At 70.2% G+C, this 57,671-nt stretch carries 41 protein-coding genes (2 of these 41 cut by a window edge); 9 read left to right on the top strand and 32 right to left on the bottom strand.

The genetic code is table 11. The features are described 5' to 3' along the window. The 6 genes from IG78_RS0114940 to IG78_RS0114915 all read right to left on the bottom strand — a co-directional run. Nucleotides 1-1,483 carry the 5' portion of a solute symporter family protein gene (locus tag IG78_RS0114940; RefSeq protein WP_030563168.1) on the bottom strand. Its footprint begins 110 nt before the window's first position, so 1,483 of the gene's 1,593 nt are visible here — the first part of the coding sequence; the start codon lies at nucleotides 1,481-1,483; the stop codon falls past the left edge of the window. Then, entirely contained in the window at nucleotides 1,480-1,998 is a 519-nt protein-coding gene (locus IG78_RS0114935; protein ID WP_037685337.1) for a DUF485 domain-containing protein, read from the bottom strand. The genes IG78_RS0114940 and IG78_RS0114935 overlap by 4 nt, the downstream gene beginning before the upstream one ends. A 112-nt stretch (nucleotides 1,999-2,110) precedes the next feature. Next, entirely contained in the window at nucleotides 2,111-2,809 is a 699-nt protein-coding gene (locus IG78_RS0114930) for a response regulator (RefSeq protein ID WP_030563164.1), read from the bottom strand. 116 nt (nucleotides 2,810-2,925) lie between these two features. After that, the gene (locus IG78_RS0114925; protein ID WP_030563162.1) at nucleotides 2,926-4,074 is read right to left on the bottom strand and encodes a sensor histidine kinase; all 1,149 of its coding nucleotides are present in this window, start codon (nucleotides 4,072-4,074) and stop codon (nucleotides 2,926-2,928) included. Between the two features lie 105 nt (nucleotides 4,075-4,179). Further along, complete coding sequence (locus IG78_RS0114920) at nucleotides 4,180-4,674, bottom strand: CcdC protein domain-containing protein (RefSeq protein ID WP_030563159.1); 495 nt, start codon at nucleotides 4,672-4,674, stop codon at nucleotides 4,180-4,182. A gap of 261 nt (nucleotides 4,675-4,935) precedes the next feature. Then, nucleotides 4,936-7,059 carry a DNA gyrase/topoisomerase IV subunit B gene (locus IG78_RS0114915; protein ID WP_030563156.1) on the bottom strand — a complete coding sequence of 708 codons (2,124 nt, stop codon included), beginning with the start codon at nucleotides 7,057-7,059 and terminating at the stop codon, nucleotides 4,936-4,938. A 441-nt stretch (nucleotides 7,060-7,500) separates the two neighbouring features. On the opposite strand from IG78_RS0114915, the gene IG78_RS0114910 reads away from it, so the two are divergent. Beyond that, nucleotides 7,501-7,731, top strand: a complete 231-nt coding sequence (locus IG78_RS0114910; RefSeq protein ID WP_030563154.1) for a DUF7455 domain-containing protein — start codon at nucleotides 7,501-7,503, stop codon at nucleotides 7,729-7,731. 112 nt (nucleotides 7,732-7,843) lie between these two features. On the opposite strand, the gene IG78_RS0114905 is transcribed toward IG78_RS0114910, so the two are convergent. The 7 genes from IG78_RS0114905 to IG78_RS51330 form a co-directional block, all read right to left on the bottom strand. Next, complete coding sequence (locus IG78_RS0114905) at nucleotides 7,844-8,674, bottom strand: S1 family serine peptidase (protein WP_030563152.1); 831 nt, start codon at nucleotides 8,672-8,674, stop codon at nucleotides 7,844-7,846. A 214-nt stretch (nucleotides 8,675-8,888) separates the two neighbouring features. Further along, on the bottom strand, nucleotides 8,889-10,442 hold the full coding sequence (locus IG78_RS0114900; RefSeq protein WP_030563150.1) for an RNA polymerase sigma factor: 1,554 nt from the start codon (nucleotides 10,440-10,442) through the stop codon (nucleotides 8,889-8,891). Between the two features lie 538 nt (nucleotides 10,443-10,980). Beyond that, on the bottom strand, nucleotides 10,981-11,871 hold the full coding sequence (locus IG78_RS0114895) for a FadR/GntR family transcriptional regulator (protein WP_107054906.1): 891 nt from the start codon (nucleotides 11,869-11,871) through the stop codon (nucleotides 10,981-10,983). 163 nt (nucleotides 11,872-12,034) lie between these two features. Continuing rightward, nucleotides 12,035-14,149 carry an ABC transporter ATP-binding protein gene (locus IG78_RS0114890; RefSeq protein ID WP_030563146.1) on the bottom strand — a complete coding sequence of 705 codons (2,115 nt, stop codon included), beginning with the start codon at nucleotides 14,147-14,149 and terminating at the stop codon, nucleotides 12,035-12,037. A gap of 295 nt (nucleotides 14,150-14,444) precedes the next feature. Further along, nucleotides 14,445-15,206, bottom strand: coding sequence for an NUDIX hydrolase (locus tag IG78_RS0114885; RefSeq protein WP_030563144.1), 762 nt, complete (start codon nucleotides 15,204-15,206; stop codon nucleotides 14,445-14,447). 118 nt (nucleotides 15,207-15,324) lie between these two features. Beyond that, entirely contained in the window at nucleotides 15,325-17,430 is a 2,106-nt protein-coding gene (locus tag IG78_RS0114880; RefSeq protein WP_225882028.1) for a glycogen debranching N-terminal domain-containing protein, read from the bottom strand. Between the two features lie 352 nt (nucleotides 17,431-17,782). Continuing rightward, a complete protein-coding gene (locus IG78_RS51330) occupies nucleotides 17,783-19,573 on the bottom strand; it encodes a DUF4192 domain-containing protein (RefSeq protein WP_037685334.1) in 1,791 nt (596 codons plus the stop codon). A 133-nt stretch (nucleotides 19,574-19,706) separates the two neighbouring features. On the opposite strand from IG78_RS51330, the gene IG78_RS0114870 reads away from it, so the two are divergent. Both IG78_RS0114870 and IG78_RS0114865 read left to right on the top strand, forming a co-directional pair. Beyond that, nucleotides 19,707-21,893 carry a RecQ family ATP-dependent DNA helicase gene (locus tag IG78_RS0114870; RefSeq protein ID WP_030563138.1) on the top strand — a complete coding sequence of 729 codons (2,187 nt, stop codon included), beginning with the start codon at nucleotides 19,707-19,709 and terminating at the stop codon, nucleotides 21,891-21,893. A 212-nt stretch (nucleotides 21,894-22,105) separates the two neighbouring features. Beyond that, entirely contained in the window at nucleotides 22,106-22,744 is a 639-nt protein-coding gene (locus tag IG78_RS0114865) for a hypothetical protein (RefSeq protein ID WP_030563136.1), read from the top strand. Nucleotides 22,745-22,961: 217 nt separating this feature from the next. Here IG78_RS0114865 and IG78_RS0114860 read toward each other — a convergent pair whose 3' ends face one another. The 3 genes from IG78_RS0114860 to IG78_RS0114850 form a co-directional block, all read right to left on the bottom strand. Then, nucleotides 22,962-23,633 carry a hypothetical protein gene (locus IG78_RS0114860; RefSeq protein WP_078964981.1) on the bottom strand — a complete coding sequence of 224 codons (672 nt, stop codon included), beginning with the start codon at nucleotides 23,631-23,633 and terminating at the stop codon, nucleotides 22,962-22,964. A gap of 77 nt (nucleotides 23,634-23,710) precedes the next feature. Beyond that, nucleotides 23,711-24,412, bottom strand: coding sequence for a ribonuclease HII (gene rnhB, locus IG78_RS0114855; protein ID WP_030563132.1), 702 nt, complete (start codon nucleotides 24,410-24,412; stop codon nucleotides 23,711-23,713). 127 nt (nucleotides 24,413-24,539) lie between these two features. After that, nucleotides 24,540-25,154 carry a TetR/AcrR family transcriptional regulator gene (locus IG78_RS0114850; protein ID WP_030563130.1) on the bottom strand — a complete coding sequence of 205 codons (615 nt, stop codon included), beginning with the start codon at nucleotides 25,152-25,154 and terminating at the stop codon, nucleotides 24,540-24,542. A 128-nt stretch (nucleotides 25,155-25,282) separates the two neighbouring features. On the opposite strand from IG78_RS0114850, the gene IG78_RS0114845 reads away from it, so the two are divergent. After that, nucleotides 25,283-26,839 carry an MFS transporter gene (locus IG78_RS0114845; protein WP_030563128.1) on the top strand — a complete coding sequence of 519 codons (1,557 nt, stop codon included), beginning with the start codon at nucleotides 25,283-25,285 and terminating at the stop codon, nucleotides 26,837-26,839. Nucleotides 26,840-26,856: 17 nt separating this feature from the next. On the opposite strand, the gene IG78_RS0114840 is transcribed toward IG78_RS0114845, so the two are convergent. Genes IG78_RS0114840 through abc-f form a run of 3 tightly spaced genes read right to left on the bottom strand, consistent with a single transcriptional unit; the run spans nucleotide 26,857 to nucleotide 30,100 of the window. Next, the gene (locus IG78_RS0114840) at nucleotides 26,857-27,765 is read right to left on the bottom strand and encodes an ADP-ribosylglycohydrolase family protein (protein ID WP_030563125.1); all 909 of its coding nucleotides are present in this window, start codon (nucleotides 27,763-27,765) and stop codon (nucleotides 26,857-26,859) included. Nucleotides 27,766-27,777: 12 nt separating this feature from the next. Next, a complete protein-coding gene (locus tag IG78_RS0114835; RefSeq protein ID WP_030563123.1) occupies nucleotides 27,778-28,437 on the bottom strand; it encodes a histidine phosphatase family protein in 660 nt (219 codons plus the stop codon). Between the two features lie 34 nt (nucleotides 28,438-28,471). Further along, nucleotides 28,472-30,100, bottom strand: coding sequence for a ribosomal protection-like ABC-F family protein (abc-f, locus tag IG78_RS0114830; protein WP_030563121.1), 1,629 nt, complete (start codon nucleotides 30,098-30,100; stop codon nucleotides 28,472-28,474). A gap of 181 nt (nucleotides 30,101-30,281) precedes the next feature. Between abc-f and IG78_RS0114825 the strand changes: the two genes are divergently transcribed. Next, nucleotides 30,282-30,974, top strand: coding sequence for a TetR/AcrR family transcriptional regulator (locus IG78_RS0114825; protein ID WP_030563119.1), 693 nt, complete (start codon nucleotides 30,282-30,284; stop codon nucleotides 30,972-30,974). Nucleotides 30,975-31,140: 166 nt separating this feature from the next. On the opposite strand, the gene IG78_RS0114820 is transcribed toward IG78_RS0114825, so the two are convergent. Further along, entirely contained in the window at nucleotides 31,141-31,746 is a 606-nt protein-coding gene (locus tag IG78_RS0114820) for a YdbC family protein (RefSeq protein ID WP_030563118.1), read from the bottom strand. A 33-nt stretch (nucleotides 31,747-31,779) separates the two neighbouring features. Next, nucleotides 31,780-32,634 carry an arylamine N-acetyltransferase family protein gene (locus tag IG78_RS0114815; protein WP_030563116.1) on the bottom strand — a complete coding sequence of 285 codons (855 nt, stop codon included), beginning with the start codon at nucleotides 32,632-32,634 and terminating at the stop codon, nucleotides 31,780-31,782. Nucleotides 32,635-32,754: 120 nt separating this feature from the next. On the opposite strand from IG78_RS0114815, the gene IG78_RS0114810 reads away from it, so the two are divergent. Further along, complete coding sequence (locus tag IG78_RS0114810) at nucleotides 32,755-33,291, top strand: TerD family protein (protein WP_030563114.1); 537 nt, start codon at nucleotides 32,755-32,757, stop codon at nucleotides 33,289-33,291. An 86-nt stretch (nucleotides 33,292-33,377) separates the two neighbouring features. On the opposite strand, the gene IG78_RS0114805 is transcribed toward IG78_RS0114810, so the two are convergent. Together IG78_RS0114805 and nrdR are read right to left on the bottom strand one after the other, a co-directional pair. Further along, nucleotides 33,378-36,269 carry a vitamin B12-dependent ribonucleotide reductase gene (locus IG78_RS0114805; protein WP_030563112.1) on the bottom strand — a complete coding sequence of 964 codons (2,892 nt, stop codon included), beginning with the start codon at nucleotides 36,267-36,269 and terminating at the stop codon, nucleotides 33,378-33,380. Nucleotides 36,270-36,400: 131 nt separating this feature from the next. After that, nucleotides 36,401-36,943, bottom strand: coding sequence for a transcriptional regulator NrdR (gene nrdR, locus IG78_RS0114800; RefSeq protein ID WP_030563111.1), 543 nt, complete (start codon nucleotides 36,941-36,943; stop codon nucleotides 36,401-36,403). Nucleotides 36,944-37,458: 515 nt separating this feature from the next. Between nrdR and lexA the strand changes: the two genes are divergently transcribed. Further along, nucleotides 37,459-38,244 carry a transcriptional repressor LexA gene (gene lexA, locus IG78_RS0114795; protein WP_030563109.1) on the top strand — a complete coding sequence of 262 codons (786 nt, stop codon included), beginning with the start codon at nucleotides 37,459-37,461 and terminating at the stop codon, nucleotides 38,242-38,244. 140 nt (nucleotides 38,245-38,384) lie between these two features. On the opposite strand, the gene IG78_RS0114790 is transcribed toward lexA, so the two are convergent. From IG78_RS0114790 to IG78_RS0114770, 5 genes are all read right to left on the bottom strand, one after another. Next, the gene (locus IG78_RS0114790) at nucleotides 38,385-40,424 is read right to left on the bottom strand and encodes an ATP-dependent DNA helicase (RefSeq protein WP_051852645.1); all 2,040 of its coding nucleotides are present in this window, start codon (nucleotides 40,422-40,424) and stop codon (nucleotides 38,385-38,387) included. Nucleotides 40,425-40,473: 49 nt separating this feature from the next. Beyond that, complete coding sequence (locus IG78_RS0114785) at nucleotides 40,474-42,471, bottom strand: IucA/IucC family protein (protein WP_030563106.1); 1,998 nt, start codon at nucleotides 42,469-42,471, stop codon at nucleotides 40,474-40,476. 172 nt (nucleotides 42,472-42,643) lie between these two features. Then, on the bottom strand, nucleotides 42,644-43,444 hold the full coding sequence (locus IG78_RS0114780; RefSeq protein WP_030563104.1) for a GNAT family N-acetyltransferase: 801 nt from the start codon (nucleotides 43,442-43,444) through the stop codon (nucleotides 42,644-42,646). Between the two features lie 256 nt (nucleotides 43,445-43,700). Continuing rightward, nucleotides 43,701-45,986 (bottom strand): IucA/IucC family protein, encoded by a 2,286-nt coding sequence (locus IG78_RS0114775; protein ID WP_030563102.1) that lies wholly within the window; start codon nucleotides 45,984-45,986, stop codon nucleotides 43,701-43,703. A gap of 157 nt (nucleotides 45,987-46,143) precedes the next feature. After that, a complete protein-coding gene (locus IG78_RS0114770; RefSeq protein ID WP_063760755.1) occupies nucleotides 46,144-47,850 on the bottom strand; it encodes a diaminobutyrate--2-oxoglutarate transaminase family protein in 1,707 nt (568 codons plus the stop codon). Nucleotides 47,851-48,324: 474 nt separating this feature from the next. On the opposite strand from IG78_RS0114770, the gene IG78_RS0114765 reads away from it, so the two are divergent. After that, on the top strand, nucleotides 48,325-49,551 hold the full coding sequence (locus IG78_RS0114765) for a trypsin-like serine peptidase (protein WP_078964978.1): 1,227 nt from the start codon (nucleotides 48,325-48,327) through the stop codon (nucleotides 49,549-49,551). A 205-nt stretch (nucleotides 49,552-49,756) separates the two neighbouring features. Continuing rightward, complete coding sequence (locus tag IG78_RS0114760) at nucleotides 49,757-50,974, top strand: trypsin-like serine peptidase (RefSeq protein ID WP_030563096.1); 1,218 nt, start codon at nucleotides 49,757-49,759, stop codon at nucleotides 50,972-50,974. A 119-nt stretch (nucleotides 50,975-51,093) separates the two neighbouring features. Here IG78_RS0114760 and hflX read toward each other — a convergent pair whose 3' ends face one another. The 4 genes from hflX to dapF form a co-directional block, all read right to left on the bottom strand. After that, on the bottom strand, nucleotides 51,094-52,584 hold the full coding sequence (hflX, locus tag IG78_RS0114755; protein ID WP_030563094.1) for a GTPase HflX: 1,491 nt from the start codon (nucleotides 52,582-52,584) through the stop codon (nucleotides 51,094-51,096). Between the two features lie 378 nt (nucleotides 52,585-52,962). After that, nucleotides 52,963-54,486: a M1 family metallopeptidase gene (locus tag IG78_RS0114750; RefSeq protein ID WP_030563092.1), complete on the bottom strand. Its 1,524-nt coding sequence runs from the start codon at nucleotides 54,484-54,486 to the stop codon at nucleotides 52,963-52,965. A 203-nt stretch (nucleotides 54,487-54,689) separates the two neighbouring features. Continuing rightward, nucleotides 54,690-56,834: a RelA/SpoT family protein gene (locus tag IG78_RS0114745; protein ID WP_030563090.1), complete on the bottom strand. Its 2,145-nt coding sequence runs from the start codon at nucleotides 56,832-56,834 to the stop codon at nucleotides 54,690-54,692. 253 nt (nucleotides 56,835-57,087) lie between these two features. Then, nucleotides 57,088-57,671: the 3' portion of a diaminopimelate epimerase gene (gene dapF, locus IG78_RS0114740; RefSeq protein ID WP_030563088.1), read on the bottom strand. Its footprint extends 313 nt past the window's final position; 584 of the gene's 897 nt are visible here — the last part of the coding sequence; its start codon lies beyond the right edge, outside the window; it ends in the stop codon at nucleotides 57,088-57,090.

The following is a 57,671-nucleotide window of genomic DNA, read 5'->3' as shown; positions in this document are numbered from 1 at the left end:
GGGGGATCGACACAAGGCCGGGGTTCTCCAGGGGGAAGTACTGGAAGTCCATGCCGGGGAAGAGCGACCCCGGGCTGCCCGAGAGCACCGGCGAAAGGGCCACCAGGACCAGCGCGGGCACCAGGCCGCCGTACACCGACCAGACGGCGCCCCGCGTGGTGAACCGCCGCCAGAACAGCGAGTAGAGCAGCACGGGGAGATTGGCGGACGCGGCGACGGCGAAGGCGAGACCCACCAGGAACGCCACATTGAGGTCTCGGGCGACGAGGCCCAGTCCGATGGCGAGCGCGCCGATCCCCGCCGCAGCGCACCTGGCCACCGCGACCTCACTGCGCGGCTTGCCGTGCTTTCGCCGCAACGAAGCGTAGAGGTCGTGTGCCACGGAGGCCGACGACGCCAGTGTGATCCCGGCGACCACGGCAAGGATCGTGGCGAACGCGATGGCGGCCACGACAGCGAAGAGAACCGTTCCGCCGGTGGAATCCGCACCGCCGCCCAGATCGAGCGCGAGCAGCGGCACCGCCGTGTTCCCCGCGGCGTTCGACCCGCGCACCGCGTCACTCCCCACGATGGCCGCCGCACCGAAGCCGAGCACGATCGTCATCAGGTAGAAGCTCCCGATGAGGCCGATGGACCAGACGACCGAACGGCGGGCGGCGCGTGCGGTCGGCACGGTGTAGAAACGCGACAGGATGTGCGGCAGCCCGGCCGTGCCGAGCACCAGCGCAAGACCGAGGCTGATGAAGTCGAACCGAGCCGTCCAGCCACCGCCGTACTTCAGCCCCGGAGCCAGGAACTGCCCGCCGTGCCCGCTGCGATCCGCCGCCGTGCGCAGCAGTTGGTCGAAGTCCCCGTGGAAACGCGCCAGCACCAGCACGGTCAATGCGAGCGTCCCAGCCATCAGCAGGACCGCCTTGACGATCTGGATCCACGTGGTGGCCCGCATCCCTCCCAACGACACATAGATGACCATGAGCGCGCCGACGCCGACCACCGTCCACGTCTGCGCCGCCTCGCTCGTCCCTCCCAGCAGCAACGCGACCAGTGAGCCCGCCCCCACCATCTGCGCCACCAAATAGAGAACGGACACCGTCACCGAGGAAGTTCCCGCGGCGATCCGCACCGGACGCTCACGCATGCGCGCCGCGACCACGTCGGCGAGCGTGTACCGGCCGCAGTTGCGCACCAGTTCCGCCACCAGGAACAGCACGACGAGCCACGCCACGAGGAAGCCCACCGAGTACAGCAGGCCGTCGTAGCCACAGAGCGCGATCAGACCGGAGATACCGAGGAACGAGGCGGCGGACATGTAGTCACCCGCGATGGCAAAACCATTCTCCATGGGGGAGAACAGCCGACCACCCGCATAGAACTCCTCCGCGGAGCCCCGTCGCCCCCGGCTCACATACGTCGTGATCGCCAGTGTGACCGCCACGAACACACCGAACAGGACCAGGGCCAGGGTCTGGTGATCCCCGGTCACCACTCGACACCCCGCTTCAGCTCCCGCTCCCGTTCCTGCTGCTCCTGCGCCCGCTTCTGTTCGTACACGGCCCACCGCAGGTCGAGAGCCGCCCCGTCCCGCCGCAACCGGGCATGGCGCGCATACGCCCACGTCAGCAGGAACGTGGTGGCGAACTGTGCGAGACCTGCCACCATCGCCACGTTCACCGCCCCGCCGACCGGCCGAGCCATCAGCCCCGGCGCCGCCGTCGCGGCCACGACGTAGGCGATGTACCAGGCGAAGAACGCGGCCACGGCGGGGATCACGAACCTTCGGTAGCGCCGACGCACTTCCTGGAAGGCCGCGCTCGCCTGCACCTCCAGATAGATGTCGGCCGCGCTTCGCTGCGCCGCGGCCTGCGCCGGCACCGCGGGTGTCGTCGGTGCGCCCGTGCCGTCCGGCTCGCCCCATCCGGATGCCAGCTCGTCGTACCACGGATCTCTGAGATCGCCGGGCCGAACCCGCCCGGCCTCGCGGCCGTCGTGCTTCTCCACCGAACTCTCCTTGTCCGCGGCCCCGTCCGGCCGCGAGCCCAAGGATGGGCAGATCGAGAAGATCGCTGGCTGCGCTCTCACCGCTCTTCACCCCATCAGGTGAAGGACACCCTCACCCGCGGGTTCTCCCCGGAGGCTGCGCGAGACCGTGCCGGTAGGCGTAACGCACCGCCTGCGCGCGGTCCTTGAGACCTGCCTTGGCGAAGAGGTTGTTGATGTGTGTCTTCACCGTGGCGGTGGAGACGTGCAGTGCCCGCGCGATCTCCTGATTCGTCATTCCGTCCGCGATCAGGGCGACCACTTCCGCCTCCCGCGTCGTCAGCCCGTCCGGTGTCTCCACCGTCCGCACAGGCGGCTCGGGCTCCGACAGCCGCTCGAGCAGCCGCCGTTGGATCTTCGGTGACAGCCCCGCGTCCCCGGAGAGCACGTCCTCGACAGCCCGGACGATCTCCTCACCGCCCGCATCCTTGGTGAGATACCCCCGCGCCCCCGCCTTGAGCGCCGGGAACAGCGACTCGTCGTCGACGAACGTCGTGAGCACCACGACCTGCGTACCCGGATACTGCGAGCGGATCCGCCGCGTGGCCTCGGCGCCATCGACACGTGGCATCCGCAGGTCCATCAGGACCACGTCCGGCGAGAGTTCGGCGACGAGCCGCACCGCCTCCTCCCCGTCACCTCCCGCCCCGACAACCTCAATGCCCGGCAGCAGCCCCAAAAGCATCACGATTCCCTCACGCACCACGGTCTGATCGTCGACCACCACGACACGCGCCGCCGCTTTCCCGACACCCCCACCGCCCGAGCCCATGCGGTCCGCCCCGTCCCTCACCACCGGCCCACCCCCGACTGCTGCCCCTGCTCCACCCCCGGCACCAGCACCAGCACCAGCACCAAGCGCACTCTCTTGGTGCCCGCCGTCCACGATCACCCCGGCACCTTCAGCCGCACGACGAAGCCTTCCTCTCCGGGCCCTGCCTCGAGTGAGCCGCCCAGCAACTCGGCGCGCTCCCTCATCCCCAGCAGACCGTACCCGGCTCCCGAAGTCGCGATTTCACTCGGCGCACCGCCCGAATCCCGTACGTCGAGTGTCACTTCGCCCTCCCCGTACGCAAGGCACACCGTCACTTCGGCCCCCCGCGCGTGCTTGCGCACATTCGTCACCGCCTCCTGGGCGACCCTGCGCACCGTCTGGGACGCCTCGGCGGTCAGCAACCTCCGCGCCCCGGCGACAGCGACGGAGGCTCCGTCCGATGCGACAAGCTCGCGCAGGAAGTCCTCGACCGGCGTCATCTCCCCGCGCAGCGCGGACAGTGCCTGCCGGGTCTCGGCCAGCCCCTCCGACGCCATGGACCGTGCCGCCACCACCCGCCCGAGGATCTGCTCCCGGTCCCCGCCCCTCTCGATCAGCAGTCGGGCCGCCTCCAGGTGGACGAGCTGCGCGGACAGGCTGTGCGCCAGCACGTCGTGGATCTCGCGGGCGATCCGTGCCCTCTCGTCCAACGCGTCCGATTCCGCTTCGGCCGACCGCGCCGCCCGCTCCTGGTCGAGGAGTCTCTGAGCGTTTCCGCGTGCCTCCGCGTCAAGTCGCAGCACATATCCGGCGAGAGCGAGCCCAGCGGTGACGGCGGCTGTCGTCGGCCAGGGGTCTTCGTTCACCGCCGCGAACGCCCCCAGAGCCAGCGCTGCGACGATCACGGCCGCCCCGAGGGGCAGTCGCTCCAGCGCCAGGAGTGCCCCGGCACACCACATCACCGCCGCGGGGATGTCGAACCCCGTCCCGTGCGCCAACAGGCCCGCACCGAGGACGAGCCCCAGCAACCCCAGCGAGAGCCACAAGCGTTGCTCAAGGGTGACGCGGAAGTACACCACGATGGCCGCCGCGCAGACGGCGATCACAACCAGCCCCAGGGCCACGCCCCAGCCCGGGACTCCTCCGCGACAGAGCGTGCTCCATATCAGCAGGCCCAGGAACACTCCTCGCACGAACCAACTGACGAGACGCCGCGTGCGGGGCACCTTGTCGCTGACCAGGGCCTCCCGGGAGGGCCACCCCACCCAGGTCTCACGCGTCACGCGGACACCTCCTCGGTCGTCGCGTGCGGGCCGTCGGCCGGTCGCCCGCTCGTCCATCGGCCTCGCGCGAGTCAGAAATGTGATCACGCCGACCGGGGCGCCCCGTCACCGTACGCCGCCTGCGAGTGCCGGGGCCGGGCGCAGACTTCGGGCCCGCAGTTCCAGGAGGCCCGCGCGCACCAGCAGCGACGCGGCGAGGGCGAGCAGCAGTGCACCGGTGCCTTGATGGATGCCTATCAGGAGGCCCGCGCCCATGAGTCCGAGCCTGGCGGCAATGCCGACGACCCAGACGCCGACGGTGGCTTTGGTGCCCCGGGTCCATACAGAGCCGTCCTGCTCGGTCCAGACATGGCTGGTCCGGGCCCAGGCGACACCCATGAGGAGACCCACGAGCACCTCGCAGCCGAGCAGTGCGGTGGAAGCCGCCTCGTGATGGGTGTCGACGAGACCGGTGTCCTTGACGGCGGCGTAGGCAAGCACGGCGGGCACCAGCCACCACCGTTTGGATCCCGTCATGCGCTGCGGCTTCGTCTGGCGTATGACGACGAGAACTAGGGCGGCGAGGATCAGCAGCGCGTTGGCGAACCCGAACCCTGGCATCACGGCCTCCGGTGACGTGGCGTGGAAGGCGAAGTACGACGCCTTCGACGCTACGGAACCGGCCTGGTCAGGAGATCGGAGCGTAGGTGGATAACGGGTGGATGGTGTGTCTCCACCCGAGGGTGGAGACACATCGCGGATGGAGGAACATCGCGGACGGCCAGCGTCAGGCCACGGATTCCGTCAGGCCACGGCCCGCGTCACGTGCACAGGCGCACACGCGCACAGGCGCACAGGCGCACAGGCGCACAGGCGGAACCGTCACGCGTCGATGCGGGAGCGGTCCAGCGTGGCGGCGGAGCTGGTGATGAATTCCTTGCGCGGGGCGACCTCGTTGCCCATCAGCAGGTCGAAGACGCCTTCCGCGGACTCCAGGTCGGAGATGTTGATCCGGCGCAGCGTGCGGAAGCGGGGGTCCATCGTGGTCTCTGCTAGCTGATCCGCGTCCATCTCACCGAGGCCCTTGTACCGCTGGATCGCGTCCTTGTACCGCACGCCCTTGCGCTCGAACTCCAGGAGCGTGTCGCGCAGCTCGCGGTCGGAGTAGGTGTAGACGTACTTGTCCTGCCCCTTCTTGGGCTGGACCAGCTCGATGCGGTGCAGCGGCGGGACCGCGGCGAAGACGCGGCCCGCTTCGACCATGGGCCGCATGTACCGCTGGAACAGCGTCAGCAGCAGGATGCGGATGTGCGCTCCGTCGACATCGGCGTCGACCAACAGGATGATCTTGCCGTAGCGGGCCGCGTCGATGTCGAAGGTCCGGCCCGACCCCGCTCCTATGACCTGGATGATCGCCCCGCACTCGACGTTCTTGAGCATGTCCGACACTGAGGCCTTCTGCACGTTCAAGATCTTGCCGCGGATCGGCAGCAGCGCCTGGAACTCGGAGTTGCGGGCCAGCTTCGCGGTACCCAGCGCCGAGTCGCCCTCGACGATGAACAGCTCGCTGCGGTCGACGTCGTCACTGCGGCAGTCGGCCAGCTTCGCCGGCAGCGACGAGGACTCCAGGGCGGTCTTACGGCGCTGGGCCTCTTTGTGCTGACGGGCGGCGATGCGCGTACGGGCGGCGGCAACGATCTTCTCCATCACCGCGCGGGCCTGCGCCTTGGCATCCCGCTTGGTGGAGGACAGGTACGCCTTGAGTTCCTTGGCGACGACCGTGGCCACGATCCGGTTGGCCGCCGACGTGCCCAGAACCTCCTTCGTCTGCCCCTCGAACTGGGGCTCGGCCAAGCGCACCGTCACGACCGCGGTCAGCCCCTCGAGGGCGTCGTCCTTGACGACGTCGTCCTCGGCGACCCGCAGCAGCTTCTGCGTCCGCAGCACCTCGTTCACCGTCTTCGTCAGCGACCGCTCGAACCCGGTCAGGTGCGTGCCGCCCTTGGGCGTGGCGATGATGTTCACGAACGACCTGATCGTCGTGTCGTACCCGGTGCCCCAGCGCAGCGCGACGTCCACGCCGAGCTCGCGGGTGACCTCGGTGGGCGTCATCTGCCCGTGTTCGTCCAGGACCGGCACCGTCTCCTTGAACGTACCCTGCCCCGAGAAGCGCAGCACGTCGCAGACGGCCTTGTCCTGCGCGAGGTACTCACAGAACTCGCTGATGCCGCCGTCGAAGCGGAAGGATTCCTCGCCCTTGGTGCCGCCCTCACCGAGACCGTACTCGTCGCGTACGACGATGGTCAGACCCGGCACCAGGAAGGCCGTCTGCCGCGCACGCTGGTGCAGGTTCTCCAGGCTGAGCTTGGCGTCCTTCAGGAAGATCTGGCGATCCGCCCAGTACCGCACACGCGTGCCCGTACGAGCCTTGGGGATCTTCTTGACCTTGCTCAGGCGTGCCTTCGGATCGAAGGGCGCCTCCGGACCGATCTTCGAGAACGCCCCGGGGACACCGCGGCGGAAGCTGATGGCGTGGGTGTGACCGGCACGGTCCACCTCGACGTCGAGCCGGGCGGACAGGGCGTTCACCACCGAGGCGCCGACGCCGTGCAGACCGCCGGAGGCCGCGTACGAGCCTCCGCCGAACTTTCCGCCCGCGTGCAGCTTGGTCAGGACGACCTCGACTCCGGAGAGTCCGGTCTTCGGCTCCACGTCGACCGGGATGCCGCGGCCGTTGTCCCGGACCTCCACGGAGGCGTCGTCGTGGAGGATGACCTCGATGTGGTCGCAGTACCCGCCCAGGGCCTCGTCGACGGAGTTGTCGATGATCTCCCACAGGCAGTGCATCAGGCCACGGCTGTCCGTGGACCCGATGTACATGCCCGGACGCTTGCGGACCGCTTCGAGCCCCTCCAGGACGAGCAGGTGCCGCGCGGTGTAGTTGGAACCGTCCCGGTCTGCTCCGGTCAGCAATGCTGTGGACGGCACGGACGTCTCGGCGGTCACGCGGTTCGCTCCTCGCTGAATTTCAAGGGAGACCCTTTGGGGTAAGGGCCCGGCTTCTGGTGCCCGTCAGAGGGTACCGAGGCCTGGTAGAGCCGTTGGCACGCCACCCTCGGCTCAGCCCAGCGTAATCGAGAAGCGTACGGGTGTTCGATCCCTCGATGGAGTGAAGCACACATCACGTTCCCTTCCAGGCATGAACCATTTAGGCTCCGGGCACGTCCTCATGAACAACCGGCAAGCCAGCCGGTGAGGATCTGACCTGACAGACAGCGCGAAACCGTACGACACGTAAGACACGCAATACGGCACATTCGCCGCCAACCGGCAGCAGACAGCCGCCTCGGAAGAAAAATTCGAGGAAAAGCCACGAGCGGGAACGTTTTCGGCCTGGTTGGATGTTGACCCTGGTACGACAGCTCGTCGAGCTAGAGAAGAGGCGACGTGACTACTGTTCTGACCCCCGCGAGCCACCTGACGGCCGCTGACCGCTGCGACCGCTGCGGCGCCCAGGCGTACCTGCGCGTCGTCCTGGTCAGCGGCGGTGAACTGCTCTTCTGCGCCCACCACGGTCGTAAGTTCGAGCCGGAACTCAAGAAGATCGCCGCCGAGATACAGGATGAGACGGAGCGCCTGACCGCAGCACCGGCCAGCTCCTCCGAAGAGGAACACTGACGCCTCGCAACCACGACGAGCAAGCGGCGGGCCACCAAGCCTGCGAGCGGGCGGCTGCCCCTGATCATCCAGGGACAGCCGCCCGCTCTCGTTCCTCGGTACCGCGGAGCCGTCAGCCGTGCCGTTGCATCATCCGCACGACCTCCGAGATCCGCGTGTACACCCCGGGGCTGCCTGCGCGGCCACAGCCGTCCCCCCACGACACCAGGCCGATGAGCTTGCCGCCGGCCACCAGCGGCCCGCCACTGTCGCCCTGACAGGCGTCACGGCCGCCCTGGAGCTCCCCCGCGCAGACCATGGTCTCGGGTGTGTACGTCCCGTCCGCACTGCCCGGGTACGCCTCCTGGCACTCCTTGTCCGCGAGCACCGTCACATCCGCGGCGTGCAGCGACCGTGCGTAGTTGCCGCGCCCCGTGGTGTCACCCCATCCGTAGACGGCCGCGCTCGTGCCGGGCTTGTAGGCCTCGTCACCAGCCCCCGCCGCCCGGATCACATAGCTCTCCGGGAGCGGCTCCGCCAGAGTCAGTGTCGCGAAGTCGCCGGAGTTGGTGGAGGCGTCGTACTGGGGATTGATCTTCACAGCGCTGACCGAGATCTCGCTGCCCGCGTTCGTGGTCAGGTCCTCACGGCCCGCGATGACCTTCAGGTCCGACACCCGGCGGAGCGGTACGCCCAGAACTTCCTTGCCCATGCAGTGCGCAGCCGTGAGGACCGTCGAGCGCCCGACGACGACACCGCCGCAGAACTGACCCGACCGGATACCCCCGAACCGGTCACGGCTGGAGAGGGCCACCACCCATGGACTGTCGGCCACTCGCACCGGCTTGCCTCCGACCACGACGCTGTCGGCCGTCGCGGGGGCCGGGGAGGCCAGGGGCAGCACGGCTGCCGCGGCCCCCAGGGCCGCCGCTTGCGCCAGCGTTCGGACGATGGGACGACGCATGCGATCTCCTCACTCTGGGTTGCAATCGCACACCCAGAGTCAGTCACCTCTCCACACCCCGCACGTGCGGCACGTGGGCGGGACGCACGCAGACGACGGGACACGCACCCGGGGCCACCGCACACACGAAAGGCCCGCACACTCCCCGTACAGGAGGCTGCGGGCCTTTTCGCGGCATGTGGCTCCGGGGGTTCACCCGGAGGACCGGTTCGGATCAGTCCAGGTAGTCGCGCAGGACCTGCGAGCGCGACGGGTGCCGCAGCTTCGACATCGTCTTCGACTCGATCTGCCGGATGCGCTCACGCGTCACTCCGTAGACCTTGCCGATCTCGTCGAGGGTCTTCGGCTGACCGTCGGTGAGACCGAACCGCATCGAGACGACGCCCGCCTCGCGCTCGGACAGGGTGTCGAGCACGGAGTGCAGTTGCTCCTGGAGGAGCGTGAAGCTGACCGCGTCGGCCGGAACGACGGCTTCGGAGTCCTCGATGAGGTCACCGAACTCGCTGTCGCCGTCCTCGCCCAGCGGCGTGTGCAGGGAGATGGGCTCACGGCCGTACTTCTGGACCTCGATGACCTTCTCCGGGGTCATGTCGAGTTCCTTGGCCAGCTCCTCCGGGGTGGGCTCGCGGCCCAGGTCCTGGAGCATCTGGCGCTGCACGCGCGCGAGCTTGTTGATGACCTCGACCATGTGCACCGGGATACGGATGGTGCGGGCCTGGTCGGCCATGGCGCGGGTGATCGCCTGACGAATCCACCAGGTGGCGTACGTGGAGAACTTGTAGCCCTTGGTGTAGTCGAACTTCTCGACCGCGCGGATCAGACCGAGGTTGCCCTCCTGGATGAGGTCCAGGAAGAGCATGCCGCGGCCGGTGTAGCGCTTGGCCAGGGAGACCACGAGGCGGAGGTTGGCCTCCAGAAGGTGGTTCTTGGCGCGGCGCCCGTCCTCGGCGATGATCTCCAGCTCGCGCTTGAGCTTCGGCGCGAGCTTGTCGGCGTTGGCCAGCTTGTCCTCGGCGAACAGGCCCGCCTCGATGCGCTTGGCCAGTTCGACTTCCTGCTCGGCGTTGAGCAGGGGGACCTTGCCGATCTGCTTCAGGTAGTCCTTGACGGGGTCCGCGGTGGCGCCGGCCGCGGCGACCTGCTGCGCGGGCGCGTCGTCCTCGTCGTCGTCGGAGAGCACGAAACCCTGTGCGCCCTCCTCCGCGGGCTCGCCCTCGCCGGGCTTGCCTGCGGCGGGCGTCTCCTCGGTGGCCTCCTCGTCAAGGAGCTCACCGGCTTCCTTCTTGGAGGCAGTCTTCTTGGCCGTCGCCTTCTTGGCGACGGTCTTCTTCGCGGCGGTGGCCTTCTTGGCCGTCGCCTTCTTGGCGGCGGCCTTCTTCACGGCCGTGCCGTCCTCGGTGGCGGCTTCGGCAGCGACCGACGCCTCGGGCGCGGCGGCAGCGGCCGGCCTCGTCGTGGTGGTCTTGGCGGCGACCGTCTTGGTCGCGGTGCGCTTGGCAGGACTCTTCGCTGCGACGCTTTTGCGGGGGCGCTTCGGCTCCGCGGCACTGACCATCAGCGTCACACCCTCTTCCTCGAGGATCTGGTTGAGGCTGCGCAGAACGTTCTTCCACTGAGTGGCCGGGATCTGGTCAGCTTCGAAGGCACGACGAACGTCGTCGCCGGCGATCTGCCCATCAGCCTTTCCCCGCTCGATGAGCGCCATGACAGAGACGGATTCGGCGATCTCCGGCGGGAGCGTACGGGATGTGCTGGCCGACACGAACAACCTCTCGGAACGTTGGAAAACGGCTTCCGGCCCCGTCCACTGTGGACCGGAGCCGACGACCGACGGCTGGGGATTGGGCCGACGGCGCGGGCGGGACCCGTGGAGCTCGCACAGCGCCGCGAACGACGGCTGTGTTCCCTCCTCGGCTATCACCTCTTAGGTCATCGCGCTGCCAGTAAGAGCGTTACGCCCAATCTACGTGGTCCGAGTCACACCTCGTAAGCGGTCAAAAGCAGCTAGATGCGGCCAGAAGCGACGAGAGTTCCATCAGCAGCCGGTCGGATGTGTACGTCGACATCGTGTGACGTACTGCCCCATACACGTACGTACGCGGGGCCGTCACCGGAGTGTCGGGGTCCGGGCGCAGCGGCACCGGATTCCGTGCGTCCGCCTTATCGCCCCCGCGTCCGCGCCTCCGGAGCCCCCTGGCCCCTTGCGGAGCGGGGGGTCCGGCGACGCGGACGAGGTCATCGGGTGACGGAGCAGCGAAACGATGCTGCGCGGCGTGCACGGCGTGCTGCGCTGACGCGGGAGGCGGTCAGTGCTCGCGGGGAGCGGGCACCACGCGCTCCCCTTCCGGGTGGACCGTGAGCAACTGGCGCATGGCGGCTTCCGCGCCTGGTCCGTCGCCCGCGGCAAGGGCGTCGACGATCCGGGAGTGGTGCACGAGGGACGCCTCGTTCGCGCGGTCACAGCCGGTGACAGGGCCTCCGGAGACCTGGAGTGCGGCCGAGACGATGCCGGACAGGTGTTCCAGCATGCGGTTGCCCGCGACCTGGATGAGCAGCGAGTGGAACTCGGCGTCCGCGCGGGAGAAGGTGATCGAGTCGCCTTGGGCGAGCGCGTGGCCCATGATCTCGACCATGTCCGCGAGCCGCTGCTGCACCTCCTCGCGGCCATGTCCGGCGGCGAGGCGGGCGGCCAGCGGCTCGATGGTCCACCGCAGCTCGCTGAGTTCGCGCCGCTGGTCGTCGCGCTGCGGGCCGAAGGCCCGCCACTCGATGATGTCCGGGTCGAGCAGGTTCCAGTCGCTGACCGGTCGTACGCGCGTGCCGACGTTGGGCCGGGCGCTGACGAGGCCTTTGGCCTCCAGTACGCGCAGTGATTCGCGGACGACGGTGCGGGAGACCTCGAACCGCTGGCCGATCTCCTCCGGCACCAGGGGACGGTCTGCCCCCAGGTCGCCGGAGACGATCATCTGTCCGAGCTGCTGGACCAGTTGTCCGTGCAGCCCACGGCCGCGGTTTCCGGTGGCTCGCCGGCCCACGCGGCCGAGGTCCTGCTCCATGCCTTCCCAGGCGGGCGCGACCACGCGGTCGGCGCCGGGCGCCTCCGCGTAGGGGTAGCGGTCGAGGTCGCCCGTCGGACCGGCGAGGCCGGACTCTGCGGAACGGGCGGTGGTCATCATGGTGTGCGCAAGGGTACTCACGGATTCAGTTGTCGGCGCGGCTCTCAAGTCCCTTGAGGTCTTTGGTGAAAAGCACACGAAAGGGTGATCGCTTACCTCGCTGCAATTGACGCCTTATCGGAAAGAAGCCGCCGCTCACCGGAGACTTGCCCACAAGGCGGGAACGGGTGGCGGCAGATTCCCGTCAGCGCACCTTGCTTCGCGTCGCGGTGAGCAGAAAGGCGCAGAGCAGAGCGGTGACCGACAACGTCAGGGCGCTGCCGACAGGTTGAGCGAGCATGCGGACCACCCCGGCGACGTAACGTTCGATCCCGAAGGGCCACTGCACCAGCGCCAGGTCCCGCAACCGGCCCGGCAGACCGGCCGCAGATCGCACAGACGGTCCCTCCAGGGCCTTCTGCGCAAGGGGTACGACGACGATCGGCACCGCGAGAACCGCGGCGAGGCCGGCTGTCGTGGACCGGAACACACCTGCCGCCAGCACCCCCGCCCATGCGCAGCCCACCATGAGGGCCGCCCAACTCACGCTCGAAGAAAGCCAGTCAGCGGGAACTTCGGTGAGCTGCGGTCCGTATACAAGATGCAGCAGCATGGCGTCGCATCCGACGGTGAGGACGGCCAGGAGCAGGGCTGTGGCGGCGGCCACCACGAGCTTTGCGATGAGCAGGCCGAGGCGGCGCGGGACGGTGCCGCGGTCTGTGGCGAGGGCGGGGTGGCGGAACTCCTCGCCGAAGGCGAGCGCACCGAGAAGACCGGCGCCAAGGGCCGCCGGAGGCAAGGGAAGTTCCACCGGCCACGCGGCGAGCAGGTGGGGCTGAGGCGTGTGGCTGCTGCGCGCGAGAAGGACGCTCATGGCCGCGGACACGGCCAGAACCACAGCCACCGTCAGATATCCGGTGCCGACTCCGGTGACACGGCGCAGTTCGTACCGCACGGGCCTCAGCGGGCTACAGGCGGTACGGACGGTGATGGGGGGCGGCAAGGGCGAAGAAGGTTGTGGTTGACCGGGCCGGGGCGCGGACGCGGAAGTGGCGCCAAGGGCCGCGGAGGGCACGCCGCCCTCCGGAGGAAACAGCGGTGTGAGCCGGTAGGGAGCTTTGGCCGTACGCGCGGAGTCGGCCGTACGCGCGGGGTCGACTGAGCGTTCGGACTGGTCGAAGGGCGTGGGCTCGTCGAGATGTGCGGGCTGGTCGAGATCCGCGGGCCCGTCGAGATATACGGGATTGTCCGGCCGGGTGGGTTCGGACGCTTGGTCCGGCTCGGCTTCTCGACCGGGCCCTGATGCGCCCGGCGGGCACTCCTGCGTGAGGCTCTCGCCCAGCGCGTCGGGAGCACGCGGCGCGGAGGCTGGAGGCGCGGGAGTGAGCGCGGGCGCAGGCTCGGCCACGGTCCGCTCCCCCGACGTCAACGCAGAAGCTGTCGGTGGCCCCGCGACTCCGACCTCGTCGGCGAGTTGGTGGACGAGGATGCCGTGCCGGTACGCGGCTTCGCCCACCTCTGCGCAGGTGCTGCCGTACACCGAGAGTCTGTTGCCGTCCTCCTTCACCACCTCGACGGGCCGACGGCGGGCGCGTGCCTCCTTGGCCAGGAGCGCACCGAGGCGGGCCGCGTGCGGGGTGCGTACGACGACGCGGGGGCGCAGCCGGGTGCGGGCGAACTCCGCGGCGTCCTGGTCCGCGACAACGCGTCCGGCGTCGAGCGTGACGACCCGGTCAGCGGTCCGGGCAGCTTCCTTCGGGTCGCTGGTGGAGTACAGGACAGTGCCGCCCTGTGTGGCGTGCGCCCGCAGGAACCCGTGCAACCAACCGCCTTCCTTCGCCGAGAGCCCGTCGGTGGGGCCGTCCAGGACGAGCGTGTGCGGATCGGCCAGCAAAGCGCAGGCGAGTCCGAGCCTGCGGTCCATGCCGCGCGAGAGGCTGCCGAGCCGTTCCTCCCGGAGGCTGACGAGACCGACGGCCTCCAGCACGTCGTCGGCGCGCGGAACGGGCACGCCCACCGCGGCGCAGAGCATGCGCAGGTGCCCTCGCACCGTGCGTCCCGGATGGCCGGGAACCTCACCGAGCAGCACACCCACCTCCCTGGAAGGGTGAGCGATGCGGTGCAGGGGGCGGCCCCTGAAGTAGGTGATCCCACGGCCTTGTTGGAGTTCGAGCGCCAGCCTGAGCACGGTCGTCTTGCCTGCGCCCGAGGCGCCGAGCAGTGCGGTGACACGGCCCGTGCGCGCCTCGAAGGAGACGTCGTCGACGGCAGGCGGGAGTTCCTGGCGTGGATTGCTGGTCAGTCCGGTGGCCTGGATCATCGCTTCTCTCGCCGGATGTGTGACCGCTCGGCGGCCGGGCGGGTCCGCCGGATCGGGGACGGACGAACCCCGTGGGTACCAAGGCAAGATAACGCGACATTTCCGGCTTTTCGCTGAGGGCGTGAGCCGCGGGTGTCAACAGCGGTGTTCGAAGCGGCCGAGCAGGGCGTCCGAAAAGCTCGAAGCCGCGCCTTCGTCACCCGTCACCCGTCACCCGTCACCCGTCACTCGGCACACGCGGGACTCAAGCCGTTCGATGGGAACCCGCGCCGCAGACCCGCGTGATCGCCTGCTCTCAGACGTCCGGCCGCAGCATGGGCGGGTTGAGAAGCGTGGCCCCGCCCGCCCGGAAAAGCTGAGCCGGACGGCCGCCCTGGCGCGTCGTCGTCCCTCCCGTCGGAACCAGGAAACCCGGCGTGCCCGTCACCTTGCGGTGGAAGTTCCGCGGGTCGAGCGCGACGCCCCACACCGCCTCGTACACCCGGCGCAACTCACCCACGGTGAACTCGGGCGGGCAGAACGCCGTGGCCAAGGACGAGTACTCGATCTTCGAACGAGCGCGCTCCACGCCGTCCGCGAGGATCTGCGCGTGGTCGAACGCGAGTGGCGCCACCTGCTCCCCCTCACGGCCGTAGCCGCCCTGGGTGAGCAGGGCGTCGACCGGTGCCCAGCGCGCGCTGTTCGCGTCCCCGCCCGCACGAGGCGCCGGCAGATCGGGCGCGAGGGCGAGGTGGGCGACACTGACCACCCGCATCCGCGGATCCCGCTTGGGGTCGCCGTACGTCGCCAACTGCTCCAGGTGCGCCCCGTTGACCTGAACGGGGCTCTCCGGATCGTGGGCGCACAGCCCGGTCTCCTCCACCAGCTCACGCGCCGCCGCCGCGGACAGGTCCTCGTCGACCCGCACGAAGCCGCCTGGCAGTGCCCAACGCCCCTGGAAGGGCGACTCCCCGCGCCGCACGGCCAGCGCGCACAGCGCGTGGCGGCGCACGGTCAGCACGACCAGATCGACGGTGACAGCAAAAGGCGGGAAGGCCGACGGGTCGTAGGGCGACATGCCGCGATCATAGTCGTCTTCCTGACGATAAACACCTCCTGCGTCATCTGCTTCCAGCCCCGTTTCACGGGTTCCGTCCATTCGGCCCGCCCTGTCCTCCGCACCGTCGCCCAGCACCTCACACCCCCAACTGCAGCCCCTCGGCCGCCTCCTCCACCATGGCGAGGCCGAGCCTGCTCACGCGCACCGAGAACGGCTCTCCCGCCACCCGCAGCGCCGTCAGCCCGAGCTCGCCCAGGGGCGCACTGCGGACAGGGTTCAGCGTCACCGTGCCCGCGGGCGCGTCCGGGCGGATGCCTGCGAGGAGGGTCAGGAGCTGCACCCCGGCTGCCGCGCTCACGGCAGCCGGGCGGCAGGCCGCCGGGTGCGGAAGGGGCGCGCCACCCTCCACGCGCTGCTCGCTCGCATACATCTCGGGGAGCCGATGGCCGAAGGTCTCCGCTGCGGCGAGCACGCCCCGCAGCAGCGCGCCCGCCTCCTTCTCGTACCCCGCGGCGGCCAGACCGGTGACAGCGACCGCCGTCTCGTGCACGCGCACTGCCCCGCTGCGGTGCCCGAACGGGTTGTAAGCGGCCTCCTTGGCGCCCAGGCTGCGCAGTCCCCAGCCCGAGTCCATGACGGGGCCGCCGAGGAGCCTGGCGACCTGCTCCGTCTGCACCTTGTCGAGCAGCCCCGGGGCGAGCACGCCGGCTCCGAGCAGCCCGGTGTCCAGGAGGTGGGCCGCGCTCCCGGTGAGGAACGGGAGAGTGCGGCCGTCGGCCAGACGTGCCGCCGCCGGTCTGCCGCCTGTCCGGTCCGCGACCCAGAACTCCTCCCGGAACCGGCCGCGCAGCCGCTCCGCCCACTGCCTCAGCCCCGCACCTCCCGGGCGTCCGTACGCGTCGAGCAGGTCGGCGCCCAGCAGTGCCGCGCGGTGCGCGTGGGCCTGGGTCTCGCAGCGAGCGGGCCCACGGGGGTGGGGGTCCTGGAGGAAGGGGCTGTCGCCGACCGCTTCGAGGAGCCAGCGCAGACATTGCTCCGCGGGGGGCAGCAGCTCCGCCATGTCCGCTTCCGGTGTCCCCCAACGCCAGGCCTCGGCCAGCAGCACCGGGAACAGCAGGGTGGCTTCGACTCCCGTGCACCCGGGAGGCAGGAGCGGTCCGGCGTCTCTCATCGGCCCCGGGATCATGCCCGACCGCGATCCCGCGTTCTTGAGCTGGCCGCGGCCCAGGGCACGCAGCGTGCCGACGGCGAGCCTGGTGCCGAGGGGCAGAGTCATCCGCGCCGACGTGAGTGCCTCCGCCGGCGCGAGACCACACCGCCAGGGCGCCCCAGCCGCCACGTACACATCCGTGGGGTGCGCGGGGTCCCTCAGGAGCAGCGCCCGCAGATCCGCCACAGAGGTGTCCAGGAGGCGCTGTACCGTCGGCTCGTCGCCCACGGCCCGGGCGGAGGCCAGCGGGCTGCTCGCGCCATGTCCCACTGGCCGCACCGGCCCACCGCCCTGAGGACGGATGCGCAGTTCCACGCTCTGGCTGCCTCCCGGCGGCAACTGCACTTCCCAGCGCAGCAGCCCTGCGGAAGCGAGCGCGTCCGTGGGTGCCGGGACGGCGGTCACCACGCAGTGCCCTGTCCCCGAGGACCATCGCATGCCCGAGTCGTGGACGCTGGCGGGGAGTTCCGGTCCCGCTCGGCCGGCAGCGACCGCTCCCAGTTCCGCCAGGTCCGTCCCGAGGGACACCTCGACGGGCAGCCTCAGGGGGCGGCTGGCCGCGCTGTGCAGCGTGATCCTCTCCGTTCCGTCGGCGTGCCGGGTCCGCTCCACGACGACGTCCGGATCGGGGCCGCCGTCCGTCGACGGAAGGACGGTGGCCACGAAGCGGGCGCTGTCGGCCGACAGCATCCGGGCCTGCATCGCGACCGGCTCCCGTCCCGCCACGCGGACCTGGCAGCGCGACAGCATGCGCCTGCCCGAGCGGTAGAAACCTTCGAGCCCGCGGCCGTTCAACTGGCCCTGGTCCGTGGAGACAGCCAGCGCCGGCAGCGCCACGCAGACCAGCGAAGCATGCACGGGCGGCAGCACTCCGGGGCGGCGTGAAGCGGATGCCGGGGCCTGCCCGGTGGGCGGACGCCGGGACCCCGGCGCGGGTGGACGATTGCTGTCGGGCTGCCCGTTGTCGGGCTTCTTGGGCTTGACGGAGACGTCGGAGCGGACGAAGCCGGAGGGCAGGGCGGGAACGTGCATGGGGCAGCCTCTTCTGCGTTGTCTGCGCTACGGAGACTCGGTCGCGGTGCAGCGGCGCGACCCGGACGTGGGTACCGCCACTCAGGTGAACGGGCCTGGGCCGCCGCAAGTCACGGATACGCCTCAGGAAGCCGCCCATACGGCCGTGTGCCCTCTCGATGACCGCAGCCACCCGCCCCAGCACGGACCCCCCTCCTGCACGGCGCCCAAGGTCCTTGTTCTCCAGTTGCGCCTCGCGGCTGGCCGGTGGCGCTCCACGGTTCGCCGACCGCACCCCACAGCTCATCGGCCACACCTCACGGTTCATCGGCCACACCTCACGGTTCACGGTTCATCGGTCGCGCGTCGCGACTCACCGGTCGCGCCTCGTGTCCCGCCGGACCGCGGGTCGCCGGTTCCGCGGCCCCGCTCCGGCCCCGCCTGCCGGGCGCGACGCGCGTGCGGCAGAGCGGGGCCCTCGGCGGCGTTCGCGGGATGCGGAATCCAGACTCTCGTCCGTCGCGGGTTCAACCTCGGCCACGGCGCCGGAGCCGGTGGTGAAGCCGAGGCCGGAGCCGGTGGTGGAGGTGGTGGGTGAGGTGGGAGAGACTGCGGACACCGGCGCAGTTGACACCCCGCTCACGGGTACGGGTGAGGCCATGCGACCGGCGTCTTCCGCGATTTCGGGAGTGTCACTCCCCGGGGAGGAGCCGTTCGTCGCCTGCGCGTGAACCGACTGCGCGTGAGCCGACTGCGCGCCGGCCGACTGGGCGTGAGCCGCCTCCGCGTCGCCCCGCGCAGTGACATCTTCCAGCCCGTCGATGCCGACCGGCAGTCCGACGCCGTCCGGCACGGTGGGCGCGCACATGAGGTCGTCGGCCAGGGCGGACTCCCGCTGCGTGCGCTCGCCGCGCAGGATGCGGCGGATCGGTTCCGGGTCGCCGTCCGCACCGCACGTGGGGTGCAGCAGCAGAGCGAAGGTGTAGAGCGGGTCGGCACGCAACGCCATGTTCAGTGCTTCCTGGCCCTCGACCACGTCCCCGAGCGACCACGCCACCCAGCCGGCCAGCGTCAGGGGTGCTGCCGCGTGCTCGTGGAAGGGGCCGACGCAGCGGCGGGCGAGTGCCCGCCAGAGCCGGAGGGCCGGTGCCGCCACCGGGCCTTCCATCCACTCGGCCGCCCGGTCCCGCGTGGTGCGGTCCTGGAGGCCGAGGATCAGCGCGGCAGCTTCGTCGTGAGCCAGCAACTGATCGTCCTGAAGGTCTGCCTCCAGGATGTCGGGCTTCGGGCGGGCCTCCGCGAGGCGGTCCATCAGACGGCGGGCGAGGCCAAGGGTCTCTTCGGCGATCTCGTCATGGCCGCCCTCGTCCAGGATCCGCGGCACCAGGGCGACGGCCGCGGCGTGCAGGGCACTTTCCTGGGCCGCCGCGGCCGCCGCCGACCGCCACGGTGCGAGCCGCGCACGCAGTGCGCCCTGGTCCGGGCCCATCTGATGCCCTGCGTACGCCGTGGCCGCCGCGAGGACCGACGTGCCCCTGGGGAGCAACGGTGTGCCCTCCGCGGGGCAGCACCGCTGGTCGGGGCAGCAGTAGGTCCAAAAGCGGCCGTCCGAGACGCACACCACCTCCAGGACCGGGACGTCGAGGCCGCCGCAGGCAGTGCGCAGGCTCTGGGCCAGGGGCCGGAGGTGTTCCATGACCTGCCGCCCGGCCGACCATGAGCCGTCCCCTGCTGACGAGCCGTCTCCGATCGGCCATGGGGCGTCCCCGGTCGGCGCGGAGGCGTCCCCGGTCGGCATGGAGGTGCGCCCGGTCGGTCCGAAGGTGTCTCCGATCGGCCCGGAGATGTCCCCCGCGGACCCTCCCGGCTCCCGGCAGAGGAAGGCCACGACGCCGTCCGGCCGTGATTCGCGCCGCTCGCAACCGCTCACCAGGCACTGGGCCAGTTGCTCCGCGACGGACGGCCAGTCCTCCCTGCGTTCCGGAATGCCGAGGCGCACCCGACCGCCGAACCGGCCGCGTGGCCCGTGCAGGGCGATGAGGACGACACTGTCCTCGGGCTGGAATCCGAGCAAATACGGCAAGGCGTCGGCCAGCTCGGCGGGGGTGCGCAGGGTCACGACGGTTTCGGTGGACGGGTCGGCTGATTCGCTGTGATTCGTCATGCGCCGACTCTGCACCGGAAGCTAGTGCTCCGGTTGAGCCTGTGGATAACCCCGATCAGGAGCACGCCAAGAGTTGTCCACAGACTGGCGGGCTCGTTCGCCCGATGTCGGACCCATCGGGTTGCATGGGGGCATGAGCAACGAAGACCTGCGCACGGCGGCGAATGCCGTCCTCGCCCGCCTCGTCGGCGGCCCCTCCTCCCAACCGGCCGGGCCACGGCCGGACGGCCCTCGCCTGCGCGAGGACCAGTGGCGTGCCATCGAAGCGCTGGTCGCCGAGAAGCGCCGAGCCCTGGTCGTGCAGCGGACGGGCTGGGGCAAGTCCGCCGTGTACTTCGTCGCGACGGCGCTGCTGCGGGAGCGGGGCAGCGGGCCGACCGTGATCGTCTCGCCCCTGCTAGCGCTCATGCGGAATCAGGTGGAGTCGGCGGCGCGGGCAGGCATCCGCGCCCGCACGATCAACTCGTCCAACACGGAGGAGTGGGAGACGATCCAGGCGGAAGTGGCCGCGGGTGAGGTGGACGTCCTCCTGGTGAGCCCCGAGCGGCTCAACAACCCCGACTTCCGTGACCAGGTGCTGCCCGAGCTCGCCGCCGCGACGGGGCTGCTCGTCGTGGACGAGGCCCACTGCATCTCGGACTGGGGGCACGACTTCCGGCCCGACTACCGCAGGCTGCGCACGATGCTGGCCGACCTGCCGCCCGGTGTGCCGGTGCTCGCCACGACGGCGACGGCCAACGCGCGCGTGACGGCGGACGTCGCCGAACAGCTCGGCACCGGTGGCGGATCGGACGCCCTCGTCCTGCGCGGCCCGCTCGACCGCGAGAGCCTCAGCCTCGCCGTGCTCGAGCTGCCGAACGCGGCACACCGGCTGGCCTGGCTTGCGGACCACCTCGACGACCTGCCGGGCTCCGGGATCATCTACACCCTCACGGTGGCAGCCGCCGAGGAAGTCACGGCGTATCTGAGTCATCGCGGGCACACGGTCGCCTCGTACACCGGAAAGACGGAGAACGTGGACCGCCAGCAGGCCGAGGAGGACCTGCTCGCCAACCTCGTCAAGGCCCTCGTCGCCACCTCCGCCCTCGGGATGGGCTTCGACAAGCCCGACCTGGGATTCGTCGTCCACCTCGGTTCGCCGTCCTCCCCGATCGCCTACTACCAGCAGGTGGGCCGTGCGGGACGCGGAGTCGACCACGCCGAGGTCCTGTTGCTGCCCGGCAAGGAGGACACGGCGATCTGGAACTATTTCGCCTCGCTGGCCTTCCCTCCGGAAGAGCAGGTGCGCCGCACACTGGACGTGCTGGCACAGGCCGGCCGGCCCATGTCACTGCCCGCCCTCGAACCCCTCGTCGAGCTGCGCCGGTCACGGCTCGAGACGATGCTCAAGGTCCTCGACGTCGACGGCGCGGTACGACGCGTCAAGGGCGGCTGGATCTCGACGGGCACGCCCTGGATGTACGACACCGAGCGGTACGCCTGGGTCGCCAAGCAGCGGCAGGCGGAGCAGCAGGCCATGCGGGAGTACGCCGCGACGACCGGCTGCCGCATGGAGTTCCTGCGGCGCCAGCTCGACGACGAGGAAGCCATGCCGTGCGGACGCTGCGACAACTGCGCGGGCGGGCGGTTCAACGACAGCGTCTCCGACACGGCACTGGAGACGGCACGTGGTGAGCTCGCCCGCCCCGGCGTCGACGTCGAGCCCAGGAAGATGTGGCCGACCGGTCTGACAGCCGTGGGCATGACCCTGAAGGGACGCATTGCCCCCGGTGAACAGGCCTCGCCCGGCAGAGCCCTGGGCCGGCTCTCGGACATCGGCTGGGGCAACCGACTCCGGCCCATGCTCGCGCCCCAGGCTCCGGACGGCCCGGTTCCGGACGATGTGACGAAGGCCGTCGTGGAAGTGCTCGCGGACTGGGCGAAGGGGCCGGGCGGCTGGGCGTCGGGCGAAGCGGACGCGGGGCCTCGACCGGTCGGCGTGGTCACCATGGCCTCGCGCTCGAAGCCGCGGCTGATCCAGTCTCTCGGCGCACGCATCGCGGAGATCGGCCGCCTCCCACAGCTCGGCTCCCTTGAATACACCGCCGATGCCGAGGTCGCCCATGTCCCCAGGAGCAACAGCGCACAGCGGCTGCGAGCGCTGGACGGCGCACTGACGGTGCCGCCCGCCCTGGCCGCCGCTCTCCGGGAGGCGGACGGGCCCGTGCTCCTGGTGGACGACGCGACGGAGACCGGCTGGACGCTCACGGTGGGCGCGCGCATGCTGCGACAGGCCGGCGCCAAGGGGGTGTTGCCGCTGGTCCTGGCCGTACAGGGGTGAAACGGGCTTGGGTGCGGCATGTCCTGGGCAGGGATATGTAAGACGTATCACCGGATACGGGGCGTCAGCTTCAATTGCTCGTTGCCGCAAGCCAGTACGACGGGAAGAATTGGAAACGCTCCCGCGCGGCTCCCCCGGTCCGGTAGGGCTGTGCCGAGGTGCGCCCCAGTCCGATGCCGCCCTCTGCCGGGGGTGCAGCCGAAGGGAGGACCGTGACCTTCGGATCAACTCCGTCCACCGCTGCATCGAAGTCGGGCCCATCGGCTGTCTCCGCGATGCCCGATTCCGGTCAGCCGCCGACCCGCATGCTGGAGCTCGCCGAATGGTCAGCCGCCGAGATCCCCCTGCTGCGGAGCCCCCGCGACGTCGTGAGTGGGCTGCACGCACGGCATCAGCCCACACCGGCCACGGCTGTCGTGGCCGTCCTCGACCAGGAGGAGAGGGTCAGGGCATCCGCGTCCTTCGCCAGGCGGTCGAGCGTGGCCGACGGTTGGGTGTTCCGCAACGCCCTGCTCGCGCAGTTGCGCCGGGTCATCCCGCACGATCTGCGCCGCCGCACCCCGGTGCGTACGGCCGTGCTGCTCTACTGCCGCGACGGGGACGGTCGTTGGACGCAGGAGGACGGCGCGTGGATGTGGGGGCTGCGGGACGCGTGCACGCTGCACGGGCTGCGGTGCGGTGCGTACATCACGCTGACCCGGGAGGGTTGGCAGGTGCTCGGTGAGGGGCGTGGGGGCCGTCGGCCCAGCGCCGGTTCACGTCCGGAGGACCTTGCCGGTGCCGAGCCGCCTGCGCCATCGCGTACGGGCGCCTCGGCATCGGAGTTGCTGCGTCGCGTTTCCGCTCGCTGAACGCCGGGTTCCGGTTGCCGGGCGCCGCAGTACTCACCGTGGATCGGCCCGATCGGCCCCTGGACGACCGTTCGCGGAGGCGACCAAGGGGCCGCGCCCCCGGCGCCCCCCTGTCCCGCTCGAAGGCAGTACGAAGGCGCGCGTGGTCGCGACCGGGCGCGACGGAGCGCGTGGCGCCGCGGCACTCAGGCCGCGGCGTGCCCGCCGGGCGGGGGCGTCAGACGCCCGCGCCCAGCATCGCGTTGATCCGCTGTGGGTCGCCGCAGACGACCAGCAGGGTTCGGGCCCGCGTGAGCGCGGTCGGCAAGGCCGCGACGGCCGTCTCCTCGCTGCCGCCGTTCAGGGCCACGACGACCACAGGACGGGCGGCGGTACGGGGCAGAGCGGCGGCGTCGGCGTAGAAGACGTCGTCTCCGGCGTCGTGCTGTGCCCAGTAGGCGTCCTCGCCGAAGGACAGCTCGTGTGTGGCCCACGGGTGCTGTTCGCCGGTGGTGATCACCAGGACGTCGCCGGGGACACGACCCGAGTCGAGCAGCAGGTCGACGGCTTCCTCGGCCGCGTCAAGCGCGCCGTCCACAGCAGCCGGAATTAGCTGGATCTGCGGCACCGCGGCGGAAGAACCGGTGGCGGAAGTTTCGGGGGCTGCCGGAGCCGAGGGCTCCGGCTGCACGGCCAGGGCGGTGGGCCCGGGCTTGGCGGCCGGTTCACGCGTCGCTCGCTGAGCGGGCGGTATCGGCCGGGCAGGACCCGGACGGCCGGGCCGCGGCGGCGCCGCGGGACGCGGACCGGGTACGGGGCGGGGGGTCGGCGCGGTACGGCTGCTGGCCGGGGTGGCGCGGGGACCCTGGGCACTCTCGTGAATCTGAGGCTCCTCGGGAATGAGAGGCATGCGTTGTTGTCTATCAAACGCCGACGCGACACGCGTCGGCGGGTGGCACCTGAGTGCGACCGGAACTGCGGAAAACATCAAAAATCAAAGCCGAGCTGGCCCTCAATTTCCGGAACGTTTCCCTCCGCCCAGTTGCGGGCCTTCTTGAGATGCCGCCACTGGGGCAGCGCATCAAGATACGCCCACGTGAGCCGGTGGTAGGGCGTGGGGCCCCGTTCCGCCAGTGCGGCCTTGTGTACCGGCGACGGATAACCGGCGTTGGCCGCAAAACCAAAGTCTGCATGTTCGATGCCCAGTTCGGCCATCATTTTGTCGCGCCGAACCTTGGCGATCACCGATGCCGCGGCGACGGCCACGCAGGACTGGTCGCCCTTGATGACCGTACGGACCTGCCACGGCGTTCCGAGGTAGTTGTGCTTCCCATCGAGAATGACGGCTTCCGGACGGACCGGCAGGCCTTCCAGCGCACGGACGGCGGCCAGCCGCAGTGCGGCTGTCATGCCCAGGTCGTCGATCTCCTCGTGCGAGGCGTGACCGAGGGCGTGTGCCGTGACCCAGCCCTCCAGCACCTCGGCGAGTTCGAGACGCCGCTTGGGGGTGATCAGCTTGGAGTCGGTGAGCCCCGCGGGCGGGCGACGCAGTCCCGTCACCGCCGCGCAGACGGTGACCGGCCCGGCCCAGGCACCGCGCCCGACCTCGTCGACACCGGCGACGATCTTCGCTCCGGTGGTGGCGCGCAAGGAGCGCTCGACGGTGTGGGTGGGTGCTTCGTACGGCATGGCGCCAGACAGCGTACGCCGCCGGTGGCCACTCGCGACACCCCGGGTCGCAGCGCACCCCGACGGCACACCGGACGCGCCCCGCCTCGACCCGGCAGAGCCGACCGAAGGACCCGGCGGACCCGCCTCAAGGGCGCAGCATCGGCATCACGACCTGGTCGATGAGCCGAATGAATTCCTCGTCCGGCCATTCGCTCGCGCACACCTTGGAGCGATACATCATCATTGCTGGAATGACATCGCAGACAAACTCGTCCGTTGCGGCGGAACGGACCTCTCCGCGCTCTATTCCACGTCGCATGACCTGCCTGATGAGTTCCACGCTGGGCTCGATGACACCCGCGACGATCACCTCTTGGAAGCGCTTGGCGGTTGCCGTGTCGCATTCGTGAATAACAGCCATCAAGGCATAGCCGGTGCGTGACGTCATCGCCGAGCGCATCTGACGGCACATTTGCAGCAGGTCCTCCCGGACACTTCCGCAGTCAGGAACATCCTCGGGCTTCGGCAGTCCGGTCTGCAGAGCGTCGACGACCAGGTCCTGCTTGGACGGCCAGCGACGGTAGACCGCGGCCTTGCCCGTCTGCGCGCCCGCGGCGACACCCTCCATCGTCAGTCCGCTCCAGCCGACCGTACTGAGCTGTTCCAGCGCGGAGTCGAGAATCGCGCGCTCCAGCACAAGGCCTCGACGGCGCGAGGAGGCCGCCCGAGCGGGAGCGGCCGTCCAACGCGAAGTAGCCATCTGCACATCTCCGTTGAGCGATCAATGACAGCCCCCAGTGAACGCTTGCGTTCACTGCCAGGGTGTCACTACCGTATGGCGCCAAAGTGAACGCCTGCGTTCACTAAGGCACTTGTGGGGGACCCATAGTGACGACCTCTCAGTTGAGTAAAGATCAAAAGCCTGGCGCGGCCCGCCGCGAAGGCCATCCCAATGTCGCGCTCACCATCATCGCCGCCTGCCAACTCATGGTGGTACTGGATGCGACGATTGTGAACATCGCGCTTCCGCACATTCAGGACGCGCTCAAGTTCTCCACGACGGACCTCACTTGGGTCGTGAGTGCGTACACCCTCACCTTCGGCGGCCTGCTGCTACTCGGCGGCCGTGCCGGTGACATCCTGGGCCGTCGCCGTGTGTTCATGACGGGCATCCTGCTCTTCACCGCCGCCTCGCTGCTCGGCGGATTCGCCCAGGAGCCCTGGCAGTTGCTCGCGGCGCGCGCCCTTCAAGGCGTCGGTGGCGCGATCGCGTCGCCCACCTCACTGGCCCTGATCACGACGACGTTCCCCGAAGGGCCCGAGCGGAACCGCGCGTTCGGCGTTTTCGCCGCCGTCTCCGCGGGCGGCGGCGCCATCGGTCTACTCGCGGGCGGCATGCTCACCGAATGGCTCGACTGGCGCTGGGTCCTGTTCGTGAACGTGCCCATCGGCATATTGATCGCCTTCCTCACGCCGCTCTACATCAGTGAGTCCGAGCGGCATCCGGGCCGTTTCGACCTCGTGGGCGCACTGACCTCGACCGCCGGTATGGCCTCGCTGGTCTACGGCTTCATCAGGGCGTCCGAGGACGGCTGGCGCGACGGCCTCACCCTCGGTTCGTTCGGCGCGGCGATCGTGTTGCTGCTCGCCTTCGTCCTCATCGAGAGCCGGGCCAAGGAACCGATCACGCCACTGAAGATGTTCGCGGACCGAAACCGCTCGGGAACGTACGTGATCATGCTCAGCCTGGCCGCGGCCATGTTCGGCATGTTCTTCTTCATCGTGCTCTTCGTCCAGAACGTACTGAGCTACACCCCCATCGAGGCCGGACTCGCCTTCCTGCCCGTCACGGTTGCGATCGTGATCGGTGCCGGTCTTTCGCAGCGCTTCCTTCCGGTCCTCGGGCCCAAACCGTTCATGGTGGTCGGCTCGGCCATCGTCGCCCTGGGCCTCGGGTGGCAGACGTTCATCACCCCGGACAGTTCGTACGCGGGCGGAGTACTCGGACCGATGCTGCTGTTCGGCTTCGGCATGGGCCTTAACTTCGTGACGCTGACGCTGACGGCGGTGTCCGGGGTCGCCGCGCACGAGGCGGGCGCCGCGTCGGGGCTGCTCAACGCGACACAGCAGGTGGGCGGGTCGCTCGGCCTGTCCATCCTGACCACGGTCTTCGGTACCGCGAGCCGGGACGAGGCCAAGGAACAGGTCCCGGACTTCATGGCGAACGCGTCCCCGCAGGAGAAGGCGTCGTTCGCCAAGAACGGCGAGCTGCCCGCCCCCTGGGGGCACGAGGTGCTGTCCACCGGCATCTCGACGGCCTTCATCCCTGCCGTCGCCATGGCCGTACTCGCGCTGATCACCGCTGTGCTGGTGATCCGGGTGCGCAAGAGCGACCTGGACGCACTCGCCGGGACGGCGGGCGCGGCAGGTCCTGCGGGAGGCTGACGGAACCCGCTGGTACCTCAGACCGCGGTCACCGGCACCCACTCGGGAAACGGCTCGGTCCGCTGCACCCATGCGGCGGGCGGCGCCCCGTCCGCACCGGCGGAGACCACTCCGCCCACGATCGCGCAGGTGGTGTCCATGTCACCGCCCACCCGCACGGTGCCCCAGAAGGCGTGCTCGTAGTCACCCAGGGACCTTGCCGCGGACCACAGCGCGAACGGCACCGTGTCGTGAGCCGTCGTGCGGCGCCCGCAGCCCAGCACGGCGGCCACCGTCCCGGCGTCGTCGTAGTCGAGCATGTCGCGTGCCCGGCGCAGTCCGGCGCCGACGGCGCTGCGGGGCACCAGGTCGATGACGCCGTCGAGCAAGGCCTTGGGAGCCGGGGGCCCCGCGGGGTCCGCCGCCAAGGCGGCCGCGGCGGCCACGGCCATGGCGCCGACGACGGCCTCCCGGTGCTGATGGGTCGGGTAGGCCGAGATCTCCGCCTGGTGAGTCGCCTGCTCCGGGTCCTCGGCGTACCAGGCGCCGAGCGGAGCGATCCGCATCGACGCCCCGTTCCCCCAGGAGCCCTGGCCCTTGAACAGGGCGGAAGCCAGTTCCCGCCAGTCCCCGCCGTCGCGGATCCGGTCGAGCAGTTGGTTCACCGCCGGGCCGTACCCCCGTCCGGCGTGGTGGTGCTCGGCGAAGGAGCCGGCCAGGGCGTCCTGGTCGATCCTGCCGTGGGTGACCAGAACGGCCAGCACGGAGCAGGCCATCTCGGTGTCGTCGGTCCAGGGCCAGGGGCCTTCGGGCAGCTCGCGCCGCTTGAGCAGTGGGTGGTGCGCGGGCTTGAAGAACTGCGAACCCAGCGCGTCACCCACCGCGAGACCACGCAAGCTGGCGAGCGCGCGGCTCAGGCGCCGGTCATGAGAGAGGTCAGCGGTCATCGCCCTGCCACTCTATCCGGTGATGCCGTACGGTTCCGGCTCACGCCAGCGCTCGAACGGTCGGTCGAGTGTGTACTTACCGTCCTCACCGAGCAGCAGCGCTCGGGTCTCGCCGTTGCCCGGGTTGGACAGAGACTCGAACTCGGCCACCGACCAGTGGAACCATCGCATGCAGAACAGCCGCATGGTCAGCCCGTGTGTGACCAGCAGGACGTTCGGCGGGTGGTCTGGCGCTTCGAAGCTGCGGTAGAGGCTCTCCAGGAAGGCCCCGACGCGGTCGTAGACGTCGGCCCCGGACTCGCCCTGGGCGAAGCGGTAGAAGAAGTGCCCGTAGGCGTCGCGGTAGGCCTTCTGCAGCCTGACGTCGTCCCTGTCCTGCCAGTTCCCCCAGTCCTGCTCCCGCAGCCGTGGCTCCTCCCGCACCCGCACCAGGTCGGGGTCGAGGCGCAGCATCCGGAAGGTCTCGTGGGTGCGCCGGTAGGGCGAGACGTACACACTCACCCGTTCTCGCCCGAACAGGTCCCGCAGCTCTTTCCCGGTGTCCTCCGCCTGCTGGAGGCCGGTTTCGGTGAGCGCGAGAGCGTGGTCGGGCTCGCGTTCGTACACGGTGTCGTCGGCGTTGCCCGCCGATTCGCCGTGCCGGACAAGGACGATGCGCCGCGGTCGTGCCATGGGTCGACCCTAGATCGGGCCCTCCCCGAGCCGCTCAGGCGGGTAGCCTGCCGGACTCCATCCGGCGTATTCGGCCGGTGAAGCGGCGGCGCAGGTGCCGGTCGTGCGACACGACGACCAGGGCCCCCGTCCATCGCTCAAGGGCCTCTTCCAGCTCCTCCACCAGGGCGAGGGCCAGGTGATTGGCCGGTTCGTCGAGCAGCAGCAGATCCGCGGGTCTGGCCAGGAGCCGTGCCAGTGCGAGCCTGCGGCGCTGTCCCGCGGAGAGTGAGCCGACGGGGACGTGCAGGTCACGGGCGCGGAACAGGCCGTAGGACAGAAGCAGTTCGGCCTGCTCGCCCTCGGTGAGGGGCAAGCCCTTGCCGAAGGTTTCGAGCACCCGCTCGGTGGGGCGTCGCACCGGGATCTCCTGGGCGAGGTAGCCGATGCGGCCGCGGCGGGTGACCGTGCCCTCGTCCGGTTCGAGCACGCCCGCCATGGTACGCAGCAGCGTGGACTTTCCTGCGCCATTGCCGCCGTGGATCAGAAGCCGCTGACCGGCGGGGACCGTGAGGTCGTGGACGTACAGCCGGTTCCCCACGCGCACCTCCCGCAGTGTCACCAGGTCCCCTTCGGCGGCTCGGCCGTCTCCGTCGGCCCCGGCGAGGGGGCGCGCGGTGAACCGCAGCGGCTCGGGCGGCTTGGGCACGGGGTCGTCGTGCAACCGGCGCAGCCGTTCCTGGGCGTTGCGCACGCGTCCCGCGACGGATGCCTGTACGCGGCCTCCCGCGCGGTCGTACGCCATTTTGTTGTTGTCCTTCATCCCTCGGCCACCGGCGACCGCGTGGGCCGTGGTCACCGTGAACTCCTCGAGCCGCCGCGTCTCCTCGCACCACTGCGCGTAGGCCTGCTCCCAGCGCTGCCTGGCCGCCGCACGCTCGGCGATGAGGCCTTGGTACCCACCGCCGTACCGCACGACCGTGCGGCGGGCTTCGTCCACTTCGAGGATCGCGGTGGCGACGCGCTCCAGGAAGGTCCGGTCGTGCGAGACCGCGACGACCGTTCCGCGGTGTGCCAGCAAGGCGGCTTCCAGCCAGTCGAGGGCGCTCTCGTCGAGGTGGTTCGTCGGCTCGTCGAGGAACATCACCTCTGGAGAGGCGGCGATCAGACAGGCGAGGCCGAGGCGTGCCTGCTCACCGCCGGACAGGCTGCCCAGTAGTCGCGTGCGGTCCGTGTGGGCGAGGCCGAGACCGTGCATGGCCTTGTCGACGCGCGCGTCGGCTTCGTATCCCCCGCGCAGTTCGAAGGACGTCAGCAGGTCGCCGTACTCTGCCAGCGTGGCGGCGGAAGCGCCGTCGAGAGCGGCTTCCAGCTCGCGCAGGCGTCTTTCCATGGCGCGGAGTTCGCAGAGAGCCGCGTCGATGGCGTCCCCGACGCTCCGGTCCGCGGGGAGCTGCGGTGTCTGGGCGAGGAACTCCGCCCCGCCCTCCGCGACCGTGGTCACCGCGCCCTGATCAGGCCGGTCCCGCCCGGCCAGGAGGTCGAGGAGCGTCGACTTCCCCGCGCCGTTCTCCCCCACGATCCCTATGCGCTCGCCCGGGCGGACCGTCAAGGAGACGCCGTCCAGCAACAGGCGGTCGCCCCGAGCCTTGATCACGTCGCGTACCGAGATTTGCGTTGGCATGCGCTCCCCCGCTTCCGTACATACCGCGTTGCCTCACCGACAGGCAAACGCAACGCCTGTAGCATTACGATGAGTGTGGCAGAGTCACCGAACTAATGCAACAGAAGTAGCCATTGGGTTCGCGAGGGATGCGGACGCCGGACGAACCCCGACAGAACGCAGCGGAACCCGAAGGGCCGAGATGACGAACGAGGGCGTTCACGCCGACCAGAGCACCGCACCAGCGGCCGCCGCCACCCCTCCTCCCCCGCCCGCTTCCCCCCAGCCCGCTTCTGCCCCGCCCGGCACCCGTCGGCCCGGCGGCCGCACCGCCCGTACTCGTGCGGCCGTCCGCGACGCCGTCCTGCACGGGCTCAGCGATCACGGCTATCCCGGCCTGACCATCGAGTACGTCGCCGAGCACTCGGGCGTGCACAAGACCACGCTGTACCGGCGCTGGGGCGGCCTGGAAGGCCTGGTGGCCGACGCACTCGACATGGCGGGGGAGGACATGTGGACCCCGCCGGACACCGGCAGTCTGGAAGGCGACCTGCGGGCGCTCGCACGTGAAGTCGTGGACGCGTTCGCGGACGAGTCGAAGGCCGCGGCGCCCACCGCGTTCGTCGCCGCCTCGTTCCAGTCCGAGCGCGCGGCGGACGCGCTGCGCGCCTTCTACACCGAGCGGTTCTCGCGTTGCGAGACAGTCGTCGCACGGGCCGTGGAACGGGGCGAGGCGGAACGGGGCACCGACGCGGCGGCGCTCGTCCGCGCGGTGTCGGCACCGCTTCTCCTGCGCCTGTTCATCACGCGCGAACCGGTCGACACGGCGCTTGCCGATCAATCCGCGGCCGTGGTGTTCGCCGCAGTGCGTGCGGGGGCCTTCACGCGACGCTGATCAGCGGGTCTCTCCCCGGTGAAGGGGCCACGCCCAATCAGCACACGGGGTCTGACCACGAGAGCAGGCTGCGCCTGCACACGCTCCTCCGCGAACCTCGCACAAGCGCAGTCGCCCGAAGCGGAGCGCCGGACGAGCTGCGACCCGAATGAGCACCCCCGACCCCTCACACCGTCCAGGACGGCTCCAACTGCACGACATCCCCCGTGATCGCCGCCACGTCGGCCTCTGTCTGTGCCCGCAGCGCGAGCCGTTCCACTCGCTCCACGCGGTACTTCCCGTGCTCGGCGGCCGACTGCCACATCGACAGGACGAGGAACTCATGGCCGGGGGCCTCCCCGAAGAGTCCTCGCACCATGCCGGGGGATCCTGCCATCGCCGGGTTCCAGACCTTTTCCTGCATCAGCGCGAAGTTCTCCACGCGCGTCTCATGGATGCGACAGTTCGCCACCCGCACCACGTCCGCGTCCGTGAAGCGCGGCTCGAAGCCCGTCTTCACGTCGAAGCGGTGGTCGAAGAGCTTGGCCTGGGGGTTCTTGTACGTGCCCACCTGTGCTGAGGCAAGCCGGTCGTGCGAGCGCGCCATGAACGAGTCGTAGAAGGCACGGCTCTCCCAGAACGCAAAGACATGCGCCACGTCCGGTCGACTGCGGCTCCAACCTCCGCCCTGTCCCCGGAACCCCGGCTCCCCCAGAAGCCCCGCCCACTTTCGCTGCGCACGCTCGAATCCCCGGCGGTCCACGACGGTGCAGCGAATCCACTTGACCAGCACCGCGCCATCGTACGGCCCAGCGCGTGGCCCAGGTCACGCGCCGGGGTAGTGCACCCGGATCAACTCCGCGAAGTCGTCGTCCCCAAGCTCGATGCCGAACTCCCGCACCATCGTGTCGCGCAACTCGTCCACAGGGACCTCACGTTCGTCCACGGAACCGTCGGGGCGCGTGAGCGTCAGTTGTGCGCCGATCAGCCGCCGGCGCACGTCGAACCCGGCCCGTTGCAGCACGGGACGCCGGATGAACGGCGATCTGGGGTGGGTCGAGCTGTAGTGGTTCATCACTACGTAGTCGACGGGCAGGCACCGGGCCGTCGTGTGGGCGTACAGATCGAACCAGCCGTCGGAGCGCTCGGTGCGCAGCACCCGCACGTCTTCTTCCTCGGCCTCGACGCCGTAACGCCACTCTCCTTGGCGTACGTCCTGCCGCCTCGCGGCGCCCGCACGCAGCGGGACGGGCTCCAGCAGGCCGTCGGCGCCGAACCCGACGTCGCAGTGCCAGTGCTTGCCGTCCGCCTCGACGTCCAGGAGCATGTGCGTCACCGCGCGCGTGGAGGATGCTCCAGCCCGTACCCGGGCGGCCAGGCCCTTGACGGTGAAACCGATGTGCTCCAGGGCCGCGGCGAACAGGAGGTTCTGTTCGTAGCAGTAGCCGCCGCGCCGTTGGCGCACCATCTTCTCCTGCAGCGCGGCCAGGTCGAGGAGGACCGGGCGGCCGAGCATGATCTCCAGGTTCTCGAAGGGGATGGAGTCCACGTGCGCGCGGTGGAGGGCCCGCAGCGTCGCCAGGTCCGGTTTCGCCTCCCCGTCGTACCCGATCCTGCTCAAGTACGCCGCGACGTCCAGTTCTTTGCCGTTCCACGTCATGCGGTCGCCGTTCCACGTCATACGATCAATGATCGCTGCCGCCGGTCCCCACGCAAACCGGATGTTCGTCGGACCGATGTCAGTGGCAGGCCGTAGCGTGTTCTTGGCACTGACAACGCGGCAAGTACGAGGGGGAGTTCGGTGAGCAGCATCCGGAAGGGGCTGACGAAGGTCGAGGTCGGGCTGAAGTGGGACCCGAGCCCCATGGGGGCGTCACCTCACGATCTGGACATAGTGGCCGCGACGTACACCGCGGATGCTGCCGACGACCCTCAAGGTCGACCGGACTACCTGGTGCACTTCGACAGCCGCTCGCCCGACGGGACCATCTCGCTCAGCAGGGACAGCAAGACCGGCCAGGGCTTCGGATACGACGAGGTCATGGTCCTGGAGCTGCAGCGGCTCGCCGAGCGCTATACGCGTGTGGTCGTCGGAGTGGCGATCCAGCAGCATCCGGACGGCAGGGTCTTCGGGGACGTGGCCAACGTCTCGGTCCGGATCCGGGAAGGACACACCGACCTGGCGGAACACGGCTTCGCGGAGGTCGCGGAGTGCACGGCCGCCGTCGTCGCCGAGTTCACCCGGGAGCCGGGCGGCACCTGGACGTTCCGGGAGCTGCTCCAGGGCTTCGAGACGGACCTGGTGACCTTCGGGTCCGAGATGGGCAGCGCGCGCTGAGCCCGCCCGCAGGCAAACGGTGAGGGGCGGCGGGACCGTCCTGGCCCCGCCGCCCCTCACCTCACCTCACGGCGTCACGCTCTCGGCTAGCTGCAGCCGCTGGTGGACCCGCAGCCCTCGCAGATGTAGCACGAGCCCGCGCGCTGCATCTTCGTACCGCAGGAGAAGCACAGCGGTGCGTCGGCCTGGATGCCGAGCTGCATCTCGACGAGCTCGGCGCTGGTGTGCGCCTGCTGCGGAATGTCCTCAGCGGCATCCGGCTCCGGCGCGGCGACCGCCCTCAGGGCCTCCGTCTGGCGCGGGGCGGACTGAGCAAGGCCCTCCACGTCGACGTCCTCGTCGGACGGCTCGTACGAACCGGTCTCCAGGTGGCGCTGACGCTCCTCGGCAGAGTGGATGCCGAGCGCCGAGCGGGTCTCGAACGGCAGGAAGTCCAGCGCCAGGCGGCGGAAGATGTAGTCGACGATCGACTGCGCCATCCGCACGTCCGGGTCGTCCGTCATACCGGCCGGCTCGAAGCGCATGTTCGTGAACTTCGAGACGTACGTCTCCAGGGGCACGCCGTACTGCAGACCCACGGAGACGGCGATGGAGAAGGCGTCCATCATGCCCGCGAGGGTCGAGCCCTGCTTGGACATCTTCAGGAAGACCTCGCCCAGACCGTCGTCCGGGTAGGAGTTCGCGGTCATGTACCCCTCGGCACCGCCGACCGTGAAGGACGTGGTGATGCCGGGACGGCCCTTGGGAAGACGCTTGCGCACCGGGCGGTACTCGACGACCTTCTCGACCGCCGTGCGGATCGTGTCCTCGGCCTTCTCGGCGATCTCGGTCTTCTCCTCCTCCTTCTTCTTGGCGGAGAGGGGCTGGCCGACCTTGCAGTTGTCGCGGTAGATGGCGAGCGCCTTGACACCCATCTTCCACGCCTCGAAGTAGACCTCTTCGACGTCCTCGACGGACGCGGTCTCGGGGAGGTTGACCGTCTTGGAGAGCGCTCCGGAGATCCACGGCTGGATGGCCGCCATCATCCGGACGTGGCCCATCGCCGAGATGGAGCGCTCGCCCATGGCGCAGTCGAAGACCTCGTAGTGCTCGGGCTTCAGACCGGGGGCGTCGATCACATTGCCGTGGTCGGCGATGTGGGCGACGATCGCCTCGATCTGCTCCTCCTGGTAGCCGAGGCGGCGCAGAGCCTGCGGCACGGTGCCGTTGACGATCTGCATGGAGCCGCCACCGACGAGCTTCTTGAACTTCACCAGGGCGAGGTCGGGCTCGAGGCCGGTCGTGTCGCAGGACATCGCGAGACCGATGGTGCCGGTGGGCGCGATCACCGAGGCCTGGGAGTTGCGGAAGCCGTTCTTCTCGCCGAGCCGCACGACGTCCTGCCAGGCCTCCGTGGCGGCGGCCCAGATCGGACTGTCCAGGTCGTCCACGCGGACGGCCGCGGTGTTGGCGTCGGCGTGCTGCTTCATGACGCGGTTGTGCGGCGCGGCGTTGCGGGCATAGCCGTCGTACGGGCCGACGACCGCCGCGAGCTCCGCGGAGCGCTTGTACGAGGTGCCGGTCATCAGCGAGGTGATCGCGCCGGCGAGGGCGCGGCCGCCGTCCGAGTCGTACGCGTGGCCGGTGGCCATCAGCAGAGCACCCAGGTTGGCGTAGCCGATGCCGAGCTGGCGGAAGGCGCGGGTGTTCTCGCCGATCTTCTGGGTCGGGAAGTCCGCGAAGCAGATGGAGATGTCCATCGCGGTGATCACGAGCTCGACGACCTTGGCGAAGCGCTCGGACTCGAAGGACTGGTTGCCCTTGCCGTCGTCCTTGAGGAACTTCATCAGGTTCAGCGAGGCGAGGTTGCAGGACGTGTTGTCCAGGTGCATGTACTCGCTGCAGGGGTTCGAGCCGTTGATACGGCCGGACTCCGGGCAGGTGTGCCAGGCGTTGATCGTGTCGTCGTACTGAATGCCCGGGTCGGCGCAGGCCCAGGCCGCCTCGGCCATCTTGCGGAAGAGGGACTTGGCGTCGACCTCTTCGATGACGTCGCCGGTCATGCGGGCACGCAGGCCGAACTTCCCGCCGGTCTCCACGGCCTTCATGAACTCGTCGTTCACGCGGACCGAGTTGTTGGCGTTCTGGTACTGGACGGACGTGATGTCGTCGCCGCCCAGGTCCATGTCGAAGCCCGCGTCACGCAGCGCGCGGATCTTCTCCTCTTCCTTGACCTTGGTCTCGATGAAGCCCTCGATGTCGGGGTGGTCGACGTCGAGGATGACCATCTTGGCCGCGCGGCGTGTGGCACCGCCGGACTTGATCGTTCCTGCGGAGGCGTCGGCACCCCGCATGAAGGAGACCGGGCCGGAAGCGTTGCCGCCGGAGGAGAGGAGTTCCTTGGAGGAACGGATGCGGGAGAGGTTCAGGCCGGCGCCGGAGCCGCCCTTGAAGATCATGCCCTCTTCCTTGTACCAGTCGAGGATCGACTCCATGGAGTCGTCGACGGAGAGGATGAAGCAGGCGGAGACCTGCTGCGGCTGGGGCGTGCCGACGTTGAACCACACCGGACTGTTGAAGCTGAAGATCTGGTGCAGGAGGGCATACGCCAGCTCGTGCTCGAAGATCTCGGCGTCGGCGGGCGAGGCGAAGTACTTGTAGTCCTCGCCGGCCTTCCGGTACGTCTTCACGATGCGGTCGATGAGCTGCTTGAGGCCCACCTCCCGCTGCGGCGTGCCGACCGCACCGCGGAAGTACTTGCTCGTGACGATGTTGACCGCGTTCACCGACCAGAAGTCGGGGAACTCGACGCCACGCTGTTCGAAATTGATCGAACCGTCGCGCCAATTGGTCATGACGACGTCGCGGCGCGCCCAAGCCACCTCGTCGTACGGATGCACGCCGGGGGTCGTGTGAATGCGCTCGATGCGCAGGCCCTTGCCGCCCTTGGCTCCCTTGGCGCGGGAACCTCGTGCGGGGCCGCTCGTCGTCTCGGTCATGCCGCCTCCCTGTATCAGGCTAAAACGCCCTGAAGTGCCACGTTCTTCCCGTGGCACGGTGTGTGTCTTGACGTCGCGGACAGCCCTGGGGCACCCCGCGACGAGTCTGGTTCGTCGCCGGACCTGAAAGGTCAGTCGGCGGCGGTGGCAGGCTGGGGGACTTCGACAGTCCCTCCGGGCCCGCGGCCGGTCGCGTCCCGCTCCGCGCGCGAGCCGCCCGGGGCGTCGTCGCCCCCTCCGCGCAGCTCTTGGATCGCGGCCTCGAAGTCCTCGAGCGAGTCGAACGCCCGGTACACGGACGCGAAGCGCAAATAGGCCACGAGGTCGAGTTCCTGCAGCGGGCCGAGTATGGCGAGCCCCACGTCGTGGGTGGTCAATTCGGCACTTCCGGTGGCCCGGACCGCTTCCTCGACCCGCTGGCCGAGCTGGGCCAGCGCGTCCTCGGTCACGGGCCGGCCCTGGCATGCCTTGCGGACGCCATTGATGACCTTGGTGCGACTGAACGGTTCGGTGACGCCGCTGCGCTTGACCACCATCAGTGAGCACGTCTCCACCGTCGTGAAACGGCGAGAGCAGTCCGGACACTGACGACGCCTGCGGATCGACGTGCCGTCATCCGTGGTGCGGCTGTCGACTACGCGACTGTCGGGGTGCCTGCAGAAGGGGCAGTGCATGGAACTCCCAACCCTCCTTCACGGCACGACTCAAAGACCTCAACGGGCCCTTGAGGCCCTCGAAGCAGCCCCCAGCATAGGCGATGCCCGCGGGCCTGAAAGACCAGGGACCACAACTTCTGGGCTGCGGCTGCAATCCAACCACTAGATCTGGGGTTTGCCGTAAATTTCGACACCATCGCGTGTCGCCCGGGGGCGCCCTCGCACGACAGGCCCGCGCGCCCAGCGCGCGAACCCTCGACCCCGAGCCGACGCCACCCGGAAGGACCCGCTACCGAGTTGACGGTGCACCGAGTGGCACTATGGAGCCTCACCCCGCAGGGCCGGGACCCCGGCGGTGAAGCGTACCGTAATGAACCGAATTTCCTTTCGGTCCGAGCGATAGCCATACACCTCGACACATGATCACGTCAGGTAATCTGCGATTTTTCACTCGAACGTGTGTTTGGCGCAACCTTTCGAAAGCAACTACCGTTGGCTAACTAGGGAGAACATCTCGAGAGGGGCCGACCGACGTGACCACCACCGCAGACAGCGCCACCATCAGTGCCCAGGACCGCTCCCAGAGCCGATTCGAGCCGGTGCATGCAATGAATGACGCAGCCACGAACCAGGAGGGGCCCAAGCCCGCTCGCTCCCTGCCGGGCCGACCTCCAGGGATCCGCGCGGACAGCTCCGGGCTCACCGATCGCCAGCGCCGGGTGATCGAGGTCATCAGGGACTCGGTGCAGCGGCGCGGTTACCCGCCGTCGATGCGGGAGATCGGACAGGCAGTCGGCCTCTCCAGCACCTCGTCGGTGGCCCACCAGCTCATGGCGCTCGAGCGCAAGGGCTTCCTGCGCCGCGACCCGCACCGCCCCCGGGCGTACGAGGTGCGCGGATCCGACCAGCCGAGCACCCAGGCCGCCGACACCACCGGCAAGCCCGCCGCTTCGTACGTGCCGCTTGTCGGCCGCATCGCGGCCGGTGGCCCGATCCTCGCCGAGGAGTCCGTCGAGGATGTGTTCCCCCTCCCCCGCCAGCTCGTCGGTGACGGTGAGCTCTTCGTCCTGAAGGTCGTCGGCGACTCCATGATCGAGGCCGCCATCTGCGACGGCGACTGGGTCACGGTCCGCCGCCAGCCCGTCGCGGAGAACGGCGACATCGTCGCCGCCATGCTCGACGGTGAGGCGACCGTGAAGCGTTTCAAGCGCGAGGACGGGCACGTATGGCTGCTCCCGCACAACTCCGCGTACCAGCCGATCCCCGGCGACGAGGCGACCATTCTCGGCAAGGTCGTCGCGGTCCTGCGTCGCGTGTGAGCCTTCGCCCCTGACCGGGCCCCGGGACCTACTGCGCCGGTTCCGGGGCTCGACTCTTTTCTGATCGGTGCACAGTGCATGTTTCCGATCGGTGCAGACCGCAGGCCATCGGCACAGTCCGCATGCCGGAGGGGACCGGACTACGCCTCAGCCCCCTCAGCGTCCTCTGCACCTGCAGCCCCGGCACCCACAGCCCCCGCACTCGCCGCCTCCGCGTCCGCCGCCTTCGCGCTCGCGTCGATCGCCGCCAGGGAACGGCGCACCTGATTACGGTCCGTCGTGTACCAGAAGTCCGGCAGTGACGCCCGCAGATAGCTTCCGTAGCGGGCCGTGGCCAGACGCGGGTCCAGGATCGCCACCACACCGCGGTCCTCCGACGCCCGGACGAGACGGCCTGCCCCCTGAGCCATCAGCAGGGCCGCGTGCGTCGCCGCGACCGCCATGAAGCCATTGCCGCCCGCGTCGTCGACGGCCTTCTGCCGGGCACTCATCAGCGGATCGTCGGGGCGCGGGAAGGGGATCTTGTCCATGACCACAAGCTGACAACTCGCTCCCGGTACGTCGACGCCCTGCCACAGCGAGAGCGTGCCGAACAGGCAGGTCCGCGTGTCCGCCGCGAATCCCTTGATCAGCTCGCCAAGGGTCTCCTCGCCCTGCAGCAGGATCGGCATGTCCAGCCGGCCCCGCAGTTCCTCGGCCGCGGACTGCGCCGCCCGCATCGAGGAGAACAGGCCGAGAGTCCGCCCGCCTGCGGCCTCGATGAGTTCCGTGAGCTCATCCAGCATGTCGTCACGCGTGCCGTCCCGGCCCGGCCGGGCCAGGTGCTGCGCCACGTACAGAATGCCCTGTTTGCGGTAGTCGAAGGGTGAGCCGACGTCGACGCCCTTCCAGACCGGGGCGTCCTCGGACTGGGTGCCCTCCGGGGCGAGCCCCAGGGAGGCCCCGACGCCGTTGAAGTCCCCGCCGAGCTTGAGCGTGGCCGACGTGAGGATCACGGAGCGGTCGGTGAAGAGCTTCTCGCGGAGCAGGCCCGACACGGACATCGGCGCCACCCTCAGGGAAGCGCCGAAGCGGTCATGGCGCTCATACCACACCACGTCGTACTCGGAGCCGTTCGTGATGCGCTCCGACACGTCGTGGATCGACTCCACGGCAGCCAGGGCCTGCTTACGGACCGCGTCCTCGTCCTGTACGGACTTGTCGCGCGCGGAGCCGAGGGCCGAGATGACCGTGCGGGCGGCGTCCCGCAGCGCCATCAGGGCATAGCCGAGGTCCTCCGGCACCTCTTCGAGGCGTCCCGGCAGTGCCAGCTCCATGAGCCGCTCGAAGCCCTCCGCGGCGGTCTGGAGCTGATCCGCAGCCTTCTCGTTGACGAGCCTCGCCGCTCGCCGCACCGCGCGGTTGACCTGTCCCGGAGTGAGCTCGCCGGTGGCCACGCCGGTGACGCGGGAGACCAGCTCATGGGCCTCGTCCACGATCAGCACCTCGTGCTGGGGCAGGACGGGGGCGCCCTCGATGGCGTCGATCGCGAGCAGCGCGTGATTGGTGACCACGACGTCGGAGAGCTTCGCCCGCTCTCGGGCCATCTCGGCGAAGCACTCCTGGCCGTACGCGCACTTCGAGGCGCCGAGACACTCCCGGGAGGACACCGAGACCTGCGCCCAGGCGCGGTCGGAGACGCCCGGGGTGAGGTTGTCGCGGTCGCCGGTCTCCGTCTCGTCCGCCCAGTCCCGCATACGCAGCAGGTCCCGGCCCAGCTTGCTGGTGGGTGCCGCCGCCTCGAACTGGTCGAAGAGGCCCTCCTCCTCGTCCTGCGGCATGCCTTCATGGAGGCGGTGCAGACACAAGTAGTTCGACCGGCCCTTGAGCATGGCGAACTCGGGGCGGCGGCGCAGCAGCGGCTGCAGCGCGTCCACCGTGCGCGGCAGGTCGCGCTCCACGAGCTGACGCTGCAGGGCGAGGGTGGCCGTCGCGACGACGACCCGCTCCCCGTGCGCCAGTGCGGGCACCAGATAGCCGAGGGACTTGCCGGTGCCGGTGCCGGCCTGGACAAGGACGTGGGAGCCGTCGTCGATCGCCTCGGCGACGGTCTCGGCCATCGTGACCTGGCCGGGCCGCTCCGTGCCGCCGACGGCGGCGACAGCGGCGTGCAGGAGCTCGGGGAGGGAGGGCTTCGTCATAGCTCGACCACCCTACGACGCCCCACTGACAACGCTGACAACGCGGCGATCAAGGCTGGTGCAGAGGATTGGGCACGGTCCCGTGGACGGCGGCGTGCGGGCGCTCGGCACGGTCGCGGTAGCCGTCGAGGTGAAGCCGGTTCCGGTTCAGACACAGGCGCTCGATACGTGGTGTGAACAGGTCGAACAGCTCATAGCGCTCCTTGAGCTCCGGAGCGCGCGCCTGGTGGCGCAGGATCTCGGCCCGGACGAGGGACCAGAAGTCCCCTTCGGGGACACCCAGTTGTTCCTCGCAGAGCGGGGCGAGATAGCGGAAGACTCCTACGAAGAGCCCGGCGTGGATGAACTGGGTCAGGAAGGCCGGTGGCTCGGTCAGCAGGATGTCACGCACGTCGTCGGGCATGGTGGCGTGCTCCGCCACGCGTTCCGCGCTGACATTGACGTCGTCCACGAAGTCCTTGACCGCTAGGCGGACGGGAACGTCCTTGTCGTCGAAGACGACGATGGCGTTCTCGCCGTGCGGGGAGAAGACCGTTCCGTATCGGTAGAGGAACTGCAGCAGGGGCGGGAGCAGCGCGGCGAACAGATGCGTCAGCCAGGAAGTGGGGGTCATTCCGGAACGGGCGACCAGTTCGGCGACGAAGGCGCGGCCCTGCGGATCGGTGTGCAGCAGCGCGGCGAGTGTGCGGGCGCGCTCCCCCGGCGCGAGGTGGCGCGTCAGGGGCTCGCGCCAGATCGCGCCCAACAGTTCCTTGTACTGGTAGGGAACTTCCGGGAGCGAGTCGTACACCGGATGCTCGACGGCCACGGATGCGACCTCTCCGAGGAGGATCACCCGGCACTCGTCGCGCAGGAAGGGGTCGCTGTCGCGCAGGGCCTGCACCCAGGAGGTGACGGCCGACGCGGCGAGCGTGCGCTCGGTGGGCAGGCCCCGCCAGACCAAGGTGTTGAGGACCGAGAGTGGCAGCTTGATCGTGTGACGGTCGGGGCGGGTGGTGTTCAAGAAGGTCCGGATGGACTGTTGGGGCAGACGCAGATCACCGTCCGGGGGCAGCGGAACGATCATTCCGGCGGCCACGGACGGTGCGAAGAGGGGCAGCACGACGTCGTCCCACTGCCAGGGGTGCACGGGCAGGTACAGGTACTCCCGCGGTTCGAGACCGCGTGAGCGAAGTATGGCGGCGTACGTCTCCCGGGTGGCGGGCTCGAGCTCCCGGGCGTACAGCTCGTCGGGGGTGTCAAGGCCCGGCACGCCCCTGTAGGTGGCGATGGCTGTGTGCACGGCGATCCAGGGGATGGCGGTGCTGGTGCGCGCCTCGGGGGCCCACTGCCGCGCGTCCGTCGCGGAGAAACCGATGCGGCCCTTGTTGAGGACGAGCCAGGGGTGACCGGTCTGGTGGCCCTCGAGTTCCGCGTAGCCGAGGTCGGCGAGCTGCTCTGCGGTCAGGGCGCCGTGGTCGAGGCGGGTGTCGGCGCTGAGGGTCACGGTGAGTTCACGGATGAGGTGACCGAGGGTCGCGCCGTCGAGTTCGAGGGTGCGGCGGGCAGCGGTCAGGAAGCGCAGCGGGTCGGTGCAGGGGCGCGGGTCACCGTCGGCGTCGGTGAGGGTCAGGCTCTCCGGTTCCACGCGCCAACTGCCGTACGCGCCGCGGCGGGCGCGGAAGGTGAGGCGGGGGCGGGTTTCTCCCTGCGTGGCGGGCTCGTCGAGGAGGACGGTGTAGGTGGCTGCGCCTGCGCTTTCCTCGTGGACTGAGCCTGCGCTTGCCTCGTGGGCCGCGCCGATTCTTCCCTCCTCGGCCGCGGCAGCACTCCCCTCCCCGAGTACGGCAGTACTCCCCTCGCAGGTCGCCGCACCGCCTTCCCGGCCACGCACGGCGGCGCCCTGCCCGGCGCGTACCGGCCGCAGGATTTCTTCGTACGCGAACTCACCGACGATCTTCGCCAGGAGCCGGCGACCGGCCGCCTCCCAGCGTTCCCGGGTCAGCTCGGGCGGGTCGTAGAGATCGGCGGGGCCGCCGGATGTCGCGGGGGCGGAAGGATTCGGCACGGGGACTCCTCGGGGAGGGAACCGGATCGGGTCGAGCGGTGTAGTAGAGGTGAGTGGGCCAGCGAGCGGGTCGGCGAACGGATCGGCGAACGAATCGGCGTAGGGCAGAAGGAACGGAAGGAGCAGAAGTGGCGGGAGCGGCCGGAGTGGCGGGAACGGCGGGAACGGCGGGTCACAGCACGGCACGCAGGGCACGGTCGCGGACCATGAGCGCCGCGCGCTTGTCGGGCAGATCGACCTCGGCGGCGAAGCGGAAACCGCCGCTGAGGAAGGCGGAGACGGAGGGGGTGTTGCGCAGGTCGGGTTCCGCCACGACGCGTGCGCAGGAGCGTCGGTGGTCGAGTACGAGATCGGCTGTCGCCCGTAGCAGGGTGCTGCCGAGGCCGCGGCCGCGATCGGAGACCTGGCCGACAAGGAGGTGGATCCCGGTGTCGTGGGGGCGTGCGGGGTAGTGACGGGCCAGCGGGTCCAGGTCGGCCCGATAGATCTCCCAGTAGCTCATCGGGGCGCCGTCCAGGACGCCGAGGCAGGGGACGCTGCGTCCGTCGCCTTCGAGCTGGGGCCGCAGATGTGCCTCGGTGACGGAAGCGGAGCCCGCCAGTTCCCAGAAGGCCGCCACGGCGGGGTCGTTCATCCACCGGCTGATGAGCGGGAGGTCGCGTTCGAGACGTACGGGGACGAGCTGGAAGACGCCCAGGCCGGTGGTGACCGGACCCCAAGTGGCGACGTGGTCGAGCAGATCGCCGCGCGCCGCGTCGGCCGAAGTTGCGGCTGCGGTTGCGGCTGCGGCTGCCCCTGCGTGGTCGGAGGGCGGGGTGCCTTCGGGGGTGAGGAGCGAGGTGTGGTCACCGCTGTCGGCGAACAGCGCGACGAGTTCGTCGGGCAACCGCAGGTCCAGGGTGTCTTCGCCGTCCGTGGCAGCCGCGGTGGCGGGCTCGGTTCCGGCGTCGGTGCTCGCGTCGGTGGGAGGCACGACGTCGCTCCTCTCGGAGATGGGGATGCGGCAGGGGTGGGCCTGGTCCTCAGGAAGGGGTCATGGTCATCGGTGGGGTGAGGGGGCGCTTACGTCGGTGGCGCTGAGGAGGTGGTTCGCGTCGCTGACGAGAGCGAGGGTTCGGGCGCTGGGCGGGATGGGACGAGGGCGGATGCAGCCTGCGGATACAGATCTAGATGTAGATGCAGATCTCGATGTAGATGCATCCGGATGCGAGTGCAAGTGCGAGTGCGGGTCATGCGTGGAGGGGGTTGGGGATGGTGACGTAAACGGACTGGGTGTCGACAGGGCCGACGAGTTCGTCGAGGCCGTGCAGCCGGGTCAGCAGATTGGCCTTGCACCGCAGCACGGGTGAGTCGAGTAGCCGCGCGGGCAGTGGGGTGCGGAGCCGGTCCGGTCCCGAGGCGGTGTCGGTGAGGAAGCGGCGGAACGCGGCGAGGAGGATGCGTTCGTCGGCGAGGCGTTCCGCGCCCAGGGCTCCGATGAGTCCGAGGACGTTGTTGATGCCGAGGTAGTAGGCGAAGCGTTCGTCGGTGATCTCGTCGGAGACGAAGGTGTCGCTGTTCTGCCCGATGCCGGGGAGCCGCTTGTCGAGTTCACCGCGGCGGGACTCACGGAAGTAGTAGCCCTGGTTGTCGCGGTAACGGCCGCCGGTGGGCCAGCCGTCGGGGTCGAGCAGCAGGAGGGTGTTCTGCTGGTGCGCCTCCAGGGCGACGCCTGCTTCGCTGTCCAGCCAGAGTACGGGGCGCACGACGCTCTGGAGGTAGCGCAGGAACCACTCCGTGGCGACGGCTCCGCGGGGGCGGCCGGTGTGGCCTGCGAGCCGGGTGATGATCGTGGCGAGCCGGGAGTGCATGGGTGCCCGGTCCTGGCCTGCGGTGTGGGCGTTCGGCCTGGGTGAGACGAGGCCGGCGACGCAGGTGGCGTCGTCGTCGGGGCGGAACGGGTTGTGCCGGATCATCACGTCGCATCCGGGGACGGCTTCGCCGCCGGGCCCGGTGACGGCGAGCCAGGCCGGGTCGCGTACCACGTCGAAGCCGGGGTGAGCGGCTTGCCACTGCTCGGCGAGGCCGCTGCGGAGCAGCCGGTGGACCTCGACGCCGCGGTGGAGTTCCTTGCGGAGGTTCTCACGGCGGGAGTTGGTGATGCGCAGGGCGAGTGACAGCTTCAGCATCGCGGGGGCGCCGGAGCGGTAGAGGGTGCGTACGGAGGAGGTGGGGTGCCAGGGGTCTCCGTAGGGGCCGAGGTCCCTGAGGAGACCGGCGTCCAGGAGGGCGGCGGTTTCGGGGCGGTGGCGGAGTTCGCGGATCTGCCAGGGGTGCGCGGGCAGTGCCGCGTGCCCGTCCGGCAGCGGCAGGTCGGGGCCGGCCAGGCGGGCGGTGAGCTGGTCGGCCGGGATGGTGCGGCCACGTTCGGTCCAGGCCGAGTCCATGGCGAGCACCGAGTGGTGGACGGCCAGCCAGTGCAGGGGGAACGCGCCGCGCAGCTCGGGCGAGTAGAGCCGCGATTCGCTGTCGGAGAGGCCTTCGCGGCTCTTCGGGGTCGGGTGCAGCGGGTGCCCGAGGAGCAGGGACTGTTCGGCGGCGAGGAAGAGGTCGGGGGTGTCCGCCGGGTTGTTCCTGCGGTCGGCGATGAAGTCGGCGGTGCGGCGGACGGAGTCGACGACGCGGGCGACCAGATCGGCGCCGTCGGTGACGTCGCGAGGGGCGGGGGTTGCCGGGGTGGGGGGCTGCGGTTGCGCTGGTGACTGCGGCTGCGCCGGTGACTGTGGCTGCGCGATGTCGGCCTGCCCGCCGCTGCTCCCCTCGGCCTTCCCGCCGCGCTTCCCTTCGGCTTGGCCGTCGCTCTTCCCTTCGGCTTGGCCGTCAGCATGGCGCTCGTCGGCGTGCTGCCCACCAGCGGGGCGCTCGTCAGCGAGGTGTCCGGCCTCGGGTGCGGCAGGCTCGGGTGCGTCACGCTCGGTCCCGTTGGGTCCCGTCGCATGGGGTTCGGTCGCATGGGGTTCGGTTGTGCCGGGTTCGGTCGTGCGGGCTGTTTCCCGGCTGAGGAGGGCGGCGACGGTGACGGCGTCGGCGGGGGGCGCGGTGTTGGGGCCGTCCTCCAGGTAGGGGAGGCCGAAGCGGTGCCAGCCGGTAGCGGACCAGTAGTCGACGGGGACGAGGAGGGCGGTGCCGCTGCTTTCGAGGGGAATGCGCAGGGCGCCCTGCTCCGGTGCGGGGATGGCGTTCTCTCGTACCCAGCAGCGCAGCAGGTTCTCGACGGCCGCGGCCTGTGCGGCCGTGTGCGGGTCGGGGTGGTCGAGGAGGTCGCGGAGGTCGGCCGTACGGTGGCGCAGCCGTTCGGCCTCCAGGCTTCGGCCCTTCTGCCGCGGGACAGTGCAGGGTTCCGTTGCCTGCGGGACCTCCGGGGCGTGCGGGACCTGTGAGGACTGCGGGGCCTGCGAAGTCTTCGGGGATTGTGTGCCGCACGCTCCCGATGGGTTGGGCGGGGGACAGCCGTCGGATGCGGGGGTGGCGTTCAAGAGGGTTCCTTGGGTGGTGATCGGGCTCCGTGGCGACGGGCGGCGACTGGGGACAGGCGGAACGGGGACGGGGACGGGGACGGGGTGGAAGGACATGTACGTGGACGGGTTCGCTCGGCTCGTGTCCGCCCTGGTCAGGGACCGTGCACAGGGGCGGTCATGAAGGGCTGCGGGTGTGGCGGCCATCGGTGTCGCGGTGGTGGGATCGCTCCGCCGCGGCGAGTGCGTCGGCGAGTCGGTCGAGGACCGCGTCCGCCTGTTCGTCCGTGATGGTGAGGGGAGGCAGCAGGCGCACGACGCTGGAGTGCCGTCCGCCGAGCTCGACGATGAGCCCGCGGCGCAGGCACGCGCGCTGCACGGCGGCAGCCAGTTCGGGCGCCGGTGGATGCGGGCGGTTGTGGGGCAGCCCGTACAACGCCGGGTCGTCCGGACCGGCCTGGTGCATCGCAGAGGTCGATGCGGCAGACGCAGAGGCCGACGCGGCAGACCCAGAGACCGGCGGGGCAGACGCGGAAATCGGCGGCGCAGACGCAGAGTTCGGCGCAGCAGTCGCGGAGAGCGGCGGCGCGGACGCAGAGACCGGCGCCGCAGACACGCGGGACGGCGCGGCAGACGCAGAGACCGGCGCCGCATGGGACGGCCGGTCCGGCCCTGCGGACGGGCGGCCGTGTACGGCAGCGTCGTGCTCACCCCCCAACTGTCCCGCCAACTCTGCCGCCACAGAGCGCGTTTGACCGCGATTCGGGTCGACAAGTTCGACCCCGAGCATCAGCCCCCGGCCCCGGACGTCACCGATGCAGGGGTGGTGGGCGGCCAGGGACCGCAGTCCGGCGAGCATGCGGGCGCCGAGTTCCGCGGCGCGCTCGGCGAGGCGGTTCTCGCGGACGTAGGTGAGGGTCGCGGCACCGGCCGCCATGGCGAGCTGGTTGCCGCGGAAAGTGCCCGCGTGGGCGCCGGGGGGCCAGACGTCGAGGTCGTCGCGGTAGATGACGACGGCGAGGGGCAGGCTGCCGCCGATCGCCTTGGACAGGACGAGGACGTCGGGGACGATGCCGCTGTGCTCGACGGCCCAGAAGGCGCCGGTCCGGCCGACGCCGGTCTGCACCTCGTCGGCGATGAGGGGGATCCCGCGGTCCGCGGTGATGCGGCGCATCCGGCGGAGCCAGGCGTCCGGGGCGGGCAGGACGCCGCCTTCGCCCTGTACGGGTTCGAGGATCATGGCGGCGGGCGCGGGGACGCCGGACTTGGTGTCGTCGAGGAGGTTCTCGGTCCAGCGGGCGGCGAGTTCGGCGCCGCGCGGGCCGCCGACGCCGAAGGGGCACCGGTAGTCCTGCGGATAGGGCAGCCGCGTGACGCGTACGTCCCGTGCGCCGCCGGATGCTTCGAGGGCACCCGCGGTCATGCCGTGGTAGGCACCGGTGAAGGAGAGCAGTCCTTCACGCCCGGTGGCGGTGCGGACCAGCTTCAGGGCGGCTTCGACCGCGTCGGTGCCCGCGGGCCCGCAGAACTGGATGCGCGCCCGGTCGGCGAGGGCGGGCGGCAGCGTGCGGAACAGCTCGGTGGTGAAGGCGTCCTTGACGGGGGTGGCCAGATCGAGGACGTGCAGGGGCGCCCCGGAGTCGAGGACGCCCCGGATGGCTTCGAGCACGACGGGGTGGTTGTGGCCGAGGGCCAGGGTGCCCGCGCCGGAGAGACAGTCCAGGTAGCGTCGGCCGTCGGCGCCCTCGATGGTCATCCCGCGGGCGCGGACGGGCACGATGGGGAGGGCGCGCGCGTAGGTGCGCGCGGCGGACTCGCGCGCCGACTGCCGGCGCAGGATCCCCTCGTACGCCGGTGGAGCGACCGCGGGAGCAGTGGCGTACACCACACCTTCGGGGTCCGCGGGCACCACCGCGGGAGCAGGCTCGGTCACGGCCACGGCTGTTGGTCCTCCCGCTGGGACTTGGCACGGGCCCAACCACATGCGGGCGGGCGCGCGAGCGAGTTGGCGCGGGGGTTGAACGCGCGCGGCGTGTCCCCCGTACGTACCAACGACGGCGTACGCGCGGGATCACGGGTGTACGGAAGATCCTTGCCGTGACGGAACCGTTGCTGTTCCGTGGGTCGTCCCCAACGGCACCGGCATAGTGTGGGGTGCCGTTCATCAGGACTGAGGTGTTCCGCACCGCGAGGCCCAGGGCGTCCAGCACCACGGACGGCCAGGACCCGGAAGCACGGCATCCGGACGCTCCGCACCAGGAGGTCCGCGATGACCGACGTCGTACGGCATGACGTATGAGGTACGACGCGACGATGTACGGCATTTGGAACGATATCGAGGCCCAGGGGGATTCTCACCATGCGACCCATACGTCCGCTCTTCACCTCTCGTCGTGGGAGGAGCGCGCGCGGCAGGACCTCCCCCGTGGCGGCCGCCGTCGCGCTCGGCGCGGCACTCGTCCTGACCGCGACGGCCTGTGGTCCGGGCGACGACAACACGGACGACTCCTCCGCTTCGCAGCCGGGTGGCAACGACGACGGCAAGTTCCAGATCCCGGGTGACATCCAGGACCGGCTCAAGGAGCACGGCATCGACCTGGACAAGTGGAGGGACGGCGCCTGGAAGAACTGGGACAAGGACGACTGGCTGCGCGAGGCGGAGGACTTCGTCAACCCGGTCATCGATGGCCTGTGGGACCCGGACCGCATGCGCGACGCGGACAAGAACCCGGACCGCGGCGTCGACGAGTCCGACATCTCCGGCGACCAGGGCGTGACGGACCCGACCCCAGGACCCGTCGAGGCGGCGGCCCTGAAGACGCCGTACCACGACCAGGTGCCCGAGGCCGGCAAGCTCTTCTTCGACGGTCCCGAGGGCTCGATGGTCTGCTCGGCGACGGTCGTGAAGGACCCGAAGAACCCGGGCAAGTCCAACATGGTGTGGACCGCGGGCCACTGCGTGCACGCGGGCGCCAAGGGCGGTTGGTACCGGAACATCGCCTTCGTCCCGTCGTACAACGACAGCGGCAAGCCCACCGCCGAGTTGCAGGGCGCGCCCAAGGAAGAGGTCGCTCCGTACGGCGTCTGGTGGGGTGACTGGGCGCAGACGTCCGACCAGTGGATCGAGCAGGGCGGCCCGACGGGCGGCAAGGGTGCTCCGTACGACTTCGCGGTGATCCATGTGACGCCGGAGAAGGGCAGCGAGGGCAAGTCCCTGGAGGAGACGGTCGGCGCGGCCCTGCCGGTGGAGTTCAACGCTCCGGCGGTGGCGCAGATCGAGGACATGACGGCGACCGGCTACCCGGCCGCCCCGCCGTTCGACGGCCAGAAGCAGTTCCAGTGCGCGGACAAGCCGGGTCGGCTCTCCATCAGCGAGCCCGACCCGACGATGTACCGCATCGGCTGCACCATGACCGGCGGTTCGTCCGGCGGCGGCTGGGTCGCAGCGGGTCAGGACGGCGAGCCGGCCCTGGTGTCCAACACGTCCATCGGTCCGGTGACGGCGGGCTGGCTCGCCGGTCCGCGCCTCGGTGGCGAGGCCAAGGGCATCTACAACGCGGTCAGCAAGAAGTTCGCGGGGCAGTAGCACCCGGCACGCGCTGTGTTGTACGCGTACGGCACCGAGTCATACGCGTACCGCGGCGGGGCGGCGAAACCTTCACCGCCCCGCCGCCGTTCGTCCCCAATTCCACAGGCATAGTGGGTGCTCACGTCGGCCGAAGCGGCGGATGCCACGCCCACGCCTGACACGCACATGGCAAACACCAGTTCACAACGGGGGTAACCACTCCATGCGTTCCATTCGTGCGCCCTTTGCGCGCAGCGGCCGTCGCGCCGCCCTCGCCGCGACCGGGCTCGCCGCCGCTCTGGCGCTCACCGCCACTGCCTGTGGTCCGAGCGAGGACAAGGCGAGCGACAAGGCGGGCTCCGGCGCGGCCCAGGACGCGGACAAGGGTTCCGACTCTGGCTCCGACTCGGGCGGCGGCCTCACCGGCGACCTCGCCGACCGGCTGAAGAAGCACGGCATCGACCCGGACAAGTGGAAGGACGGTGCCTGGAAGGACTGGAGCAAGGACGACTGGCTGCGCGAGGCCAAGGACTTCGTCAACCCGGTCATAGACGGGCTCTGGAAGCCGGAGCGGATGCGAAAGGCCAAGGACCCGAACAAGACGATCGCGGCGAAGGACGCGACCGCCGACCAGGGTGCGACCGATCCCGAGCCTGCGCCGGTCCGGGCCAAGCCCGAGAAGACGCCGTACCACGAGAACGCCGCCCCGGTCGGGAAGATCTTCTTCGACTCCCCCAGGGGGTCGATGGTCTGCTCAGGGACGGTCGTGAAGGACCCGCGCAACCCGGGCAGGTCCAACCTCGTATGGACGGCGGGTCACTGCGTGCACGCGGGTGCGCAGGGCGGCTGGTACCGCAACATCACCTTCGTGCCCTCCTACAACGACCTCGGCAAGTCCGAGGCGGCGCTGAGCAACGCGGCGCCCCAGGAGATCGCTCCGTACGGCCAGTGGTGGGCGGACTGGGTCTCCACCTCCGGCGAGTGGATCGACCAGGGTGCGGCTTCGGGCGGTGCGGGTGCCCCGTACGACTACGCCGTCATGCACGTGAAGCCGCAGGAGGGCAGCAAGTCCCTCGAGGAGACCGTGGGCAACGCGCTGGATGTCGACTTCTCGACTCCCTCGGCGCAGAGCGTGAGCTCCATGGGCGCGTGGGGCTATCCGGCCGCGCCGCCGTACGACGGCCTGATGATGCACAAGTGCATCGACAAGCCGGGCCGTCTGTCGCTGGACCCGGCGACGCCGACGATGTACCGCATCGGTTGCACCATGACCGGTGGTTCGTCGGGCGGCGGCTGGTTCCGGGCCGTGGGCGACAAGACCGAGCTCGTCTCCAACACCTCGATCGGCCCGGCCGGGAACACCTGGCTGGCAGGACCGCAGCTCGGCACCGGCGCGAAGCGGGTCTTCGACATGATGAGCGAGAAGTACGGGGCGCAGTGACGTCGGGTTGAGTACATGGTGAAGGCCCCGCCCCCTCGCGAGGGGGCGGGGCCTTCACCATGTACTCAACCCGAGTGCGCGGGCCGGTCAGTGCGCTACCGGGTCAGTGCGCCGCGCGGTCAGTGCGCCGCGGGAACGAACGGCGCGAGTTCCGCCGCCAGTTCCTCGTGCACCCGGGCCTTGAGCAGCGTGCCCTCCGCGGTGTGCTCCTCGGAGAGCACCTCGCCGTCGGCGTGCGCACGCGATACGAGCTGACCGTGGGTGTACGGCACGAGGGCCTCGATCTCGACCTCGGGCCTCGGCAGTTCGGCGTCGATGAGCGCGAGCAGTTCCTTGATGCCTGCGCCGGTCCGCGCGGACACGACGATCGCGTGCTTCTGCGTACGCAGCAGTCGCTGGACGACCAGCGGGTCGGCCGCGTCCGCCTTGTTGATCACCACGATCTCCGGCACGTCCGTCGCGCCCACGTCCCGGATGACCTCGCGCACGGCGGCGAGCTGCTCCTCCGGCGCGGGGTGCGAACCGTCCACGACGTGCAGGATGAGGTCGGACTCGCCGACTTCCTCCATGGTGGAACGGAACGCCTCCACGAGGTGGTGCGGCAGATGCCGGACGAAGCCGACCGTGTCGGCCAGGGTGTACAGCCGGCCGCTGGGGGTCTCCGCCCTGCGGACCGTCGGGTCGAGGGTGGCGAACAGGGCGTTCTCCACCAGCACGCCCGCGCCGGTGAGGCGGTTGAGCAGGGAGGACTTGCCCGCGTTCGTGTATCCGGCGATGGCGACCGAAGGCACCTTGTTGCGCTTGCGCTCCTGGCGCTTGATCTCGCGGCCGGTCTTCATCTCCGCGATCTCCCGGCGCATCTTCGCCATCTTCTCGCGGATCCGTCGCCGGTCCGTCTCGATCTTGGTCTCACCGGGGCCACGGGTGGCCATGCCGCCACCGCCGCCGCCACCCATCTGCCGGGAGAGCGACTGGCCCCAGCCGCGGAGCCTCGGCAGCATGTACTGCATCTGCGCGAGGGCCACCTGCGCCTTGCCCTCTCGGGACTTGGCGTGCTGGGCGAAGATGTCCAGGATCAGGGCGGTCCTGTCGACCACCTTGACCTTGACGACGTCTTCGAGGTGGATGAGCTGGCCGGGGCTCAGCTCACCGTCGCAGATGACGGTGTCGGCACCGGTTTCGAGGACGATGTCACGCAGCTCCAGGGCCTTGCCCGAGCCGATGTACGTGGCCGGGTCGGGCTTGTCGCGGCGCTGGATGACTCCGTCGAGGACGTGCGCGCCCGCGGTCTCCGCGAGTGCGGCGAGCTCGGCGAGGGAGTTCTCCGCGTCGTCGACCGTCCCGGAGGTCCAGACGCCGACGAGCACGACGCGCTCCAGGCGGAGCTGTCGGTACTCGACCTCGGTGACGTCCTCGAGCTCGGTGGAGAGGCCCGCCACGCGGCGCAGGGCCGCGCGCTCGGAGCGGTCGAGCTGATCGCCGTCCCGCGCTCCGTCGATCTCGTGGCTCCAGGCGACGTCCTCTTCCATCAGGGCATCGGCCCGAAGACCTTCGGGGTAGTTCTGCGCGAAGCTCTGTGCGTCCTGGGAAGGGGAAGAAGAGGAGGTCATTGGGTCCTTTACGTCGATGGGAATCCGTTACGGAGAGCGCGTCCGAGCGTCTGCCGCCCTGTCGCACCGCGCACACCGACTCGGTGTGCCTCTCGTGTGCCACAGCGCCACCCGTTCATGTCCGACAACGCTCACGGGCCCCCGGAGATTCCCGGGACCAGCCGGAACCGTCCCTGAGATGTCCCTGAGGGGATCTCCCGGACGGGCCGCGCCGTCGACCTGAAGATGGTCGCACGGTACGGCCCGTCTCGTCACCTGAGTATTTCCGTGTGCTGCCGAGTATTTTTTCCGTGTGCTGCTGAGCATTTCCGTGGGCTGCCGAGCAAGCCCCTGTGCTGCGCCGCCGGGCGCCGGCCCGGGCCGCCGCCCGGCCGGTCCCTACTTCTTCGCGGGCGCCGACTTCTCGTCCGGTGCCGTCGTGGTCCAGTCCGGGTGCCCCGGCATCGGCGGCGTCTTCTTGCCGTAGAGCCAGCCGTCGAAGAACCCGGTCAGATCGCGTCCGGCGATGTCCGACGCGAGCCGGACGAAGTCGGCCGTCGTCGCGTTCCCGTCGCGGTAGGTGTGGACCCAGGCCCGCTCCACGGCCTCGAACGCGGGCCGCCCGATCTCCTGGCGCAGGGCGTAGAGCACGAGGGCGCTGCCGTCGTACACGACGGGCCTGAAGATGCTGATCTTCTGCCCCGGCTTGGGGCCCTTGGGGGCGGCCGGCGGCCCGCCGGCCGCCCGCCAGCGGTCGGAGAGGCGGTAGGCGTAGCGCATGCGCTTCTCCATGGGCTGGCGCGCCTTCTCCTCCGCGTACAGGGCTTCGTACCAGGTGGCGTGCCCCTCGTTCAGCCACAGGTCGGACCAGGTGCCCGGGCTGACGCTGTTGCCGAACCACTGGTGTGCCAGCTCGTGCACCATGATCGCGTCGACGTACCACTCGGGCAGGTCCGGCCGTGTGAACAGCGCCTTCTCGAAGAGCGACAGCGTCTGCGTCTCCAGCTCGAATCCGGTCCTGGCGTCGGCGACGAGCACGCCGTACGTCTCGAACGGATAGCGGCCGACCTTGTCCTCCATCCACGACATCTGGCCGGGTGTCTTCTTGAGCCAGGGCTCCAGGACCTTGCGGTCCTTCGTCGGCACCACGTCGCGCAGCGGCAGGCCTGCGGGTCCGGTGCGGTGCAGCACGGTGGAGCGGCCGATGGACACCTGGGCGAGTTCGGTCGCCATGGGGTGGTGGGTGCGGTACGCCCAGGTGGTGGTGTCCGCGCGGCGCGTCTTGGCCAGGGGCAGGCCGTTGGCGACGGCGGTGAGGCCCTTGGGCGCGGTGACGCGGAAGGTGAACCGCGCCTTGTCAGCCGGGTGGTCGTTGCACGGGAACACGTGGTGCGCGACGTCGGCCTGGTTGGCCATCGCCAGGCCGTCACCGGTGCGCACCCAGCCGCCGTCGCCCTTGGCGGACACCGGGTCGCTGGTGTGCCGCACGGTGATCCGGAGCCGCTCACCGGCCTGCACGGGTGCGCCAGGCGTGACGACCAGGTCCTCGCCCGCGGTGGTGAAGTGGGCGCGGGCGCCGTTCACGTCGACGGAGCGGACCTTGCCGTGTGTGAAGTCCAGGTTGACGCGCTCCAGCGGTGCCGTCACGGTGGCGTTGATCTTCGTGAGCGCGTCCAGGGGCTTGCTGTTGTCGCCGCGGTAGGTGAAGGCGATGTCGTACGACGTCACGTCGTACCCGGGGTTTCCCAGGTGCGGGAAGAGGCGGTCGCCGATGCCGAGCGGCGCGGCCGGTTGCGGGGCGCTCGCTGCGAGCAGGGCGGCGGAGGTGGCGGTGGCGAGGACGCCGACCGCGATGCGGACGGCCTTCGGCCGGGCCTGGAAGGCCTTCGGCCGTGGCACCTTGGTGCGGGTGGTGGGGAGCATGAACCACCGCTATCAGCGCGGGCCTTCCCCATCGGGACGGCACGCGCCGAGCCCACCCGAACGAGTCGGCAAGGGGTGGTGCGGGCCCTTTACCGAGAGCGCCGCGAGCCCTCTACGGAGAGCGCCGCGAGCCCTCTACGGAGGGTGCCGCGAGCCCTCTACGTAGAGTGCTGCGGACCGCGGCCCCTCTACGGAGAGTGCCGTCAGCGCGCGGCTGCCGCCCGGCCCTCAGCCCGGGTCACGTCGTACACGCCCGGTACGTTGCGCATCGCGCGCATCAGTCCGGGCAGCTCGCCGGCGTCGGGGAGTTGCAGGGTGTACGTGTGGCGCACGCGCTGCTGGCTGGGTGGTTCGACGGTCGCCGAGATGATCGCGGCGCCCTCCAGGGCGATGGCTTCCGTGAGGTCGGCCAGGAGGTGCTGCCGGCCGAACGACTCGGCGATCAGCGTGACCCGGCACTCCGTGGCGTCCCCCCAGCGCACCCCGACCTCCGGGCGCCCCACCTCCGTCATGCGCGCCACCGTGGGACAGCCGACGCGGTGGACGGTGACGACGCCGCCGCGCACCGTGAAGCCGGTGATCTCGTCGGGCGGCACGGGCGTACAACAACCGGCGAGCCGGACGCTGGCGCCCTCCCGGTCGGCGACGACGTCCGCGGCGGCCGGGCGCAGCGCCGCGGACACCTGAGGCCTCTGGGTGGCTGCGGGCACCGTCACGGGGGCGGGGTCCGGGGCCGCCGGGGCGGGCGAGCCGGTCGCGGGCGCGGAGTGGGTGCTCAGCCAGCGGCGGATGGCGATCCGGGCGGCGGGCGTGCGGGCGTGGTCGAGCCAGTCGCGTGCGGGGCCGGACGCGGGGTCCTGGGCCATGAGGAGCTGCACGGTGTCGCCGTCCCGCAGGACCGTGCCCAGGGTCGCAAGGCGGCCGTTGACGCGGGCGCCGATGCAGGCGTGGGCGTCCTCGCCGTACTGGGCGTAGGCGGCGTCCACGCAGCTCGCGCCGGCGGGCAGGCCGAGCGTGCCGCCGTCGGGGCGGTAGACGGCGATCTCGCGGTCCTGGGCGAGGTCCTCGCGCAGCGTGGACCAGAAGGTGTCGGAGTCCGGGGCGGCCTGCTGCCAGTCGAGGAGGCGGGAGAGCCAGCCGGGGCGGGTGGGGTCGGCGCGCTCGCCGTCGGCCGGCTGTTCCTCGGGGGGCGGGGCGTAGGGGTTGCGCAGGGCGACGACGCCCGCTTCCGCCACCTGGTGCATCTGGTGGGTGCGGATGAGGACTTCGGCGACTTCACCGTCGGCGCGGGCCACGGCCGTGTGCAGCGATTGATAGAGGTTGAACTTCGGCAGGGCGATGAAGTCCTTGAACTCCGAGACGACCGGCGTGAAGCAGGTGTGGAGCTCGCCGAGGACTCCGTAGCAGTCGGCGTCCTCGTGCACGAGGACGAGGAGGCGGCCGAAGTCGGCGGGGCGGAGCTCACCGCGTTTGCGGTGTGCGCGGTGGACGGAGACGAAGTGGCGTGGCCGGATGAGGACTTCCGCCGCGATGCCCGCGTCGCGCAGCACGCCGCGCACCTCTTCGGAGATGTCCGCGAGCGGATCGCCCCCGGCCTTCGCCTTCGTCGCGATCAGCTCTTTGACCTCGGCGTACTCCTGCGGATGGAGGATCGCGAAGACCAGGTCCTCCAGCTCGGTCTTCAGGGCCTGCACCCCGAGCCGTTCGGCGAGCGGGATGAGGACGTCGCGCGTGACCTTGGCGATGCGGGCCTGCTTCTCGGGCCGCATCACGCCGAGCGTGCGCATGTTGTGCAGCCGGTCGGCGAGTTTGATCGCCATGACGCGTACGTCGTTGCCGGTGGCCACCAGCATCTTGCGAAACGTTTCGGGCTCGGCGGCGGCTCCGTAGTCCACCTTTTCCAGCTTGGTGACGCCGTCGACCAGATAGCACACGTCGTCGCCGAACTCCGTACGGACCTGCTCCAGCGTGACGTCGGTGTCCTCGACGGTGTCGTGGAGGAGGGACGCGGTCAACGTTGTGGTCTCCGCGCCGAGTTGGGCGAGGATGAGCGTGACGGCGAGCGGGTGTGTGATGTACGGCTCACCGCTCTTGCGCATCTGGCCGCGGTGCGAGGACTCCGCGAGGACGTAGGCGCGGCGCAGGGGCTCCAGGTCCGCGTCCGGGTGGTGGCCGCGGTGGGCCTCGGCCACATGGCCGATGGCGTCCGGGAGGCGGTCCCGGGTGGCCGGTCCGAGCAGCGCGGCACGACCGAGTCTGCGCAGGTCCAGGCGGGGGCGGGCGCGCTTTCGCGAGCCCGGGGCCGTCGTGGGGCCGGGCGTCGCAGGATTCGTCGCCTCCGCACTCATGGGCACCTCCGGCAGCTTCGACCGGCGGTGAGCGAACGACTGCCTGCTCCGTCCGGGCCGGTGCTTGATGCTATCGAGCCCATCACGCGGCGCTGACCCGCTCTCGCCGAGCGTGAAACGGATCACCCATTCGAGCGACAGTTCCGTGGAGCGTCGTTTCGACAGGGGCGAGCGTGGTTTCGACCGGGGCGCACGGACGGGAGCGGGCGCGCGGCCCGCGTACCCCTGTGCGCCGTGCGGCCGAGCCCCGCACTCAGGCCGACTCTCCGGCCGCGGCCAGCCATCCCGCGTCGATCTCGCCCTCGGCGACGATCACTGCGGGACCTGTCATCGCGATCTCGCCGTCCGGCGACTCGGTGATCGTCAGGCGGCCGCCGGGCAGGTCGACCGTGTACGTCACCGGGGTGCCGGTCTCGGCCGGGTCCAGGCCGTCCCTGCGGGCCGCGGCGACGGCCACCGCGCACGCGCCCGTGCCGCACGAGCGGGTCTCGCCCGCGCCGCGCTCGTGCACGCGCATGGCGACGTGCCGCGGGCCGCGGTCGACGACGAACTCGACGTTCACGCCGTCCGGGTAGGCCGACGCAGGGCTGAACGGGGGCGGAGTCAGGAGGTCGCCCGCGTGTGCCAGGTCGGTGACGAAGGCGACCGCGTGCGGGTTGCCCATGCTCACGTTGCGCGCGGGCCACCCGTGGGCGCCCACGGAGACCGTCACGTCGCCTTCGGGGAGCGCGGCCCTGCCCATGGAGACGGTGACGTCGCCTTCCGGGGCGCCGTCCGCGGCGGGCTTGGCGATGTGCGCGTGCTTCACGCCGCCGCGGGTCGCGACGGGCAGGTCGC

The sequence above is a fragment of the Streptomyces aureocirculatus genome, assembly GCF_000720475.1.
GTDB classification, from domain to species: Bacteria; Actinomycetota; Actinomycetes; order Streptomycetales; family Streptomycetaceae; genus Streptomyces; species Streptomyces aureocirculatus.
The sequence above is the reverse complement of the archived record's forward strand: the minus strand, read 5'-3'. Positions and strand labels throughout refer to the sequence as shown.

Excerpts from the sequence above, each read along its gene's own strand:
- IG78_RS0114930 (WP_030563164.1), bottom strand. The coding sequence starts at position 2,809 with ATGGGCTCGGGCGGTGGGGGTGTCGGGAAAGCGGCGGCGCGTGTCGTG.
- IG78_RS0114920 (WP_030563159.1), bottom strand. The coding sequence starts at position 4,674 with ATGCCAGGGTTCGGGTTCGCCAACGCGCTGCTGATCCTCGCCGCCCTA.
- IG78_RS0114905 (WP_030563152.1), bottom strand. The coding sequence starts at position 8,674 with ATGCGTCGTCCCATCGTCCGAACGCTGGCGCAAGCGGCGGCCCTGGGG.
- IG78_RS0114890 (WP_030563146.1), bottom strand. The coding sequence starts at position 14,149 with ATGATCCAGGCCACCGGACTGACCAGCAATCCACGCCAGGAACTCCCG.
- IG78_RS0114885 (WP_030563144.1), bottom strand. The coding sequence starts at position 15,206 with ATGTCGCCCTACGACCCGTCGGCCTTCCCGCCTTTTGCTGTCACCGTC.
- IG78_RS0114880 (WP_225882028.1), bottom strand. The coding sequence starts at position 17,430 with ATGCACGTTCCCGCCCTGCCCTCCGGCTTCGTCCGCTCCGACGTCTCC.
- IG78_RS51330 (WP_037685334.1), bottom strand. The coding sequence starts at position 19,573 with ATGACGAATCACAGCGAATCAGCCGACCCGTCCACCGAAACCGTCGTG.
- IG78_RS0114870 (WP_030563138.1), top strand. The coding sequence starts at position 19,707 with ATGAGCAACGAAGACCTGCGCACGGCGGCGAATGCCGTCCTCGCCCGC.
- IG78_RS0114860 (WP_078964981.1), bottom strand. The coding sequence starts at position 23,633 with ATGCCTCTCATTCCCGAGGAGCCTCAGATTCACGAGAGTGCCCAGGGT.
- rnhB (WP_030563132.1), bottom strand. The coding sequence starts at position 24,412 with ATGCCGTACGAAGCACCCACCCACACCGTCGAGCGCTCCTTGCGCGCC.
- IG78_RS0114850 (WP_030563130.1), bottom strand. The coding sequence starts at position 25,154 with ATGGCTACTTCGCGTTGGACGGCCGCTCCCGCTCGGGCGGCCTCCTCG.
- IG78_RS0114840 (WP_030563125.1), bottom strand. The coding sequence starts at position 27,765 with ATGACCGCTGACCTCTCTCATGACCGGCGCCTGAGCCGCGCGCTCGCC.
- IG78_RS0114835 (WP_030563123.1), bottom strand. The coding sequence starts at position 28,437 with ATGGCACGACCGCGGCGCATCGTCCTTGTCCGGCACGGCGAATCGGCG.
- abc-f (WP_030563121.1), bottom strand. The coding sequence starts at position 30,100 with ATGCCAACGCAAATCTCGGTACGCGACGTGATCAAGGCTCGGGGCGAC.
- IG78_RS0114825 (WP_030563119.1), top strand. The coding sequence starts at position 30,282 with ATGACGAACGAGGGCGTTCACGCCGACCAGAGCACCGCACCAGCGGCC.
- IG78_RS0114815 (WP_030563116.1), bottom strand. The coding sequence starts at position 32,634 with ATGACGTGGAACGGCGACCGCATGACGTGGAACGGCAAAGAACTGGAC.
- IG78_RS0114805 (WP_030563112.1), bottom strand. The coding sequence starts at position 36,269 with ATGACCGAGACGACGAGCGGCCCCGCACGAGGTTCCCGCGCCAAGGGA.
- nrdR (WP_030563111.1), bottom strand. The coding sequence starts at position 36,943 with ATGCACTGCCCCTTCTGCAGGCACCCCGACAGTCGCGTAGTCGACAGC.
- IG78_RS0114790 (WP_051852645.1), bottom strand. The coding sequence starts at position 40,424 with ATGACGAAGCCCTCCCTCCCCGAGCTCCTGCACGCCGCTGTCGCCGCC.
- IG78_RS0114765 (WP_078964978.1), top strand. The coding sequence starts at position 48,325 with ATGCGACCCATACGTCCGCTCTTCACCTCTCGTCGTGGGAGGAGCGCG.
- IG78_RS0114760 (WP_030563096.1), top strand. The coding sequence starts at position 49,757 with ATGCGTTCCATTCGTGCGCCCTTTGCGCGCAGCGGCCGTCGCGCCGCC.
- hflX (WP_030563094.1), bottom strand. The coding sequence starts at position 52,584 with ATGACCTCCTCTTCTTCCCCTTCCCAGGACGCACAGAGCTTCGCGCAG.
- IG78_RS0114750 (WP_030563092.1), bottom strand. The coding sequence starts at position 54,486 with ATGCTCCCCACCACCCGCACCAAGGTGCCACGGCCGAAGGCCTTCCAG.
- IG78_RS0114745 (WP_030563090.1), bottom strand. The coding sequence starts at position 56,834 with ATGAGTGCGGAGGCGACGAATCCTGCGACGCCCGGCCCCACGACGGCC.